At 69.6% G+C, this 55978-nt stretch carries 54 protein-coding genes and 2 pseudogenes (1 of these 56 cut by a window edge); 31 read left to right on the top strand and 25 right to left on the bottom strand.

The window, feature by feature from the left end; genetic code table 11:
• From ACZ3TS_RS09280 to ACZ3TS_RS09260, 5 genes and pseudogenes are all read right to left on the bottom strand, one after another.
• Positions 1 to 198, bottom strand: partial view of an acetamidase/formamidase family protein gene (locus ACZ3TS_RS09280; RefSeq protein WP_467615297.1) — the 5' portion only. 918 nt of this gene lie to the left of the window's left edge; 198 of the gene's 1116 nt are visible here — the first part of the coding sequence; its start codon is at positions 196 to 198; the stop codon falls past the left edge of the window.
• Positions 195 to 626: a RidA family protein gene (locus ACZ3TS_RS09275; RefSeq protein WP_467615295.1), complete on the bottom strand. Its 432-nt coding sequence runs from the start codon at positions 624 to 626 to the stop codon at positions 195 to 197. Before ACZ3TS_RS09275 ends, ACZ3TS_RS09280 begins: the two co-directional genes overlap by 4 nt.
• On the bottom strand, positions 623 to 1426 hold the full coding sequence (locus ACZ3TS_RS09270) for an amino acid ABC transporter ATP-binding protein (RefSeq protein ID WP_467615709.1): 804 nt from the start codon (positions 1424 to 1426) through the stop codon (positions 623 to 625). Before ACZ3TS_RS09270 ends, ACZ3TS_RS09275 begins: the two co-directional genes overlap by 4 nt.
• Before the next feature lie 186 nt (positions 1427 to 1612).
• Positions 1613 to 2227: pseudogene (locus tag ACZ3TS_RS09265) on the bottom strand (amino acid ABC transporter permease); the annotation flags it as partial.
• A complete protein-coding gene (locus ACZ3TS_RS09260) occupies positions 2227 to 3117 on the bottom strand; it encodes an ABC transporter substrate-binding protein (protein WP_467615292.1) in 891 nt (296 codons plus the stop codon). The gene ACZ3TS_RS09260 and the pseudogene ACZ3TS_RS09265, both read right to left, overlap by 1 nt.
• 383 nt (positions 3118 to 3500) lie before the next feature.
• On the opposite strand from ACZ3TS_RS09260, the gene ACZ3TS_RS09255 reads away from it, so the two are divergent.
• A complete protein-coding gene (locus ACZ3TS_RS09255) occupies positions 3501 to 3710 on the top strand; it encodes a hypothetical protein (RefSeq protein ID WP_467615289.1) in 210 nt (69 codons plus the stop codon).
• Between the two features lie 222 nt (positions 3711 to 3932).
• Here the strand turns inward: ACZ3TS_RS09255 and ACZ3TS_RS09250 are convergent, their stop codons facing one another.
• On the bottom strand, positions 3933 to 4856 hold the full coding sequence (locus ACZ3TS_RS09250) for a LysR family transcriptional regulator (RefSeq protein WP_467615286.1): 924 nt from the start codon (positions 4854 to 4856) through the stop codon (positions 3933 to 3935).
• Between the two features lie 120 nt (positions 4857 to 4976).
• Here ACZ3TS_RS09250 and ACZ3TS_RS09245 point away from each other — a divergent pair, with 120 nt between their 5' ends.
• The 6 genes from ACZ3TS_RS09245 (at position 4977) to ACZ3TS_RS09220 (ending at position 11720) form a co-directional block, all read left to right on the top strand.
• Positions 4977 to 5852 (top strand): dioxygenase family protein, encoded by an 876-nt coding sequence (locus ACZ3TS_RS09245; RefSeq protein ID WP_467615283.1) that lies wholly within the window; start codon positions 4977 to 4979, stop codon positions 5850 to 5852.
• A 54-nt stretch (positions 5853 to 5906) separates the two neighbouring features.
• Positions 5907 to 6893 carry a quinone oxidoreductase family protein gene (locus tag ACZ3TS_RS09240; RefSeq protein ID WP_467615280.1) on the top strand — a complete coding sequence of 329 codons (987 nt, stop codon included), beginning with the start codon at positions 5907 to 5909 and terminating at the stop codon, positions 6891 to 6893.
• A gap of 20 nt (positions 6894 to 6913) precedes the next feature.
• Positions 6914 to 7885: an MBL fold metallo-hydrolase gene (locus tag ACZ3TS_RS09235; protein ID WP_467615277.1), complete on the top strand. Its 972-nt coding sequence runs from the start codon at positions 6914 to 6916 to the stop codon at positions 7883 to 7885.
• Between the two features lie 35 nt (positions 7886 to 7920).
• The gene (locus ACZ3TS_RS09230) at positions 7921 to 9276 is read left to right on the top strand and encodes an amidohydrolase family protein (protein WP_467615274.1); all 1356 of its coding nucleotides are present in this window, start codon (positions 7921 to 7923) and stop codon (positions 9274 to 9276) included.
• 43 nt (positions 9277 to 9319) lie between these two features.
• On the top strand, positions 9320 to 10954 hold the full coding sequence (locus ACZ3TS_RS09225) for an amidohydrolase (RefSeq protein WP_467615271.1): 1635 nt from the start codon (positions 9320 to 9322) through the stop codon (positions 10952 to 10954).
• 199 nt (positions 10955 to 11153) lie between these two features.
• Complete coding sequence (locus tag ACZ3TS_RS09220) at positions 11154 to 11720, top strand: TetR/AcrR family transcriptional regulator (protein WP_467615268.1); 567 nt, start codon at positions 11154 to 11156, stop codon at positions 11718 to 11720.
• A gap of 433 nt (positions 11721 to 12153) precedes the next feature.
• On the opposite strand, the gene ACZ3TS_RS09215 is transcribed toward ACZ3TS_RS09220, so the two are convergent.
• The 3 genes from ACZ3TS_RS09215 to ACZ3TS_RS09205 all read right to left on the bottom strand — a co-directional run bounded on the left by ACZ3TS_RS09215 (position 12154) and on the right by ACZ3TS_RS09205 (position 14592).
• Positions 12154 to 12342: a DUF397 domain-containing protein gene (locus ACZ3TS_RS09215; RefSeq protein WP_467615265.1), complete on the bottom strand. Its 189-nt coding sequence runs from the start codon at positions 12340 to 12342 to the stop codon at positions 12154 to 12156.
• A gap of 229 nt (positions 12343 to 12571) precedes the next feature.
• The gene (locus ACZ3TS_RS09210; protein WP_467615263.1) at positions 12572 to 13429 is read right to left on the bottom strand and encodes a helix-turn-helix domain-containing protein; all 858 of its coding nucleotides are present in this window, start codon (positions 13427 to 13429) and stop codon (positions 12572 to 12574) included.
• Between the two features lie 422 nt (positions 13430 to 13851).
• Positions 13852 to 14592 (bottom strand): GOLPH3/VPS74 family protein, encoded by a 741-nt coding sequence (locus ACZ3TS_RS09205; protein WP_467615260.1) that lies wholly within the window; start codon positions 14590 to 14592, stop codon positions 13852 to 13854.
• A gap of 228 nt (positions 14593 to 14820) precedes the next feature.
• Between ACZ3TS_RS09205 and ACZ3TS_RS09200 the strand changes: the two genes are divergently transcribed.
• Complete coding sequence (locus ACZ3TS_RS09200) at positions 14821 to 17688, top strand: serine hydrolase (RefSeq protein ID WP_467615257.1); 2868 nt, start codon at positions 14821 to 14823, stop codon at positions 17686 to 17688.
• Between the two features lie 251 nt (positions 17689 to 17939).
• The gene (locus ACZ3TS_RS09195) at positions 17940 to 19931 is read left to right on the top strand and encodes an MFS transporter (protein WP_467615254.1); all 1992 of its coding nucleotides are present in this window, start codon (positions 17940 to 17942) and stop codon (positions 19929 to 19931) included.
• 72 nt (positions 19932 to 20003) lie between these two features.
• On the opposite strand, the gene ACZ3TS_RS09190 is transcribed toward ACZ3TS_RS09195, so the two are convergent.
• From ACZ3TS_RS09190 to ACZ3TS_RS09180, 3 genes are all read right to left on the bottom strand, one after another.
• Entirely contained in the window at positions 20004 to 20879 is an 876-nt protein-coding gene (locus tag ACZ3TS_RS09190) for a MerR family transcriptional regulator (protein ID WP_467615251.1), read from the bottom strand.
• 73 nt (positions 20880 to 20952) lie between these two features.
• Positions 20953 to 21471 (bottom strand): glutathione peroxidase, encoded by a 519-nt coding sequence (locus tag ACZ3TS_RS09185; RefSeq protein WP_467615248.1) that lies wholly within the window; start codon positions 21469 to 21471, stop codon positions 20953 to 20955.
• 35 nt (positions 21472 to 21506) lie between these two features.
• On the bottom strand, positions 21507 to 22472 hold the full coding sequence (locus ACZ3TS_RS09180; protein WP_467615245.1) for an ArsR/SmtB family transcription factor: 966 nt from the start codon (positions 22470 to 22472) through the stop codon (positions 21507 to 21509).
• 78 nt (positions 22473 to 22550) lie between these two features.
• Between ACZ3TS_RS09180 and ACZ3TS_RS09175 the strand changes: the two genes are divergently transcribed.
• Positions 22551 to 23762 carry an MFS transporter gene (locus ACZ3TS_RS09175; protein WP_467615242.1) on the top strand — a complete coding sequence of 404 codons (1212 nt, stop codon included), beginning with the start codon at positions 22551 to 22553 and terminating at the stop codon, positions 23760 to 23762.
• 227 nt (positions 23763 to 23989) lie between these two features.
• Here ACZ3TS_RS09175 and ACZ3TS_RS09170 read toward each other — a convergent pair whose 3' ends face one another.
• On the bottom strand, positions 23990 to 24874 hold the full coding sequence (locus tag ACZ3TS_RS09170) for a slipin family protein (RefSeq protein WP_467615240.1): 885 nt from the start codon (positions 24872 to 24874) through the stop codon (positions 23990 to 23992).
• Positions 24875 to 24957: 83 nt separating this feature from the next.
• Positions 24958 to 25110 (bottom strand): hypothetical protein, encoded by a 153-nt coding sequence (locus ACZ3TS_RS09165; protein ID WP_467615707.1) that lies wholly within the window; start codon positions 25108 to 25110, stop codon positions 24958 to 24960.
• A gap of 92 nt (positions 25111 to 25202) precedes the next feature.
• On the opposite strand from ACZ3TS_RS09165, the gene ACZ3TS_RS09160 reads away from it, so the two are divergent.
• The 9 genes from ACZ3TS_RS09160 (at position 25203) to ACZ3TS_RS09120 (ending at position 32467) form a co-directional block, all read left to right on the top strand.
• Entirely contained in the window at positions 25203 to 25646 is a 444-nt protein-coding gene (locus tag ACZ3TS_RS09160) for a GNAT family N-acetyltransferase (protein ID WP_467615237.1), read from the top strand.
• A 101-nt stretch (positions 25647 to 25747) separates the two neighbouring features.
• Positions 25748 to 25981, top strand: coding sequence for a hypothetical protein (locus ACZ3TS_RS09155; RefSeq protein WP_467615234.1), 234 nt, complete (start codon positions 25748 to 25750; stop codon positions 25979 to 25981).
• 33 nt (positions 25982 to 26014) lie between these two features.
• Positions 26015 to 26446 (top strand): DUF6233 domain-containing protein, encoded by a 432-nt coding sequence (locus tag ACZ3TS_RS09150; RefSeq protein WP_467615232.1) that lies wholly within the window; start codon positions 26015 to 26017, stop codon positions 26444 to 26446.
• Between the two features lie 471 nt (positions 26447 to 26917).
• Positions 26918 to 27295 (top strand): sortase-dependent protein, encoded by a 378-nt coding sequence (locus ACZ3TS_RS09145; protein WP_467615229.1) that lies wholly within the window; start codon positions 26918 to 26920, stop codon positions 27293 to 27295.
• Positions 27292 to 27903: a class F sortase gene (locus tag ACZ3TS_RS09140; RefSeq protein ID WP_467615227.1), complete on the top strand. Its 612-nt coding sequence runs from the start codon at positions 27292 to 27294 to the stop codon at positions 27901 to 27903. The genes ACZ3TS_RS09145 and ACZ3TS_RS09140 overlap by 4 nt, the downstream gene beginning before the upstream one ends.
• 89 nt (positions 27904 to 27992) lie before the next feature.
• Positions 27993 to 28484 (top strand): RNA polymerase sigma factor, encoded by a 492-nt coding sequence (locus tag ACZ3TS_RS09135; protein ID WP_467615225.1) that lies wholly within the window; start codon positions 27993 to 27995, stop codon positions 28482 to 28484.
• A complete protein-coding gene (locus ACZ3TS_RS09130; RefSeq protein WP_467615222.1) occupies positions 28468 to 28962 on the top strand; it encodes a hypothetical protein in 495 nt (164 codons plus the stop codon). Before ACZ3TS_RS09135 ends, ACZ3TS_RS09130 begins: the two co-directional genes overlap by 17 nt.
• Positions 28963 to 29211: 249 nt before the next feature.
• The gene (locus ACZ3TS_RS09125) at positions 29212 to 29940 is read left to right on the top strand and encodes a DUF6333 family protein (RefSeq protein WP_467615220.1); all 729 of its coding nucleotides are present in this window, start codon (positions 29212 to 29214) and stop codon (positions 29938 to 29940) included.
• 259 nt (positions 29941 to 30199) lie between these two features.
• Positions 30200 to 32467, top strand: coding sequence for a hypothetical protein (locus tag ACZ3TS_RS09120; protein ID WP_467615218.1), 2268 nt, complete (start codon positions 30200 to 30202; stop codon positions 32465 to 32467).
• Positions 32468 to 33230: 763 nt separating this feature from the next.
• Here ACZ3TS_RS09120 and ACZ3TS_RS09115 read toward each other — a convergent pair.
• Positions 33231 to 34217 carry an ArsR/SmtB family transcription factor gene (locus ACZ3TS_RS09115; RefSeq protein WP_467615215.1) on the bottom strand — a complete coding sequence of 329 codons (987 nt, stop codon included), beginning with the start codon at positions 34215 to 34217 and terminating at the stop codon, positions 33231 to 33233.
• Between the two features lie 184 nt (positions 34218 to 34401).
• Between ACZ3TS_RS09115 and ACZ3TS_RS09110 the strand changes: the two genes are divergently transcribed.
• Both ACZ3TS_RS09110 and ACZ3TS_RS09105 read left to right on the top strand, forming a co-directional pair.
• Complete coding sequence (locus tag ACZ3TS_RS09110; protein ID WP_467615212.1) at positions 34402 to 35796, top strand: alpha/beta fold hydrolase; 1395 nt, start codon at positions 34402 to 34404, stop codon at positions 35794 to 35796.
• A gap of 349 nt (positions 35797 to 36145) precedes the next feature.
• Positions 36146 to 36937: a DUF6445 family protein gene (locus ACZ3TS_RS09105; RefSeq protein WP_467615209.1), complete on the top strand. Its 792-nt coding sequence runs from the start codon at positions 36146 to 36148 to the stop codon at positions 36935 to 36937.
• A 267-nt stretch (positions 36938 to 37204) separates the two neighbouring features.
• Here ACZ3TS_RS09105 and ACZ3TS_RS09100 read toward each other — a convergent pair whose 3' ends face one another.
• The 3 genes and pseudogenes from ACZ3TS_RS09100 to ACZ3TS_RS09090 form a co-directional block, all read right to left on the bottom strand.
• Positions 37205 to 37588, bottom strand: a complete 384-nt coding sequence (locus tag ACZ3TS_RS09100) for a hypothetical protein (RefSeq protein ID WP_467615206.1) — start codon at positions 37586 to 37588, stop codon at positions 37205 to 37207.
• Positions 37588 to 37731, bottom strand: a pseudogene (locus ACZ3TS_RS09095) (IS481 family transposase); the annotation flags it as partial. The gene ACZ3TS_RS09100 and the pseudogene ACZ3TS_RS09095, both read right to left, overlap by 1 nt.
• A gap of 122 nt (positions 37732 to 37853) precedes the next feature.
• Positions 37854 to 38741 (bottom strand): prohibitin family protein, encoded by an 888-nt coding sequence (locus tag ACZ3TS_RS09090; RefSeq protein ID WP_467615204.1) that lies wholly within the window; start codon positions 38739 to 38741, stop codon positions 37854 to 37856.
• Between the two features lie 678 nt (positions 38742 to 39419).
• On the opposite strand from ACZ3TS_RS09090, the gene ACZ3TS_RS09085 reads away from it, so the two are divergent.
• The gene (locus tag ACZ3TS_RS09085; protein WP_467615202.1) at positions 39420 to 39941 is read left to right on the top strand and encodes a hypothetical protein; all 522 of its coding nucleotides are present in this window, start codon (positions 39420 to 39422) and stop codon (positions 39939 to 39941) included.
• A 93-nt stretch (positions 39942 to 40034) separates the two neighbouring features.
• Here ACZ3TS_RS09085 and ACZ3TS_RS09080 read toward each other — a convergent pair whose 3' ends face one another.
• Positions 40035 to 40268: a hypothetical protein gene (locus ACZ3TS_RS09080; RefSeq protein ID WP_467615199.1), complete on the bottom strand. Its 234-nt coding sequence runs from the start codon at positions 40266 to 40268 to the stop codon at positions 40035 to 40037.
• Positions 40269 to 40487: 219 nt separating this feature from the next.
• Here ACZ3TS_RS09080 and ACZ3TS_RS09075 point away from each other — a divergent pair, with 219 nt between their 5' ends.
• Positions 40488 to 40970 carry a DUF5994 family protein gene (locus tag ACZ3TS_RS09075; protein ID WP_467615197.1) on the top strand — a complete coding sequence of 161 codons (483 nt, stop codon included), beginning with the start codon at positions 40488 to 40490 and terminating at the stop codon, positions 40968 to 40970.
• 2 nt (positions 40971 to 40972) lie between these two features.
• On the opposite strand, the gene ACZ3TS_RS09070 is transcribed toward ACZ3TS_RS09075, so the two are convergent.
• From ACZ3TS_RS09070 to ACZ3TS_RS09060, 3 genes are all read right to left on the bottom strand, one after another.
• Positions 40973 to 42166: a PP2C family protein-serine/threonine phosphatase gene (locus ACZ3TS_RS09070; RefSeq protein ID WP_467615704.1), complete on the bottom strand. Its 1194-nt coding sequence runs from the start codon at positions 42164 to 42166 to the stop codon at positions 40973 to 40975.
• A gap of 140 nt (positions 42167 to 42306) precedes the next feature.
• On the bottom strand, positions 42307 to 42819 hold the full coding sequence (locus tag ACZ3TS_RS09065; RefSeq protein ID WP_467615194.1) for a DUF5994 family protein: 513 nt from the start codon (positions 42817 to 42819) through the stop codon (positions 42307 to 42309).
• Positions 42820 to 43071: 252 nt separating this feature from the next.
• On the bottom strand, positions 43072 to 44046 hold the full coding sequence (locus ACZ3TS_RS09060; RefSeq protein WP_467615191.1) for an STAS domain-containing protein: 975 nt from the start codon (positions 44044 to 44046) through the stop codon (positions 43072 to 43074).
• A gap of 551 nt (positions 44047 to 44597) precedes the next feature.
• Here ACZ3TS_RS09060 and ACZ3TS_RS09055 point away from each other — a divergent pair.
• The gene (locus ACZ3TS_RS09055; protein WP_467615189.1) at positions 44598 to 44867 is read left to right on the top strand and encodes a DUF4333 domain-containing protein; all 270 of its coding nucleotides are present in this window, start codon (positions 44598 to 44600) and stop codon (positions 44865 to 44867) included.
• Between the two features lie 228 nt (positions 44868 to 45095).
• On the opposite strand, the gene ACZ3TS_RS09050 is transcribed toward ACZ3TS_RS09055, so the two are convergent.
• The 3 genes from ACZ3TS_RS09050 to ACZ3TS_RS09040 all read right to left on the bottom strand — a co-directional run bounded on the left by ACZ3TS_RS09050 (position 45096) and on the right by ACZ3TS_RS09040 (position 47318).
• Entirely contained in the window at positions 45096 to 45485 is a 390-nt protein-coding gene (locus ACZ3TS_RS09050; protein WP_467615186.1) for a hypothetical protein, read from the bottom strand.
• 57 nt (positions 45486 to 45542) lie between these two features.
• Entirely contained in the window at positions 45543 to 46679 is a 1137-nt protein-coding gene (locus ACZ3TS_RS09045) for a hypothetical protein (RefSeq protein WP_467615183.1), read from the bottom strand.
• 66 nt (positions 46680 to 46745) lie between these two features.
• Positions 46746 to 47318: a hypothetical protein gene (locus ACZ3TS_RS09040; protein ID WP_467615180.1), complete on the bottom strand. Its 573-nt coding sequence runs from the start codon at positions 47316 to 47318 to the stop codon at positions 46746 to 46748.
• A gap of 204 nt (positions 47319 to 47522) precedes the next feature.
• On the opposite strand from ACZ3TS_RS09040, the gene ACZ3TS_RS09035 reads away from it, so the two are divergent.
• The 7 genes from ACZ3TS_RS09035 to ACZ3TS_RS09005 form a co-directional block, all read left to right on the top strand.
• Positions 47523 to 48398 (top strand): hypothetical protein, encoded by an 876-nt coding sequence (locus ACZ3TS_RS09035; RefSeq protein ID WP_467615177.1) that lies wholly within the window; start codon positions 47523 to 47525, stop codon positions 48396 to 48398.
• Positions 48391 to 49065 (top strand): ABC transporter ATP-binding protein, encoded by a 675-nt coding sequence (locus ACZ3TS_RS09030; protein WP_467615174.1) that lies wholly within the window; start codon positions 48391 to 48393, stop codon positions 49063 to 49065. The genes ACZ3TS_RS09035 and ACZ3TS_RS09030 overlap by 8 nt, the downstream gene beginning before the upstream one ends.
• A gap of 68 nt (positions 49066 to 49133) precedes the next feature.
• Complete coding sequence (locus ACZ3TS_RS09025) at positions 49134 to 49778, top strand: ABC transporter ATP-binding protein (protein ID WP_467615171.1); 645 nt, start codon at positions 49134 to 49136, stop codon at positions 49776 to 49778.
• Complete coding sequence (locus ACZ3TS_RS09020; protein WP_467615168.1) at positions 49771 to 52893, top strand: ABC transporter permease; 3123 nt, start codon at positions 49771 to 49773, stop codon at positions 52891 to 52893. Before ACZ3TS_RS09025 ends, ACZ3TS_RS09020 begins: the two co-directional genes overlap by 8 nt.
• Positions 52894 to 52935: 42 nt before the next feature.
• Positions 52936 to 53643, top strand: coding sequence for a response regulator transcription factor (locus tag ACZ3TS_RS09015; protein WP_467615702.1), 708 nt, complete (start codon positions 52936 to 52938; stop codon positions 53641 to 53643).
• A gap of 56 nt (positions 53644 to 53699) precedes the next feature.
• Complete coding sequence (locus ACZ3TS_RS09010; protein WP_467615165.1) at positions 53700 to 55028, top strand: ATP-binding protein; 1329 nt, start codon at positions 53700 to 53702, stop codon at positions 55026 to 55028.
• A gap of 131 nt (positions 55029 to 55159) precedes the next feature.
• On the top strand, positions 55160 to 55978 hold an 819-nt coding region (locus ACZ3TS_RS09005; RefSeq protein ID WP_467615162.1), incomplete at its 3' end, for a transposase.

The following is a 55978-nucleotide window of genomic DNA, read 5'->3' as shown; positions in this document are numbered from 1 at the left end:
GGGATCCCTGCCCTGGTCTTCCATGATGCCCTCGTGGGACACGGTGTCCACGGTGATCGTCTCCCCGGAGCCGATCCGGGCGACCGGTGCGGCCCCCTCGGCGGGAAGCCATCCCCAGGTGACCGTGTCGCCGGTCGACGCCAGGTAGTGGCGGCCGGGAAGGGGCCCCTCGTGGGGTTGAAGGAGGGGCAGGCTCATGAGTGGTTCCTCTCCGGTATGCCGGCGATGAGGTCGATCTCGATGGCGGCGCCCACGGCGAGACCGGTGACGCCGACGCAGGTACGGCTCGGCAGGGGGCCTTCGAACCAGGTTTCGTAGGCCGTGTTGAAGGCGTCGAAGTCGGCGAAGTCGGTCAGATAGACCCGGACCATCAGCACGTCGTCGAGCGTGAGGCCGAACTGTCGGAGTACGGCCTCCAGATTGCGGCGCACCTGCTCCGCCTGCGCGAGCACGCCGCCTTCCACCAACCGGTCGGTGGCCGGGTCGGTGGGCATCTGGCCGGTGACGAAGAGCATCGGTCCGAAGCGGGTCGCGTGCGCGAAGGGGCCCACTTGCGGGGGCACCCCGTCGTCGGGTGAGAAGACAAAGGTCTCCTTCACCGCTGGGGCATCGGCCGGGACCGTCATGCCACCCCTCCCATGGTCTGCGCGCCCATGACCCGCAGGAACCGCGCGGTCGCCGGATGCCTGGGACGCGTGAGGAGCTCGTCGGCGGGCCCCTCTTCGGTCACGGAGCCGTCGCTCATGAACACCACCCGGTCGGCCACCTCTTGGGCGAAGCGCAGCTGGTGGGTGGCGATGAGCATGGTCAGACCGTCCTCGCGGGCGAGCCGGCGGATCACCTCGAGTACTTCGTGGACGAGTTCCGGGTCGAGGGCCGATGTCGGCTCGTCGAGCAGCAGGACCCGGGGACCGGGCGCGAGTGCGCGGGCGATGGCGACCCGCTGCTGCTGCCCTCCCGAGAGGTGCCTCGGCAGCGCTCCCGCCCGGTGGGAGAGACCGACCCTTTCCAGCAGCTCGGCCGCCCTGCGTTCCGCCTCATCGGCGGGCAGCCGGTGCACCCACCGCAAGGGTCCCGCCACGTTCTCGAGGGCGGTGAGGTGGCTGAAGAGATTGAAGTGCTGGAAGACCATGCCCACCCCGACTTCCGCGCGGGCGTTCGCGATCTTCGCGGGGGAGAGCGGCTTGTCGTCGTCGCGGTAGCCGATGCGGCGCCCGCCGATCAGGACCGCTCCGGCATTCACCTCCTCCAGGTGGTTGATGCTGCGCAGCAGGGTGCTCTTTCCGGATCCGCTCGGACCGAGCAGGGCCACGACCTCGCCGGTACGCACGGTCATGTCGAGCCCGTCGAGGACGATGTGTTCTCCGTACGACTTGTGCAGGGAGCGGACCTCGACCGCGGCCGGGGCACCGTCGAGGGCGGCCACCCGGGCTTCCCGCTCCCACGGCTCGGGCGGCGCCGGAGGTTCCCATGGCTGGTCGTCGGCGACGGCTTCCTTCACCACGGCGGCCACCGGTACGGGTGAGGCGGCGGCCCGGCGGACCGGCAGCAGCCGTTGCGCCCACGACCGGGAGGCGGGGCGGTCCAGATCGAGGGCGCGCTCGGCCGCCAGCTGGATGGCGCTGATGCCGCCGGTGAGGACGAGGTACATCACGCCGGACGCGAAGAAGACGGAGAAGAAGTCGAAGGTGGACGAGGCGAGTTGGGTGCTGCGCAGGGTGAGTTCCTGGACGGCGATGAACGAGGCGAGCGAGGAGTTCTTCAGCGTCGTGACGGCTTCGTTGCCGAGAGCCGGGACCATCAGGCGTATCGCCTGCGGAGCGACGACCCTCCTCATGATCACGAGCGGTGTCATGCCGAGCGCCTGCCCGGCGACGACCTGGCCCTTGTCCACCCCGAGCACGCCGGACCGGAAGACCTCCGCGATGAAGGTGGCCTCGTTGGCCGCGAGCGCGAGCCCGGCCGCCATCAGGGGGCTGAGGGTCAGACCTGCGTGCGGCAGGGCGTCGTAGGCGAAGACCAGCTGGAGGATCAGCGGGGTGCCCCGGAAGATGATCGTGTATCCGCGTGCCACCGCGGACAGTGAACGGTGCCGGGACAGCTGCATGCTCGCCAGTACGAAGCCCAATACCAGACCGCCGAGCAGCCCCAGCGCGGTCAGCTCCAGGGTGATGAGGATTCCCTGCAGCAGATACGGCAGTTCGAGGTAGTGGAGGAACTGGGACATCAGCCGGTCACCAGCCGCGGAGCCTCCAGAGTACCCGTCTCCAGCGACCACTTCTTGAGCAGCTTGGTCTGGGTGCCGTTTTTCTGGATCTCCACGAGAGCGGCCTTGATGGCGTCCCGGAACTGGGTCTTGTCCTTCGGCACGGCGATACCGATGGAGTAGGGCAGCGTCACGGCGGTCGCCTTGCCCAGCTCGTTCGGGTGCGCCTTGACCGCCTGCGTCACCGTGTTCACGTCGTTGATGTAGGTGTCGGCGCGGCCGGCGAGGATCGCCTGGATGCACTGGGCGTTGTTGTCGTACAGCTGGACCTGAGGAGCCGGGCGACCTGCTGCCTTGCACGCGCCGGCCAGGTCCTGGACCAGCGGCACCTCTACGAAACCGGTGTTGAGCGCGGCGGTCGACCCGCACAGCGAGGTGTTGATGCCCGCGAGCTTCTTCGGGTTGCCCTTCTTCACCAGCACCCCGTCGTAGACCTTCGAGTAGGTCACGAAGTCCGCGGCCTTGGCGCGGTCCTTGGTGGCGTAGATGTCGGAGATGACGAGGTCGGCCTGGCCGCTCTGCAGTGTGGGCAGCAGCGCGGGGAAGGCTACCGGCTTGTAGGTGAGCTTGAAGCCGAGACACTGGCCCAGAGCGCTGCCGAGGTCGATGTCGAACCCGACGTATCTGCTCGGATCGTTGGGATCGAGCGCCTCGTAGCCGGGCGTGTGCGGGTTGATCGCGTTGGTGAACGTCTTGCCCGCGAGATCCGGATGGGCGGACTGCAGCTGCTTGCAGGCCGGCGAAACCGTGGTGGTCGAGGCCGCGGCGTTCGACGTCGACCCGGCACCGCAGGCCGTCAGGAGGGCGACGGAGGCGGCGGACGCCGCGGCTATCGGCAGAAGTGCACGCATGGAGGCGTTCCTCTCGTTCGCGAGATGAGGGAAGGGAGTTGGTAGGATGGTCCGACCAAGTGCGCCTCACCTTACGAACGGCACGCAGGCGCGTCAGTAGCCGGGCGTAAACGTCATGGCGTTCTTACGTGGACGCAACAAATGCCCGATGCTGCCACGCTCCTGGACACGTGGGGGAAACCGGCCGCCTTGGGCGGTGAAGTCCAGGAAATGAGCGAGGCCTGCCGCGGAAGGGATGCGCGGACCGTCGGCGACGCCGGTGCCGTGTGGCGAGGAGCCGCTGTGCGGGGCTGTGTCGGCGGGCGCTCGCCCGACGGCGCGACGGTGCACCGCGCCGGCCGGACGCAGGTGCCGACTCGCCCGTCCGCTCCGGGCGCCGACCGATGGCACCCGAAGTCCAGGCCGGAGGCGACGGGGCTGCCGCCGAGGCATACGCCTGTGCGACGGACATTCCGGAGGCGGTCGCGGCACTGGCCCGGCAACCGATCTCCGGCCGGATCGTGGAGCTCGGCGAGACCGTGCCGCTCGGCCACCAGCCGCGCTCCGAGGGCCAGGGGGGTGCTCGTCCCAGAGGAACGTCGCGACGCAGTTGACCACGCCCGTGGGCGCCATCTTGTCGTCGACGCTGCTCACGCGGCTGCACTCGGGCTCGCAGAAAGAACGCCACATACACCGCATTGCGCGCGGTCGGCTGCGTGATCCGCCCCGTGCAGTCGTGCCTCTGCGATGCCCCGCTTGACCGACGGGTGACAGCGGCCGCGAAGCAGAGCCCGCAGGAGCCGGGCGAGGGGGTGCGACCGCCTGATCGGCGTGCCCTACGTGTCCAGTCCCTGGGAGGCCAGGTCCCTCGGCGACAGGGAGGATTGGCACGCCTCGAGGAGTGTGTCAGCCATCGCCACAGCCGCTGGGGACACGGGGAGTTGGGCTGTGGTGGCGAGCGCCAACGTCCACGTGATGGTGGGCACGATCGGAATGGCGCGGAGGTCCGGATAGTGGCCGGCCGGCGTGGTGGGCATCAGGGTGATGCCGAGCCGGTTGCGGACGAGACCGGCGGCGGTGTCGTAGTCGGCCACCTCGTAGGGAGCGTCCACGGCGATTCCGGCGGTGGTGAGCGCATCGTCGGTCTGGCGGCGGATACCCCAGCCCGCGGCGAACCGTACGACCGTTTCCCCGGCGAGGTCGGCCACGTGGACCTGGCTGTGGGCGCCGAGCCGTTGGTCGGGCCGGCAGAGCAGGACCAAGGGTTCGCGGGCGACCGGTCGAAGGGTGACCTGCGGCGGTGCCGTGGTGGCGGCGACCAGGGCGAGGTCGAGTGCACCGTCCACGATGGCGGCCAGGTGCCCGGCGGTGCCGGCGACGCTCTGATGCAGCCGGATCGAGACCAGGGGGTATTCGGTGTGGAAGCGGCCCAGCACGGTCGGCAGGTCGAGCGGCCCGGAGGACATCAGGGTCCCGAGGTCGACGCTGCCGATGAGCTGCTCCCGGTACTGGGCCACCGAGTTCTTCGCGCGCCGGGCTGCGGCGAGGGTGCTGCGGGCCTCGGTGAGGAATGCGGCACCTGCCGGGGTCAGCGTGGTCCGGTGCCTGGCCCGGTCGAGAAGCTGGATGTCGAGCTCGCGCTCGAGCTTCGCGACGGCCGTCGACACCGCCGACTGCACGACATGGGCCCGCTCGGCGCCGCGAGAGAAGCTCCCTTCCTCGGCGACGGCCACAAAGTACTCAAGCTGACGTAGTTCCACTCCAGGAGTATCTCAGATCGAGATCCACCTCATCTCCTTCTTTCGTTAGACGAGATATCTCGGCCGGGTCATGCTCTCAGTACGGGCCGAGAAGCAGACATGAACGAAGGGAGACGAGCGATGTCGATCGATCTGACCGAGGAAACGATCACAACCGCAGTACAGGAAACCTTCGAAGGTGCGACGGACAAGCGCATGCGTGAGCTCTTCGTGAGCCTTGTCCAGCACCTGCACGACTTCGCCCGCGAGGTGCGCCTCACCAGTGAGGAATGGTTCACCGCGGTGGACTTCCTGGAGCGGGTCGGTCACATCTCGAGTCCCACCCGGCAGGAGTTCGTGCTGCTCTCGGACATCCTGGGGCTCAGCGTGCTGGTCGACCAGATCAACCATGGCAACGGCTCAGCCACCGACTCCACCCTGCTCGGACCGTTCTACGTGGTAGGCCGACCGCGGGTCGAGAACGGCGCCGACATCTCCGGAGGTGTCCCCGGCATGCCGCTGTTCTTCAGCGGCATGGTCGTCGACACCGAGGGCCGTCCGGTGGCCGGTGCGGACGTGGACACCTGGCACAGCGACAGTGAGGGCTTCTACGACGTGCAGCAGGCGGAGAAGCTGCACGGCGAACCGGCCATGCGGGCGCTGCTGGCCACGGACGACAGCGGTCGGTTCTCTTATCGCTCGATCGTGCCGCGGTACTACCCGGTGCCGACCGACGGACCCTGCGGCGAGATTCTCCGGGCTGCCGGCCGCTCCCCGATGCGGCCCGAGCACATCCACTTCTGGCTCCACGCGCAAGGCTACGAATCGCTGGTCACGATGTTGTTCCGAGGCGCCGACCCGTACCTGGAGCGGGATGCGGTGTTCGGCGCCAAGCGTTCGCTGGTCGCCGACTTCGTCCAGCACGAGGCCGGCGAGACCGCGCCGGACGGCACCGTGATGTCCGAGCCGTTCCAGACCGTCGAGTGGACCTTCACCTTGGCCCCGGCACGACGGTGACGACACCGCGCCGGAGATATATCCGCTGATCAACAGTCTGGAAAGGACACCAGCGTGCGCGCTCTACGTTTCGATCGGTTCGGCGGTCCCGACGTCCTGCGGATCGCCGAACTGCCCGATCCCATCGCCACCGAGGACACAGTCGTAGTCGCCGTACGGGCCGCCTCCGTCAACCCGTCCGACGTGAAGAATGTGGCCGGTGTCATGGAAGGCACGGAGTTGCCCCGCGTGCCCGGTCGTGACTTCGCCGGCGTCGTCGTCGACGGTCCGCCGCAGTGGCGCGGCGTGGGGGTCTGGGGCACCGGCGGCGACGTCGGCTTCACCCTGGACGGCTCGCACGCGGAGTACATCCGTGTGCCGGTCACCGCGCTCGCCCGCAAGCCGACGACGTTGACCTTCGAGGAGGCGTCGGCGGTCGGGGTCAACTTCGTGATCGGCTGGCTCGGGGCCGTCGAGTTGGCGCACCTGAGCAAGGGCGAGACCGTCGTGGTCTTCGGCATTTCCGGCGGGGTGGGCGGCGCCGTCGCCCAGATCGCCCGGACTCGCGGGGCCCGGGTGCTCGGCGTCGACCGGGTCGCCCCGGCGAACGGCACCCCGGCGGCGGAGATCATCGACGAGTTCGTTCCCTTCGTCCCGGACTCGGGCGAGGTGGCCGAGACCCTGCTGGCGCACTCCGGCGGCCGGGGAGCCGAGGTCGTCTACGACGCCGTCGGCGGGGTCACCACCGCTTCCGCCTTGGCCTCGCTGGCCCAGCGGGGCAGGCTGGTGGTGATCAGCGCGGTCGGCACGCCCACGGTGGAGATCCACCTGCCGGACTTCTACCACCGCGAGGCCCAGATGCTGGGTGCGGACAGCCGCAAGCTCGATGTCACCGAGTCCGCCGAGCGCCTGACCCGGCTCGCCCCCTACTTCGAGCGTGGCGATTTCCGGCCGCTGCCGGTCACGCACCGTTTTGGCCTCGACGAGGGCGAGAAAGCCTATGCCGCGGTGGCGGAGGGGGTTTCCGGCCGCGTCGTCATCGTTCCCGAAGGCCGTTCGTAACCACCGAGGAAGGCGACACCATGACACGCTGCGCCGGCGCCCGTATCACCGTTCTCGACGAGAACTTCATCGACATCCTCCTGCCCTCGACTCCGGGCATACGCCGCTACAACATGGATCAGCACTTCAACTCGCGCTACGGCGAACTGCTCGCCGAGAACGGGCTGTGCTTCCTCGTGGAGACGTTCACCGAGAACGGTTCCACCACGATCCTGTTCGACGCCGGGCTGACCTCCGAGGTGGTGCTGCACAATGCGCGACACCTCGGCGTGGACCTGAACGAGGTGGAGGCGGTCGTGCTCAGCCACGGCCATCCCGACCACTTCGGCGGCATCAACGGAGTCCTCAAGGCGATCGGCCATCCGACCCCGGTCGTCGCGCATCCGGACGCGTTCAACCCGCGGATGATCGTCAAGCCGCACACCACCCTGCCGATGATCAATATCGGGCTGACGCGGGAGGGAATCCGGGAATCGGGCGGTCACCTGATGGAGGCGCGCGGGTCCATCCCGCTCGGGCCGGGCCTGCGCACCTCGGGCGAGATGCAGACCACCGCCGACTTCGAGTTCGAAGCTCCCGCCGGACGCCTGTGCGTCCACGCGGACGGCCGCGTGGAGGCGGACGACATCAACGACCACCAGGTCCTCGGCATCGACGTCGAAGGCCACGGGCTGATCGTCATCGACCCGTGCGGGCACCGCGGCGTCGTCAGCTCGATCGAACACATGCGGGCGCTCACCGGCACCGACCGGCTCTACGGTGTCCTCGGCGGTTTCCACACCGGACATCCCGGCATCAGCGCCAACCGGATCGACAACACGGCGAAAGCGCTCGCCGCCTACGAGCCGCAGCTGGTGGCTCCCATGCACTGCAGCGGATTCCCGCTCAAGAAGGCCGTCGCGGACCTCATCCCGGAAGCATTCGACATCGTCACCGCAGGCACCGTGCTCACCATCGGCGACGTGCCACCGGACACCCGCACCTGGCGATGAAGCACCAGCCGTCCGAGTAAAAGTAGAGGTCAACGATGACAGACAAGACGCTCATCAAGGGTGGCACCATCTACAGCGTCGACCCCCACATCGGGGAGCTTCCTCGCGGTGATGTGCTGGTGGAAGGCGACACGATCGTGGCCGTCGACGAGCACATCCCCGCTACGGATGCACGCATCATCGACGCCACCGACCGGATCGTGTTGCCGGGGCTGATCGACACCCACCGACATCTGTGGCAGGCGGCACTGCGGCAGATCGCGGCGGACTGGACCCTCGGCCAGTACATCGACCACATGCTCCTGGAACTCGGTCCGAAATTCTCCCCGCAGGACGTGTACGCGGCCGAACTGCTCGGCGCGATCGAGGCCATCGACGCCGGCGTCACCACCGTCATGGACTGGGCGCACATCATGCGCAGCCCGGATCACGCCGATGAGGCAGTGCGCGGGCTGCGGGAGTCCGGTGTCCGGGCGGTGTTCGGCTACGGCAACCCCGGGGGACCGCCCGCCGCCTGGTACGCCCGCGATGTGACCCGGGTGGCGGAGCGCTACTTCTCCTCCGACGCAGGGCTGGTCACCTTCGCACTCGCCAGCATGGGTCCGGAGTTCGGACCGGTCGAGGACGCCCTGGCCGATCTCGAACTGGCCCGCGAACTGGGCATCCGCGCCTCGATGCATGTCGGCGTCGGCGCGCTGGGTCGACAGCGGTCGATCACCCAACTGCACCGACGCGGTCTGCTGGGCCCCGACCTGATCTACGTCCACTGCAACACCTGCACCGACGCCGAACTGCGGCTGATCGCCGACACCGGGGGACATGCCTCGATCTCGCCGCGGGTGGAGATGCAGATGGGACACGGTTATCCGGCGACCGGGCGGCTGCGCACGGCCGGGGTGGCGCCGAGCCTGAGTATCGACGTCGTCTCCGGGGTGGGTGGCAGCCTGTTCGCCGAAATGCGCGGCACACTCGAAGCCGAGCGCGGCTGGCAGCACCATGCCGCGCTCTCCCGTGACGAGACGCTGCCCGAGCTGACGATCACCACCCGGGACGTGGTCAGGATGGCCACGATCGAAGGCGCGCGTACCCTCGGACTGGAGAGCAGGATCGGGTCGCTCACCCCCGGCAAGCAGGCCGACATCATCTTGCTCGACACCGACCGGCCGAACCTGTCGCCGGTGAACAACCTGTCCGCGGCAATCACCCTCGCCGACAACGAGAACGTCGACACCGTGCTGATCGCGGGCCGGGTGGTCAAGCAGGGCGGACGGATATCGGGACACGACCTGCCGGCCATCCGGGCGCTGGCCCGAGATTCCCGGGACCGGCTGCTGGAGTCCTGGTCCGGGCTCCGCTCCACCGCCGCCACGGCGGCCCGGCCTCGCGCCTGACCCCGCATCCAGCCGACGCGATCAACAACAACGAGGTTGTTTCATGAGCACATCACCGGGCACCGCACACGCCGACCGGATCTTCGTCAACGGGCTGGTCTGGCCGGGCGGTGAGGGAGGACCCGGACCGGAACCCACCGCACTGGCGGTGCGCGACGGCCGGATAGTGGCGTGCGGCAGCGACATGGAGATCCGCGAGCTGGCCGGAGGCCGCTCGACCATCGTCGACCTGCGCGGCCGCCGGGTGGTACCCGGCCTGATCGACGGCCACATGCACGCCGTGCGCGGGGGCGCGACCTGGGCGAGTGAACTCCACTGGACGGACGTGATCGACCTGCGAACGGCGCTTGCCACGATTCACGGCGCGGCTGAGACCGCGCAGCCGGGGGAATGGATCCGTGTCGTCGGCGGCTGGCATCCCTGCCAGTTCGCCGAATCGCGAGAGCCCACCCGTGCCGAGTTGGACGCGGTCGCTTCGGACCACCCGGTGTACGTGCAGGCACTCTACGAGGTCGCGGTGCTCAATTCGGCGGCGCTCCGTGCGGCCGGTATCGACGCCACCACCCCCGATCCGCCCGGGGGGCACTTCGAGCGGGACCCGATGACCGGGGAGCTCACCGGCCGCGCCTTCGGTATGGGCGCGTTCAACCGGATCCTGGGCGCGATTCCACCCGCCACCCCGGACCGGGAAGAACGCTCCACGGCGGCGATGCTCGCCGACCTGCATGCCCTCGGGCTGACCGGAATAGTCGACGCCGGCGGGTTCGGCATGCCGCCGGAACGATACGAACCCCTGTTCGCGCTCTGGCGCGACGGCGGTTTGTCCATGCGGATGCGGCTGTTCCTGTCCGCGGCGGACCCCGGGCAGGAATACAAGCAACTCGAGGAGTGGATGCGGCACACCCCGCCCCGGTTCGGGGACCCGATGCTGCGGTTCGCGGGCATCGGTGAGGTGGTGCACTACGGCTGCCACGACTTCGAGGGTCTCGAGGAATTCTCGATCTCCGACGACGCGGCCAAGGAGCTGTACCGCATCAGCTACCGCGCCGCCGAACAGGGCTGGCCAGTGAACATCCACGCGGTGCTCGACGAGTCCATCGACAGGATCCTGACCTGCTGGGAAACGGTGAACGAGCGGATTCCGCTGCGCGGGTTGCGGTTCTCGCTGTCCCACGCCGACCGCATCAGCCCGGGCAACCTGCGGCGGCTCGCGGCATTGGGCGCGGGCGTGGTGCTGGACGACCACCAGGTGTTCAAGGCCGGCTTTTCACAAGCGGCATGGGGCGACGGTTCGATGACCGAAGTCCCGCGCATCGCCGACATGATCGCCGCTGGGATTCCCCTGGCGGCCGGGACCGACGCCACCCGCGCCTCCTCCCACAATCCCTGGTTGTCACTGTGGTGGCTGATCACCGGGAACTCCGCGGACGGCGTTCCGAGACGCGCCGCCCGCCACCGGATGGCCCGGGGCCGTGCGCTGGAGTGCTACACCGCGGGCAGCGCTTGGCTCAGCTTCGAGGAAACCAGTCGCGGGCGTCTCCGACCCGGCGCGTACGCGGACTTCGCGGTGCTCAGCGAGGACTACTTCGCCGTGCCGGAGGACCGCATTCCATGGATCCGCTCCGAGCTCACCGTGGTGGGAGGGGAGATCGTGCACACGACCGGAACCGTCGCCTGACGGCCGTCATCACGGTGTGTGGCATCGGGACATGTACTGCTGGAACTCCATGAACTCGGTGGCGTAGACCCATGGTACTGATCATGTTCCTTCGTGCGGTCCAGCCTGCAGGGCCGTGGCGATCCGCTGCCAGGTGCCGTTGGGATGTCAACGGCGAAACAGGTCACACGGCAAACTCGGATGACGAAAGAGCCCTCCCATGACCCCAGACACCGGGCGCCCCCTGCGGGCCGACGCTCGTCGTAATCGGCAGAAGATCCTCTCCACCGCGGTGCGTGTCTTCGCAGAACACGGACTGGACGCGCGCCTTCATTACATTGCCGAGGAAGCGGGAGTGGGAACCGGCACCCTCTACCGGAACTTCCCGACCCGGGAACTCCTGATCGAGGCCGCCTTCCGCGAGGAATTGAGCCGACTCTGCGAGGCCGCCCCCGAACTCCTGGTGACCATGCCGCCGCGCGAGGCACTCCGCGCCTGGATGGGCCGCTTCCTCGACTACGCCACTGTCCAACTCGGGATGGCCGACGCACTCCGCGCCGTCATCGACTCCGGCGTCAATCCCTGCGCCAGCAGCGAGTTGATGACGACCGCCCTCACCTCGCTCCTGGACGCCGCGGCCGCCGAAGGCACCATTCGGTCGGACGTCGGCGCGACCGACTTGTTCGCTGTCCTTACCGGCGTCGCCCTCGCCGCCGGAAAGCCCGAACAACGCGCGCTGGCCGAACGCCTCCTCGACCTCATCCTGGGCGGCTGCGCTGCGGTATAGCCGGGTTCCGACTGCTTCCGCAGTTCCGGGTTGCCGCACGGGCCGGGTGTCGGGGTCGCTGATCAGGTGCGAGGCGATGATGTGGATCGAGCGGGCGACGGCGGCCAGTGCTTTCTTGCGGCCGCGGCGTTCGAGGCTGCGCTGGTAGCGCGCGCCGAGGAAGGCGTCGGTACACGAGGCGGCGGTGGCCTCGCCGAGGGCGCCCTTGAGCCAGGGGTTGCCCCGGCCGGCGGTGTTGGCGTCACGTTCGGCGCCGGACTGGGTGGTGGTGCGCGGGGTGATCTTGGCCCAACTGGCGAGCGGTCGGCCTCTCAACACCGACTCAGGCGCCCCGGAGGCGAACCGAGCCCCAAAAAAACGAGCCCCCTCGGCCGGGACGGCGGGCCAGTCGAGAGGGCTGTCGGTGATTTTTGTGGGGTCGTACTGCGCGGTGCTACTTGATCGACGCCACGAAGGCGTTCCAGGCGTCGGTGGGGAAGGCCAGGACGGGCCCTTCGGGAACCTTGGAGTCGCGTACGGCGAGTGCCGCCATGGTGGGCGACTTGACCTCGACGCACGCGCCGTTGCCCGCCGAATACGACGACTTGGTCCACGTTTCCGTGGCCCCCTGAAGTACTGCCATGTTCACTCCGGTAGCGAGTTGCTGAGTTGCTGTCATCGCGTCGCGGGTTCCCATTCGGTGCCCGCGATGCGATTCGCGCCAACTTGTTTTGGCTGATGGCGTGATCGAAGCTACTCGTCAACTTCCTTGTGCGGAGCAGTCGTTCACTCGACTGGATGGCATATTCCAGTAGCGTCTCCGCTTGAAGGTTTCGCTGGTGTACGATCCGCCGCCCCCTCGCGCGGAGAGCTCAGCGCGCGTATGCCTTCGCCGCGTCCGCGATGAACTGCCGGGACTGTTCCACGTTGAGGGCCTGCGCCCGCAGGTGCTCGTACATCACGGCGTACTTCTGCACGTCATGGGCCTTTTCCAGGTACAGGTCGCTGGTGACGCCTTCGAGGTACACCACGCTCGAGTCGGCCGCGTCGGCGAACTCGAGGATCGCGTACTGGCCGTTGAGACCGGGATGCGCCCCCACCTCGAACGGCAGCACCTGCACGGTGACGTGCGGGAGCTGGGACATCTCGGCGAGGTGCTCCAACTGTTCGCGCATCACCAGGTTGTTGCCCACGACGCGGCGCAGCGCGGCCTCGTCCAGTACCACCCACAGGCGGAGCGGGCTGTTCTCGGCGGCGATACGTTCCTGGCAGCGCATCCGCACCTGGACGCGCTTGTCGATGTCGGCCGCCGACGTCTCGGGCAGCGCCCCTTGGATGAGGGCCTCGGCGTAGGAGCGGGTCTGCAACAGCCCGGTGATGATCTGGGGTTCGTACACCCGCAGCGACTCCGCGTCGGTCTCCAGGCCGATGTACACGCTGTAGGGGATGTCTCCGAACGCGTGCCACCAGCCCTGCTGGCGGGAGTCCCGGGCCATCTCCATCAGGGAGTCGACGACACGCTGGTCCTCGACCTCGTAGACGCCGCACAGGTCCCGGACGTCGCGCTGGCTGATGCTGCGGCGGCCGTTCTCCAGACGGCTGATCTTCGACTGTGAGACGAGCAGCCGTTCCGCGACCTCTTCGGCCGTCATGCCCTTGAGTTCACGGAGCCGGCGCAACTCCTGGCCCAGCCGGCGTCTCCGGACGGTGGGATTGACATTCGACGCCACGGACGTGCACCTCCGGCTGCGTGCCTCTACTTTGCGTATCTGCTGCTGAGCAGATTGCCACCAAGGTGCTTTCTACCGCTGGAAAACAGCGGATATGCGGTGCCCGCACACCACTTGGGCGGTCCTTGGCCGGACGACGGCCCGCCGCACCACGGCTGGCGTGCGGCTACGCGTCCATCGTACGGAATGTCGTACGCGCAGGCTCTCAGCGACCTGCGCATGCGGCCGCGCGGGGCGGTGGGATCTTCCGTCGTCCGGACGTACGATCTCATCGCCCCGCGCGGGCCGGCGGCTCCCGAACCGGGACTGTGTCGTCGGCTCGTTCTGGTTGCGTGTGCCGGGTCGTGCGGTACCTGCTGTACCGATCCTGCTGGTTCAGCCGGTGGTTCTGCCGTGGTCCTGCCGGGCCGTGGGACTGCGGCTCAGTGGGCCACGACCCGCGCCATGGATCCGCGGCGCGGCTGCATCGGAACACCGCGGGCGGGTTCCGGTGCGGGCCTGGCTGCGGCGGCCGGGGCCGGACTGCGGCGCGGCTGTGCGACCGCGCCGTTCTGGACGTCCATCACGGCGTGCGCCACGAGGCCGCCCATGGGGTCGTGCCTGATCAGGTCCCGCAGCCGGGAGCGGGACGAACGTCCCTCGTTGCCCGGATACAGGTGCTTGCCGAGGCCGACCGCGTGGGCCAGCGCGGCGAGCGCCGCGGTCCGTGGGTCCGGCGGAACGCCGGTCCGGATCGCGGAATCCAGCCGGGCCCTGATCTCCCGGCTGATGGCGGTGTCCGTCGCCTGGTACCGAGTCGTCGGCAGCACCCCGCACATCTGGCCGGCCACGGCATGGACCATGCCGCACCTTTCCAGATGCGAGAGGTAGGTCTGGCGAAGCCCGAGACGCGGCCCGCCGATCCAGTGGACGGCCCGTACCGGAGCGCCGCGCCTGCGCAGCAACTCCAACGCGCTGTCCAGTGTTGGATCTCCAGTCGGCCGTGGCGCCACCACGGCGATACGATCCCCGTCTGGGGCTATCCGTCCGGCCAGCGCCAGCTCCACTAGCTGTGCTCCGGCCAGACCGAGGTCGAGCGACTGCGGCTGTGCAGTGGTACCCGTGGCCGGGTCCAGTGCCAGCAGCAGAAGCTCCTCCGGAAGTGTTCTGCGGCTCCTGCCCATCCATGCCTCCCCGCGTGGATGAATGACAGGGTGACCCCTCTCACATTGGTCTGTCGAGGGTGCGTGACCGGAATGCAGTGGAACCGGTAGGTATGTCGTTCTCGTCTAGCCCAGGGGTCAATACCTCACACAGGACACTGGTGCATGGTTCGGACAGCGGTGTCCGGGCGGCGGTTCACGGTTCGGCAAGGCGCGCGAGTGGGTGCGTGGCGCAAGGAGGAGGCATCGGTGGCGGGCGAGTCCCCCGACAGGTCGAAGCAGCACGAGTCGTCGGCGGAACCGACGTCGGGGAGCGTGGCCCCGGTTCCGGCGCTGGCCAAGGCCGGGGGTGACCCCCGTCTCGCGATGGCCGGCGAGACGGTGCGGGTCGACCAGGCGACGGCGGTGTTCTCCACGCGGGCACCGCGTGGCTCCGCCGGTACGGCCGTGGACGGGGCCGGTACGGCGTCCGAGGCCGCCGAGGGCGCCGAGGGCGCCGTGAATGCCGCGGGTTCCGAGGAACGCGGTGGGAAGGCCTCCGCGGACCGCGTGCACGGCGGCGGCCGCGGGAACGGTTCCGGGAGTGCCTCGCTGGCCTCCTGGGTGCGGAGCGCGGACCAGGGCGAGGCGGAGGCGTCGGAGGCTGACGCCGTGTCCGAGGACGCGTCTGATGGCGCCGGGGCCAAAACGCAGGCTGCGGAAGGCCGTTCCGGCGGCGCGGAGGAAACGGCCGCGCGGGCTGAGCGGGAGCCGGCCGAGGAGTCCGGCAGCGAGGGCGCGGGGGAGACCGGGGAGGCCGCCGAGGGTTCCGAGAAGCCCGCGGACGCCGAGCGCGCGGGCGAGGGCGAGGGCGAGGGCGAGGCCCAAGATGCCTCCGAGCCGGAGACGAAGGCCGGGGACGCCTCGAAGACCGAGGACGCCGCCGAGCCCGAAGGCAAGGATGCCTCCACGAGCGGGGCCGGGACCGTGCGTGCCTCCGAGGCCAAGGCCGAGGGCGGTGACCCGGGGACGACTGGTGCAGGCGAGTCCACGTCCGAGGGTCCTTCCGTGGCCGCCGCCGAGCCTGCGGCTCCCGAGGCCGAGGGCGGTGACCCGGGGACGACTGGTGCAGGCGAGTCCACGTCCGAGGGTCCTTCCGCGGCCGCCGCCGAGCCTGCGGCTACCGAGCCCGTGGACGAACCTGAAGAAGCCCTCGAGGCCAAGTCCGCGGGCAAGGGCGGCCCCCAGCCGTCCCCGTCCGAAGGCACCGACGCCGCCGAGTCCGAAGCCGAGGATGGCCCCACGCCGGCCAAGCCCTCCGTCGACCAGCCCACCGCCGTCTTCAAGATGCGGCGGCCCGCGGTGGACCAGCCCACGACGATGCTCAAGCTGGGCGATGCCAAGCCGTCGGAGGGGGATGCCCGCAAGTCCGGGGACAAGGCCGCCGACGGTCCGGAGTCGGGGGCGGACGCCGAGGTGTCTGCGCAGGCCGACGGCAAGGCGGGTGAGGGGACCGCGGACAAGCCCGCGGTGGATCAGCCCACGACCATGCTCAAGCTGGGCGATGCCAAGCCGTCGGAGGGGGCTGCCGGCAAGTCCGTTCCTGCCTGGGCCGCAAAGTCGCCCTCGCAGGCCGTCGACGGGCCGGACGCCACGAACAAGTCCGCGGCGGACGCCCCCGCCGAGGCCCCGGCCGAGTCCGTTTCCGAGCGCACCAGCAAGTTCGTCGCCCTCAAGCCGCTGGGCGAGCCGCAGCCGACGAAGCCGAAGTCCGGCCCCAGTCCCGCCGAGGCGACCGCCGCGCTGCCTCAGGTCGGCCCCGAGCGCACCGCGCAGCAGCCGCTGCCGCCGAAGCCGCCGCTGGACCTGCTCGCCGAGCTGACGAACACTCCGCCGCCGCCGGACACCCCCGTGCGCACCGTGCTGCGGCGAATCAAGATCTGGACGCCTCTCGTCGTACTGCTGGTGATCATCTTTGCGATCGTGCAGGCGGTTCGTCCGCTGCCGGCCGCCTCTCTCGCGCTGAGCGCTGACGACACGTACACCTTCGGCGGCAAGTTCGACCTGCCCTGGCCGGGTCAGGGCCAGTCGGCGATCGAGGTCGACGGGGTCGGCGTGATCGGCACCGAGGGCACGCAGAGCCCGAAGCCCATCGCGAGTGTCGCCAAGATCATGACGGCGTATGTCACCCTCCAGGAGCACCCGCTCAAGGGGAACGAGGGCGGTCCGACGATCACCGCGGACCAGCAGGCCGAGGACGAGTCCAAGAACGAGGACGAGTCGACGGCGGCCATGACGAAGGGCCAGAAGTTCACCGAGCGGCAGATGCTCCAGATGCTGATGATCCCGTCCGGGAACAACGCGGCGCGGCTGCTGGCCCGCTGGGACTCCGACAGCAAGACCTTCGTCGGCAAGATGAACGCCGCCGCCAAGAAGCTCGGCATGACGAAGACGACGTACACGGACCCGAGCGGCCTGGACAAGACGACTGTGAGCACCGCCGTCGACCAGCTGAAGCTGGCCAAGGCGGTCATGCAGGACCAGGTGTTCCGCGGCATCGTCGGAATGGCCAAGGCGGACATCCCCGGCCTCAGCAGCACGATCTACAACAACAACGACCTGCTGGTGAAGCAGGTCGGCGTGATCGGTCTGAAGACCGGTTCGTCGACCCCGGCCGGCGGAAACCTGGTGTGGGCGGCCACGAAGGTGGTCGACGGCAAGACGCAGACGATCTACGGCGCGGTCCTCAACCAGGACGCCCACACGGGCCGGGTCTGGGACAGCCTGCAGCTGGCGCTGAGCAACAGCCAGAAGCTGATCAACAAGATCCAGCAGAGCCTGACCACCGCGACGGTGGTGAAGAAGGGCGAGGTCGTCGGGTACGTGGACGACCAGTTCGGCGGGAAGACGCCGGTGGTCGCCACCAAGAACATGACGGCGGTCGGCTGGCCGGGTCTGCGGACCAGGATCTCCCTCGGGGACAACGGCAAGGCGGTCCCGCACGAGGCGAAGGCCGGCACGGTCGTCGGCGAGTTGAAGGTCGGCGACGGTTCCAGCCGTGCGGTGATGATCCCGGTCGCCCTCCAGAAGGACCTCACCGAACCGGGTTACGGCGCGAAGTTCACCCGACTGGGCTGAACGCCGTACAGGACGCCGGTACGACGCGCCGCACCCCGCCCGCGGAGCCCCCACCCGGGAGCCCGCCGACGGGGTGCGTGCTAGCGTCGCGAGATCGGGTCAGGACGTGAACCGCGGACCTGACCCGGGTCGGACCTCCGGGAGAACCTCCACGGAACGGTGACGGAACTCTTGCGGATGGCCGGGTAGGGGGAGAGAACGGAACCGGACACGGGGCGAGAGCAGAGACGGGACACGGGGAGTGCCTTCAGGTGGCCACAGCGGAGCCGACACACGCCGACGACGCCGATTCGGGCCGTCATCGGGGCGGGACATCGGGCCGGCGAATACAGCTGAGCGCCTCCGCCGCTGACGGGACACGGCAGCCGACGGCACCCGACGACAGCTCTCCCGTACCCCCCGCCGAACCAAAGGCGACACCCCCCGCCGAACCAAAGGCGACACCCCCCGCCGAACCAAAGGCGACACCCCCCGCCGACGAAAAGGCGTCGGCCCCCCGTCTGCGCGCCCTGCTCACCCGTGCGCGGTCGTCCCGCGCGGCGGACCTGGCCCGCAGACACCCCGTCCTGGCGGTCACCGCGCTCGCCGGCGCGCTGCACCTCGTGTGGTTCTTCACCTTCGCGAACAGTGGCGGGGATCTCGCCGCGCAGGACGCGTGGGCGGAGTTCGTGGGCCGGCACCCGGACTCGGCGTACAACCTCGCCTGGTACGGGGGCATGCACCCGGTCTCCTACAGCGTGGTGTCGCCGTACCTGATGTCGGTCCTCGGTGTCCGTACCACGATGATGATCGCGGGCACGGTCTCGGCCGGGCTGCTGACGCTGATCCTCATCCGCAGCCGTGCGGTCCGCGAGCCGTGGCGGCCGGCCCTGGCCGGGGTGTTCGCCCTGCTGTGCAACGCCATCTCGGGGCGCGTGACGTTCGGTCTGGGCACGATGTTCGCGCTCGGCGCGACGGCGACCGTCTTCTGCTGGCCCTACCGGTGGCGCTACAAACGCTGGGCGAAGGCCCTGTGCGCCGCGCCGCTGGCCGCCCTGGCCACGATGTCGTCCCCGGTGGCGGGCCTGTTCGTCGGTCTGGTCGCGGTGGCGCTGTTCCTGCAGCGGCGTCGCCCGGGCGCGTGGGCGCTGGGCCTGGCGCCGACCGTGGTGGTCGCCCTGTCGTCCTGGCTCTTCCCCTTCTCCGGTACGCAGCCGATGACGTGGGCGTCGGCGCTCCTTCCCTTCGTCTACGCGGTCCTGGTCTTCCTCCTGGTCCCCGCGGAGTGGAGGACGGCACGGATCACGGCGGCGGTGTACGGGCTCTCCGTGCTCCTCGTCTGGCTGATCAGCTCCCAGATCGGCTCCAACATCACACGTCTCGCGATGCTGTTCGCGGGTGTGGCGCTGATCGCGGCGCTGCCGTTCGCGGTGCCGCGCAGCCGGAAGTGGTACGCCATCGTCGTCGCGTTCATCAGCTTCGTCGGCTGGATCGGCTTCAAGACGGTCGACGACGTCGTCCACACGACCCCGGCGGCGTCCTGGGCGCGCGAGCTGGCGCCGCTGGTGAACCAGCTTCAGGTGGTGGGCGCGGAGAAGGGCCGCGTGGAGGTGGTCCCGGCACGCTCGCACCGCGAGGCATCGGCGCTCGCCCCGTACGTGAACCTGGCGCGCGGCTGGAACCGGCAGGCCGACATGGAGCGCAACCCGATCTTCTACGACGACACACTCAACTCCGCTAACTATCACGCGTGGCTGCAGCGCTGGGCGGTGCACTACGTCGTGCTGCCGAAGGGGGAACCGGACGGGGACGGCGGCGAGCGCGAGCGCGAGCTCGTCCAGCGGGGCATGCCGTATCTGAAGCAGATCTGGGGCGATGCGAACTGGCAGCTGTTCGCGGTGACCGACCCCACTCCGATGGCGGATCCGCCGGCCATCGTCGACCGCGCGGAGCAGGGTGAACTGACGATCGAGGTGAAGAAGGCGGGCCGGGTGCTCATCCGCATCCCGTACTCGCCGTGGCTGGGCCTGGTCGACGCGCAGGGCAAGGGCGTCAAGCCGCCGCAGGAGACGGAGGAGTCCAAGCACCGCGAGGCAGGCATGCCGAAGACGTACGACAACGTCAACGGCTGTCTGATGGAGACGGACGAAGACGCGGCGGGCGACAAGTGGACGGAACTCGTGGCCCCGCGCGCGGGCACGTACCACCTGGCGGCGCCGTACCAGCTCCCGCGCGGGACACCCTGTCCGGCGGAGTTGCGGTAGTGACCCGCCCGGGCAGGGTCGACGGGGGCGAAGACCCCGCGACCCCCATCCCCTCCCGGCCCGGGCCCCGGCTCACCTCACCGGAAATGCCACATCACACACCGCGTCCTCGGGTCCCGCCGCGTCCCAGTCCGCGAAGTACACCTCCCGGCAGGGCCCCGCATACTCCAGCCCCTGCTCCGCGATCCACGCCTCCACCGCCTCGAAGGCCGCCAGGATCTGCGGATGGGCCACCTGCGCCTTGGTGATGCGGGTGTACGCGAGCCGCTGCGCCGGCTCCTCCCGGACCCGCGTCTCCCGCGCCGGCCCGTGCTCCTCCGCCCAGGCCAGCGCCGCGACCCGGTCGGCCACCGGCACGCACGCCTCCGCGGGCCCGTCGCTCTCCTGCGACACCTCGGCGTGGTAGACGACGAACGGCGCACCGCTCACTCCACCGCACTCCTGTGCCGCCGACTCGAGCCGCCCCAGCGAGGCCCCGATCCACGCAGGCAACTCGTCGGCCAGCGTGTGCCGCGTCTCGGTGATCAGCACCTGCTGCGGCACGTCCACCGTCTCGACCACGAACTTCCCGTACATCTCCGAGTTCCTCCCCGACAGTCGTCCACGGAGGTACTCGGCGAGCGTGCGCTGCGCGGCGATCCGCTCCTCGACGCCGGCCCAGTAGCCGGCGAGCAGCGAGGACGCCCGTCCGCCGTCCGACTCGCGTGCCGCCACCACTTCGGCGACCTGAGCGAGCGGCATGTCGAGGCGGCGCAGCAGGGCGACCATACGGGCGCGTTCGACCTGGTCGGTGCGGTAGTAGCGGTAGCCGCTGGCCTCGTCGACGTAGGCGGGCGCCAGCAGTCCCAGCCGGTCGTACATGCGCAGCGCCTTCGGCGACAGCCGCGAGCGGGCGGCGAACGCGCCGATGGTCAGCAGATCGTTCCTCACCCTGTCATCCTCCGTCACCGGACGCCTTCCGCCCGGTGACGAGAACGCTCGTCCCTGCCCCAGGGGCAAGGTCAACCATGTACGCCGGCGGTCAGGCGACCGCCTTCTCCACCGCGGCGAGGACCTCCGCCGCCTCCGGCTCCGTCTGCGGCGAGAAGCGGGCCACGATCCGGCCGTCCTTCCCGATCAGGAACTTCTCGAAGTTCCAGCGGATGTCCCCGCTGTGCCCCTCTCCGTCCGCGAAGCCGACGAGACGGTCGTACAGCGCGTGCCGCCCCTCCCCGTTCACCTCGATCTTCTCCGTCATCGGGAAGGTCACGCCGTACGTGGCCGAGCAGAACTCCGCGATCTCCTCGGCGCTTCCGGGCTCCTGCCCGAGGAACTGGTTGCAGGGCACCCCGAGCACGGTGAAGCCCAGCGGCGCGTACCGCTCCTGCAGCCGCTCCAGGCCCGCGTACTGCGGGGTCAGCCCGCACTTGGAGGCAACGTTCACCACGAGGACGGCCTTGCCCGTGTACTGGGGCAGGTTCGCGGAGCCGCCCTGCAGGGCGTCGATCTCGACATCGAGAACGGAGCTGGTGGAGCTGCCGGTGTTGTCTGTAGTCGTCATGAAGCGGATGCTAGCTCCGCTTCATGACGTGCCCGTCATTCCCGCTGCGCTGTGACGAGCACCTCACCGGCGGCCGTACGGGAGTACAGCACCGACCGGCCCGCCCTCCTCCGCTCCACCAGCCGCGCGTCCAGCAGCACCTTGAGGTGCCGCCCGACGGAGCCGAGCCGCTGCCCGGTCACGGCGACCAACTGGCTGGTGCTCATGGGGGAGTCGAGCAGGACGAGGACCCCGGCCCTGGCCGGTCCGAGCAGCGCGCCGAGGCTTGCCGGCACCGCCGCACCAGGCCCCTGGGCGAGCACGCCCGCGCACGGATAGACGACGGCGTACCGGTCGGGTTCCTCCCAGGACACCCAGCCGGTCTGCGGGGTGACGGGGACGAAGACCAGCTCGGCGCCGGAGATTTCGCGCGGCGGGTTCTCGTGGAGGTTGACCTGGAGCCGGTTCCCGCCGAGCCAGCGCGTCCGACCCGGCCACAGGGTGTCCACGGCGGCCGCCCAGCCGCCCCGGCCGAGTCGCGCGGTCCGGGCGACCACGTCGGCCTCCAGGATGCGCCGCCGCCGGTCCCAGTACGGTCGTACGGTCCGCGTCCACACGTAGGTCAGGAGATCGGCGGCGCGTTCGGGCAGGTCGTCGCGGTCCAGGCGGACGGGGAGCGGGCCGCGCAGGGACACCTCGAGGTGGGTGCGGGCCTCGGCGGGAGACACGGCGCGGACCCGGGCGACGCCCTCCTCGAAGGTCTCCTCGCCTCTCGGGGTGGGGGTGAGGAAGTCCGCGATCCACTCTTTGCCCAGACCGCTGCGGACGAGGAGCGCGGTGACGGGATCGGCGGCCAGCCGCCGACGGTAGGCGGGCAGGTGGGCGTCGAGCCAGGCCCGTTCCCCGGGGTGGGAGGCGGCGGACGCGTGCAGCAGCTTCAGGCTCGCGAAGACCTCGGCGAGCGGCGACAGCACGAACCGGCTCCCGGCGAGGGTGTCGGCATTGACGTACCAGAGACCCATGGCGCGTATGCCCTCCCAAGGTTTCGCGTGTGCGCGAAACATTAACGGCCGCCGACGGAGCCTGCTCAGACTCCGCGCATGCGCAGCTACTCCGATCTCTTCCGCACCCGGGAGTTCACCCCGTTCTTCCTGTCCACCTCCCTCCAGACTGCCGCCTCGACGGTCGGCGGTCTGGCCCTCGGCACGCTGGTGTACCGCGCCACCGACTCGCCGCTGCTCTCGGCGGTCAGCATGTTCGGACCGCAGCTGGCGCAGGTCGTGGGCGCGACGACGCTGCTGTCGGCGGCGGACCGGCTGCCGCCGCGGGCGACGCTGGCCGGCATCGCGTGCGCGTTCGCGGCCGGTACGGCGGCGATGGCGGCGCCCGGACTGCCGGTCGGTGCGGTCTTCGCGCTGGTCCTGCTCCTGGGGCTGGTGCAGTCGCTCGGCGGTGGGGTCCGCTGGGGGCTGCTGAACGAGATCCTGTCCAAGGACGGCTATCTGCTGGGCCGTTCCGTCTTCAACATGATGAACGGGCTCATGCAGATCGCCGGGTACGCGACGGGCGGCGTGCTGGTGGCGGTCCTGTCCCCGCGGTCGACACTGCTGATCGCGTCGGCGCTGTACCTGGCGGCGGCTGTGGGAACCCGGTTCGGCCTGACCCGCCGCGCCCCTCGCACCTCCGGTCGTCCGTCGGTCGCGCAGACCTGGCGCACCAACGCGCTGCTGTGGTCGTCCCCGGAGCGCCGGACGACCTACCTCCTCCTGTGGATTCCCAACGGCCTGGTCGTCGGCTGCGAGTCGCTGTACGTCTCGTACGCACCGGACCGTGCCGGCGCGCTGTTCGCGTGCGCGGCGTTCGGGATGTTCGTGGGGGACGTGGCAACGGGCCGCATCCTCCCGCCCGCCGTGCGCCGTCGCCTCGGCATCCCGTTGCTGCTGCTCCTGGCGACCCCGTACCTGCTGTTCGCGCTGCGTCCCGCCGTCCCCGTCGCGGCGGTCTGTGTGGCGCTGGCATCGGTCGGCTTCGGTGCGAGCCTCGTCCAGCAGGAACGCCTGATGCGCCTGACCCCGGAGGAACTCAGCGGCCACGCCCTCGGCCTGCACTCGGCGGGCATGCTGACGATGCAGGGCGTGAGCGCGGCACTGGCCGGGACAGTGGCCCAACTCAGCGCGCCAGGGGCGGCGATGACGGTGATGGCGGCGGCGTCGGTCACGGCGACGCTGACGCTGGCCGCCTCGGCCCGGCGCCGGCAGCCGCGCGGGGCCGTCGGAGTTCTCGACGCGGCAGGGGTGGAGGGCCCGCGATGAGGCGGCACTTCGGGACGAGCACCGCCTGATCGCGGCCGGGTCACGGCACATCGAGGTCCGGGACTTCGGGACGAGCACCGCCTGATCGCGGCCGGGGGCCGGGCCGTTCGCTCTCCGACCGGCAGGCATGCGGTCCACGAGGTGCGGTATCCGTTTCGGCTCCGTGACCCGGCCCACCGGTCGAGGGCGGTCGGGCCACGGAACATCGAGGTCCGGGAACGCTCGCCTCAGCTCTCGCCGCCGCCCGCCTCGCTCGTCGGCGCCAAAGCCGCCGTCGACAGACGCGGGTCCGTGGGCGGCTGGGCCTGCGCAGCCGTGCCGTTGCCCTCCCGCGGTTCCTCCTCGTACCCGAGCTTGCGGGCCGCCCGGTCGAAGTACCGCAGCAGTTCCACCGGGAACGGCATCACGAGCGTCGAGTTCTTCTCGGCGGCGACCTCCACGACCGTCTGGAGGAGCCGGAGCTGCATCGCCTCCGGGGTGTCCGACATGATGCGGGACGCGTTCGCGAGCTGCCGGGCCGCCTGGAACTCGCCGTCCGCGGTGATGACCCGGGCCCGCCGCTCGCGTTCGGCCTCGGCCTGCCGGGACATGGACCGCTTGAGGGACTCCGGGAGTTGTACATCCTTGATCTCGACGCGGTCGATGTGGACGCCCCACCCGGCGGCCGGGCTGTCGATCATCAGAGCGAGCCCCTCGTGCAGCCGTTCGCGGTCGGACAGCAGGTCGTCGAGATCGCTCTTGCCGATGATGGACCGGAGCGAGGACTGGGCGACCTGCCCGACGGCGAACACGTAGTCCTGGACCTCGATGGCGGCCCGCAACGGGTCGGTCACCCGGAAGTACACGACGGCGTCGACCTTCACCGAGACGTTGTCCTTGGTGATGCCTTCCTGAGTGGGCACCGGCATGGTCACCACCTGCACGTTCACCTTCCGCATCCGGTCGGCGAACGGGATCAGGAACGTGACGCCCGGCTGCCGGTGGTGAGGCAGCGCCTTCCCCCAGCGGAACACGACCCCGCGCTCGACCTGGTTGACCACCCGCATCCCACTGCGCAGCACGAGCAGGGCCAACACGGCCACCAGCACGACCGCGACGACGGTGCCTTCCATGGCACTTCACTTCCCTCACAGGGTGTCGAAGAGTGACACTCAAGTGGACATCTGGGACCGGATCTTCGGATGCGGGAAGCGCGTCAGGACTTCGTCAAGAAAACGAGTGTCCGACCGGTCCGGTGCACAGCCCGTCTCACCCCCGGCTCCCGGCGGAAGCCGTCCGTGTCGGACACCAGCAGCTTCATCGTGCGGTTCGGGATGTCGATGAGGACGCGGTCGCCGCCCTGGACCAGGGCGATGGCGCCACCTGCACACGGCTCTGGTCGTCGTACGCCGATGTTCCCTCCGGGAGCCCGAGAAGTCCGGCGCGGTAGCGTGGACGATCATGGCGGACTGGGATATTCGGCCGGCGTCGATGTCGGACGTCGAGGCGGTGGCCGAGTTGCGCGCAAGGGTGCTGCGGGCGGATCTGGAACGACTCGGGCGGTACGACGCGCAGCGGGTGCGGCAGCGGCTGCGAGACGGATTCGACCCGGTCCACACCCGGGTGATCGAGGTGGGCGGTGCGTTCGCCGGCTGCGTGGCGCTGCGACCGGCCGAGAACTCCTACTGGCTGGAGCACTTCTACCTGGCCCCGCATCTGCAGGGCCGCGGTATCGGTTCGGGCGTGCTGCGCGAGCTGCTGGAGCGGTGTGACCGCGGCGGTGTTCTCGTCCGGTTGAACGTGCTGCAGGGCAGTCCGGCCCGACGGCTGTACGAGCGGCACGGGTTCACCGTCGAGACCGAGGATCCGGTGGACGTGTTCATGGTGCGCAAGCCGCCCCCATGAGGGTCGAGCCGGTCAACTGAGGCGCTCGACGGCCGACTGGCGTGCTCAGTCACGGACGGTCGCGCGGTGGTGCTCTCATGATGGCGTACAAAATCGAACACGTGATTGAATTAGTTATGCGACCGTTTCCCGACGACCTCGTCCAGGCACAGCAGGAGTGGAGCGCCACCTACCGGCAGCTCGCCGAGCGGCCCGGCCGGACCGCGCTGCGACGGCGGCTGTACCGGCTGTCGAGCGAGGTGCTCTTCCACCCGTACTGGCAGGAGCGGGGGCGGACCGCGGCGGCGTGGTGGGAGCTGCGGAACCTGAGGCCGGGAGGAAGGAGCCGGAGGTGAGCAGCTTCGTCCCGCGCGACGGCGGTGCGGGCCATGTCCGAGCTGCCGCCTGATGCACCGCGGCTCCGGGCGATCCTCGCGTTCCTCGAAGAACAGATCGCCGAGAGCGAGACCGTCGGCATCTATCTCCGTCTCCAGCGTGACGCCGTGAGGGAGGCGCTGGCCCGCGTCGAAGGCGGGCCGGCGCCCGGACGCTCACGTCCGGATGCGCCGGGACCGCGCCGCGCCGCACTGCCGTCCTTCGCACCGAACCGGAGCCGGCGGCACACGGCGGGGTTTGCCGTCCAGCAGAAACGCACGCCCGACGGACCCGGGCCGGCCGTGATCCATACGCACGACTGCACGATGATCGAGGGCACCGCTCACCCGATCGGAGATCACGAAGCCCGCGTCGCGCTCACGGATCCGAACATCGAGCCGTGTGCGTTCTGCCGCCCGGACAGCGAGCTGGGGGTCCTGGACTGAGGCCAGCCGACCCTGGTCGCCGGGGGAGTTGTGAAGAGAGGGTTGGTCGCCTGCCCCGAGGCGCCGCCGGACGGCGGGTCGGGGACGGTCGACTGCGGTACCTCGCGGCGCACGACCACCCGCGGCGCCCGCCGGACCATGGCGATGATCGCCCTGGCCCCGCACGTGCCGCCGCCGGCGGGCTCGGTGACCGTCCTTCGGGTTGTCTCCGGGCCGCACACCACGACCGAAGCGCGGCCCGATCCGCTGCGTCCGCTCTTCTCCTTCGCCCCGCCGGTCTGCCGTGCCCGCCCCGAAGATGGCCCGCTCCCGCTACGGCCCAGCCTGGCGGCCCTGTCCGTGCCCGTCCGTGGGCGACCGCAGCGACTTTGCCATCTCTTTACAACCTGCTCCGTCGCTGCCTCGTCTCTCCGCTCGATCCGTCACTCAGCCCGCCGAATACCGGGCGGACCGACGAAAGAGAGCGATTCAATGCGCCGAACTGTCCTCAGCGCCATGGCACTTGCGTGCACCGCCGTGCTGGCGAGCACCGTGCCCGCCTTCGCCGACGGGCCGAGCCCGGTCCCCACGACTCGTCCGACCGCGACCGCCGCCCCGACCGCTGACGCCTCGGCTCCCGGCGCCGCACCGACCCGGGCGCCGGCCACCGCCGCGCCGGCTCCGAGTGCCGTACCGTCCCGGGGCCAGGTCTCCGTCGTACCGAAGGGAGCGCCCCGCACCGGAGTGGTGGCGGTGTCCTCACAGTCCGGGGCCGAGGGCGGGCTGCTCGGCGGGGGCGCTGCCGCGGTGCTCGTCATGGGCGGCGCGGCGGTCTTCGTCGTACGCCGTCGGTGGGCGACCGGGGCATGACCCCGCTCTCCAGGCGCGCATTCGCCACCGCCGCGATGGCCTCGCTGCTCGTGGGCTGCGGCGGCCACGGGGCGGGCCAGGCCACGAGCGCACCTCCCAGGAGTACGCCACCGCCCTCGTCGGCCTCCGCGAAGGCGGCGCACGCCCTTGGACGTTCGGTCCCGGTCCGGCTGCGGATCCCGGCCATCGGGGTCGACACCCCGGTCATACGGCTGGGGTTGGCGGCGGACGGCAGTGTGCAGGTGCCCCCGGTCACGGCGCACGACCGGGCGGGCTGGTACCGGTACTCGCCTGCACCGGGTCAGGTCGGCCCGTCGGTCATCCTCGGCCACGTCACGGTCGGCGCCTACGGGGACGGGGTCTTCCGGCACCTCACGAGGCTGCACCGGGGCGACCGGATCGTGGCGCGCCTGGAGAACGGCACGGCGGTAGTGTTCGCCGTCAGTGCCGTACGGACGGTCGCCAGGGCGGACTTCCCGGCGGAGGACGTCTACGGGGACGTGGACCGCCCGGAGCTGCGGCTCATCACGTGCGGCGGCCCCCGCACCGGCGACGGATACCTCGACAACGTGATCGTCTTCGCCGCGCTGAGCTCCGCGAGCCCCTGACCCTCCCGATCCCGGATCCCGGGCCGATGGAACGTACGCCGACGGCCCGGGGTCCTTCCCCACGAGTGCCATCACGACCCTGGAGAGCGTTGAAGCGGTCCCGTGACAAGGCGGCGTCCGAGCTGTTCGCCGCCCTCTACCCCCGCCTCGCCGGCTGGTGCCGCCGTCTCGTCGACGACGACGAGACGGCCCACGAGATCGCCTCGGAGGCGTTCACGCGGCTCTGGGCCCGCTGGACGTCCGTGGAGGAGCCCCGCGGTTTCCTCTACGTCACCGCGGCCAACCTGGTCCGGGACCACTGGCGCAAGCTGGAGCGCGAGCGCAATGCGGTGCGCCGGGCCACATCGGAAGCCGCCGTCCGCCCCCACACCGAACAGGCCGACCCCTCGGTACGCCTGCTCGTGCAGTCGCTGCCGGAACGACTGCGCGTCCCGATCCTGCTGCACTACTACGCTGACATGCCGATCCGGGAGGTGTCCGTGCTGACCGGGCGCAAGGAAGGAACCATCAAGGCCGACCTCCACGCGGCCCGAGAACTGCTCCGCGCCCACCTGAGGAGAAGCCTTGACCACTCACTCTGACGACGGCCCGGAGTTCGAACCCGACGACCCCCTCGCGGTGATCCTGCGGCCGACCTCCGACCCTCTCGGCCCGCCCCCCGGACGATACGAGGCCATCCGCCGCGCCGCGGCCCGCCGCCGCCTGCTCCGCGCCGCGGCCGGGGTCGGTGTGTCCTGCGCCGTGGCCGTCCTCGTCGCGCTGCCGTTCCGCCTGGCGGCACCCGAAACACCGGCATCTCCGACGGTCCCTCTCGCCCCGCCGCCCGTGAGCAGCCATGCCGCGTCCCCCACACCATCGGCGCCCCCCACCCCGTCGGCGTCGCCCGAACGTGTCAGTCCCCGCCCCACCACGCGGCCCTCCACCGACAACTCCGTCACCGCGGGCAGTTCGGCCGTCCCCACCCGCATACCTTCGCCGACACCGACCTCGCCACGGGTGGAGCCGTCGGCGGGTGGGACCGGCGCCGTGGCCACACCCGAAAGCGGCAGCCGTCCGTAGGCCGTCGGCTGACCAGCCACCCCGCCGGTCCGGCCCGCAGCACCACCATGCGGGCCGGGTCCGGCGCTGATGGCCCATGACATGCAGCTCGGCTTCCTGGATCAGATACAACCGGCTTCGTGTATGGGCCATCCACGGCACCTGATCTCAGCCCTCGCTACCGTGGCGCCCTTGAGACTCTCCTCCCTCAAGGGCGGGGCCTCTCAGGGCTCGCGCCGTGATCCTTCCTGATTCCACGGAGGTAATCCGATGACTGACAACGACGTCTGGGAGTCCCCGCCGGACCAACGCATCGCACAGCACGGGGAGTTCAGGCTCACCCTCGTCGAGCGGCCCTTCCCCACCGGCGAAGGGGTTCTGCCCGCTCATGACCCGGTACGGGCACGGGAGTTCGCCGCTGCCTTCGGCACCATCGACACGGTCGTGGAGGAGGTCGACCGGATCGAGGCGACCGAGCGGCCTCCCTTCGCCACTCGTGCGGACCTCGACCTGGTCAGCGTCGGATGCTGGGGAGCGGTGACCGAGATCAACGATCCTGCCCTGGTGTTCACCGGGGGAACCTTCCCCCTCGCGGAGCAGGCGGACGAGCTGGCCGAGCGCTTCCCCGGAGCAGTCGTCATCGGCTCGGCGACGATCGACTACAACGTGACCTACGGCACCCACGTGATCTACCACCCGGACGGGGCGCGCCTGTTCGCCGCAGGGTGGAGCGGAGAGGGGGACTGGGACTGCGAAGGCACACCGCAAGAGGTCGTCAACGCCTTCGGAATCGGCCCCGATGCCCTGGAACGGCAGGACATCGACATCAATGCCCGGCCCGGTGCCTTCTCCTGGGAAGGTCTGACGCGGCTCGCCCTCCAGCGCGTCAGCCCGCTGCTCCGCAAAGGCCGCACCCTGTCCGTGTTCCGCGTCCGGCACACCGAAGAGACCACTGGGGACCTGGAAGACACCTGGATCGGCGAGTTCGACGAGTTCTGACGGTAACGATCCGGAAACACACGTGAAGTTGGCGTGGACATGCCGCGTTAACCCCGCGAACCTCAACGGGCTCACCTCATAGAGTGCCAACAGCTGGCGCATCAGGACCAGATGACCTCTGCGTCCACGACGCCGCGTACCTCTTCTGCCGAACGACGGATTCCCACGGGGGAAATTAGTGAGCATTCAATTACATCGACCTGCGCGCCCCAGGCGCGCGTGGGCGCGCATAGCGATCGCCCTCAGCGCTGCGGCAGTCGTGACCCTGACCGGCCTGCCCGTCCTCGACGAGGCGGAGGCCGCGAAGGCGCCCAACGTCAAGCCGGTGCGGTGCGACGAGAAGTTCCTCGGCAGGAAGTTCCCCTCCACCCCGGCCAACTCCGGGCCGCCGGACAGCCTTCCTTACGACGCGTGGCCGAACGACGAGAACTACACGTACGACAACCCCGCGAAGGCGTATGACGGGGTGCTGCCGCCGACCGACGCCCAGCGCAAGGCCGCGGGAACGAACTACCGCCAGTGGCAGCGCAAGTACAACAAGACGAAGAACCCTGCGGACAAGGTCATGGAGATCTACGCCCGCTACAACAAGCAGTACGACAGCCCGACGGGCTTCCAGGACTTCAAGCGCTTCCTCGACGTGCGCTACATCGGGGCTTATGGCAACCCGCGCAGGGGTGAGGCGTTCGAGGCCCGCATGGTCAAGAAGTACAACATGATCGGCCCCGACTGGTGGTGCCAGGACCCGATCGAGTACACCGACCCTGACACCGGCGAGAAGCGCACCCGGGTCGTGGACGCACACGACCGGCGCACCGAGCGCAAGGTCGAGATGAAGTCCAACGGCAGGATCGAGAGCGACCAGCTCAAGGCCGACCGGCAGATCGCCAAGGAGAGGCCGAAGTCGACGTTCCGGTATCTGACCGGCGCCAAGACCGAGGAGTCGACGCGGGACAAGATCAAGCAGTTCGACGACGACCTCAAGCGGGACCGGGGCACCAGCCGCACCCAGGCCGGGATCAACGAACGCCGGTCGAACGCCATCGAGCGCACCCAGAAGCCGAACGTCTACACCAACTTCGACAAGCGGTTCAACCCCGATCCGCTCAAGGGCGGCCGGGGGCCGATCATCGACCAGGCCCTTCGGTCCGGGAAGACGGTCGAGGAAGCGCGCCGGCTTCAGGCGATGTACAACCAGAACAACCGCGGCGGCTACTTCGGCCGCGGGCCGGGCGGCATCGACTTCTCCACCATGGAGATCAACTACGTCGGCACTCCCGTCAAGGGCAAGGGCCTCGACTATTCGATGAAGGCCGACTACATCAAGAACCCGGACGAGAACCCCGGCTACGGCGGTGACGCCAAGCTCCAGCTCGCCTCGGACGCCTTCTTCACCTGGCTCGCCCTGACCCCGGACAAGTTCTGGGTCAACCTCAACCCGATCCGCCCCGACCTGATCATGGACAAGGAGTTCGCCAAGACCGACGCCGGGCGCGTCCTGCTGGAGGCCGACCTGACCCTCAAGCACGACTACGCGGATGCGATGAACCCCGACAAGTACGAGCGCGGGGAACGTTTCTGGCGGGAAGCCCCCCGCACCCCGGAAGGCATGCCGTGCCTGCCCATCATCCGCCAGTGGATCACCCCGAAGCCTGCGAAGATCCGAGAGCAGGACGGTGGTATCTACATCCTGGACGCGCCGCTGAAGGTCAACATGGAGGTCCCGACCGGACCCGACGTGCCGCCCAGCACCTGCAAGCTGACCGAGGACCAGACCAAGCAGGCCGAGGCCCTGATCCTCAGGGTGATCCAGCCGGAGCTCGAGCGCCGCGTCAACGAGGACAAGTCCTACGCAGACCTGCGCCGCGTCTACTCCTCGCGGGTGGCCGCCGAGTACATCCGCCGCCAGGACGCGGTCAGCCCCACCGACTTCCGCAAGATCATCAACAGCAACGACGTCAAGCGGTGGCCGCTCAGGGGCGAGAACAAGGACTGGGACAAGAAGACCGTCTACGACAAGTACGTCGACTCGTTCAAGAACGGCGACTACAAGTTCGAGCGCGTCTACGACGGCAAGGTGTGGATCCTGTCCATGGGCGGGGTCGACTTCTCCAAGGCGCCGAAGCGGAACATCAGCCGCACCGAGTTCAACACGCAGCACCGTGGCTTGGACAAGACCACCAAGACGTCCGTCCAGGCCGAGGTGACCTACCAGGACAGTGAGACCGCCTACCTCGGCGGGACCACCTCCGACCAGCCCACCAGCCCGGAGGAGCCGAAGCCGACGCCGACCCCGTCCGGCTCGGGTGCCCCCAAGCCGACCGACAACCCGTCGACGCCGGCACCCGACCCGTCCACGCCCGGCGGTGACAAGACGACTCCGCCGGCGACGGACCCGGACGGTGACCTCGCTCACACCGGTAACAACACCCCTGTCGGCCTGATCACCGCTGTGGCCGCGGCGCTCGCCGTGGCAGGCGGCGCGCTGACGTGGTGGATGCGACGCCGCAGGGCCGCAGGACGTTAGCCCCTCTACGGCGTCTTCACACGCGCGCTGTCCCCCGCACCCGTCCCAGGGTGCGGGGGACAGCCATTTCCGCGCTCTCGTAGCACCTGGACCCCTACGTATCGTCTCGCGCGGGATGCGCGACGACTTCGCATGGGCCGACGGCCTGAAAAGAAGGCGTCAGTTCCGAGTGGACCTTCCGTCGTTGCGCCGGAACCCCCAGTACCCTTCGTCGGTGCGCGGTCCCGTTGCCCGGGCTCTGCCTTGCGCCTCGGCTCTGGCAGCGGAGGCGGCAGGCAACTGCTCGCGCCAAGGCGGGGGAGACGTGGCTGGCGGGAGCCCCTTCGTCCCGGATGTGCGGGGATGGTGGGACCGCCGACGTGGCAGACGCGCATGGCAGGATTCCCCGATGGCTCTTTCGCCGCGCCCTGTCGACACCGTCGTGGGCGCCGAACCCTGGCCTGAAACCGGCCAGTACGACCTGCCCGTGGGCCGATACTCGGTGGTGATCCACTTGATCGCATGGGAGGACGAACCGGGCAGCGTCAACGACGATGGCACCCCGTCCGGGACTGCCCTCTCCGACTTCGTCGCCCTCATCGACCAGCCGCGCCGGAGCGGGACGACTTCCGTTCCGCTGTGGAGACCTTCGACCTGGCGGAAGACTGACCGCCAAGGGCAACGTCAGGTCTCACCGGACGCCGAGCCGCCGAGCCTCGAACAGGGACGCACGAAGGTCGACGCACGAAGTTCGGTGAACGGGTGGCGGCACCGTGGGCCGTGTCTACCGGCTTTCCGCCAGCCGGGATCCCGCCGGAGTGCGGCGATAGAGCACCGCCCGTCCGGACCGGGCGCGTACGACGAGACCTGCCCGGTGCAGCACGCCCAGGTGGTACGACACCGTGGCGGGACTGAGGAAGTGACGTGCCGCGAGTTGTGCGGTGGAAGCCGGTCGCGCCAGCGCCGCGAGCAGCCCGGCGCGGGTGGGTCCGAGCAGCCTGGCCAGCTCGGTGGAGGGGGCCGTCGGCGCGGTGGCCCTGTCGCGCACGGGATAGGCCACCATCGGCGGCCTCTGTCCGTCCCGCACCGGGTCCACGGCCACGCCCGGACCCGCCGCCACCAGCGACGGCACCACGACCACGAGGGGCACGGCCATCTCCACCGTGAACCGGCTGTCTACGCTCAGCGTGCCGTCGGCCCACCGGATGCCGGGGTGCAGCGAGTTGAAGAGCCCGGCCGCGCCGCGCCGGGCCAGCACACCGGCGCACCGGTCGACCTCCGATTCGAGGGCGGTCTTCGCGTCCTCCCAGTGTGGGGCGAAGGCCAGGTCCCAGTAGCGCCGCAGTTCCTCCGCGGCCTGCCGGGCGACGTACCAGCCCCCGCGGGCCATCGCCCGTCGCACCTCCGGCGGTAGTTCCGATCCGGTCAGGCCGTTGCACGGGCGGCCGTCGCGGAGCGCTTCCAGCTCGCCCACGACCCGCTCGGGCGGGGTGGCCCGGACCCGCTCCAGCTCCTCCTCGATGGTGGGCGAGGGCCCGGACGGATGCGGACTGAGGAAGTCCGGCACATAACCGCCGCCGTCCAGGGCCAGCGCCGACAGCAGCGGCAGCGGCGCACGGCGCAGCACGCGCCGGGCGCGCGTGACCCATGGATCGGCGTCCGAGCCCGGGCGCAAGCCCCAGGGCAGCAGCGTCGCCGCGACCTCGTGCAACGGCGAGACCGCGAAGCGGGAGCGGGCCAGCCCGGTGGCGTCCACGGTGAGTTCGATCACGGTCCCCCCGCTGTCCTTTGTCCCCTGTCCCTTCGAACCTGCTCGAATCGTGGCACGGAAGCTCGCCCGGTGGGCCTGCTCGGCGCAGTCTGGTGGCCGATGGAGACGAGGGGGCGCGGAGGCGCGCGAGGACCGGGGGGTGCCGGGGATGCGGGGACCACGGAGGGGCGAAAAGGTACGGGGGATGCGGAGGCCCAGTGCGCTGGCGACGGTCGCGCTGGCCGCCGGCGTGCTGATGCTGTCAGGGACGTGCACGTCGACGGCGCAGGACCGGGCAGCCGCGGCGTCGGCCGGGGGGAGCGGGGGGCTCTCCGGCGTCGCGGCCTGCCCCGGCCTGGAGGGCTTCAGCTGCGGCACGCTGACGGTCCCGCTCGACCACAGCGGCGGCGTGCAGGACCAGTTGGACCTGAAGGTCGCGACGGCGGACAACGAGAAGGCCCCGAAGGGCGTACTGCTGTTCCTGACGGGCGGCCCGGGGCAGCCGGGCGTGCCGTTCGTGGAAGGTCTGAGCAAGAAGCTGACGCCATTGCTGAAGGACTACCGCCTCGTCATGATCGACCAGCGCGGCACCGGCGCGGGCGCGCTGCAATGCCCGCAGCTGCAGAAGGAGATGGGGTCGTCCGATCTCACGCCGCCCACCGCGCGGGCGGTGACGGACTGCGCCGAGGCCATCGGCTCCGACCGCCGCTTCTACAGCACGAGTGACACGGTCGCCGACCTGGAGCTGCTGCGCCGGGCGCTGGGCGTGCGGAAGATGACGCTCGACGGTGTCTCGTACGGCACGTACACCGCCGAGCGGTACGCCCTGGCGTACCCGCAGCACGTGGCGCGGCTGGTACTGGACTCGGTGGTGCCGCAGACCGGCTACGACCCGATGGACCGCGCTGCCATGCGAGCGGCGCCGCGCGTGCTGACGGCGGCATGCGAGGCGATCGGCTGCCGTACGGACCCGGCGGCGGATCTGGCCAAGGTGGTGGACACGTACGACAACGGCGTCGACGTCCTGGACGCGCTGACCACCTGGGAGTTCGTGGACCCGGACTACGCGGCGATGATCGACGCCCTGCACCAGGCAGCGGGCGGCGCCCCCGCAGCGCTGCGGAGCCTGATCGCAGGTGTACGGCAGGGAAGCGCGGCGACCGCGGAGGAGCTGAGCCAGGGGCTGCACGCCTCGACCCTGTGCCTGGACGGGCGCTATCCGTGGGGCAGGTCGGACACACCGGTGGCGGGGCGCCAGGAGGCGCTGGAGAAGGCGGCCGCGGACCTGACCCCTGCCGACTACGGCCCCTTCGACGCGGGCACGGCGACGGGCCTCGGCTCGATGCTCAGCTGTCTGCACTGGCCGCGCACGCCGGTGCCGCCGCTGCCGTCGGAGCACCGCCGGCTTCCGGGCGTGCCGGTACTGCTGCTCGGCGGGGACCGGGACCTGTCGACGCCGCTGGAATGGCTGTACGACCAGAAGAGGCTGACGCCGCGAGCTCAGGTCGTGGTGGTGCCGGGTGCCGCACACTCGGTGCAGAGCAGGGCGGCGAGCGACAAGGGCCGTCAGGCGGTGTTCGACTTCCTCTTGAGGCGCTGACCACGAGGTGGCTCACCGCGCGATCGATGATGAGGCCCCCACAGGCGAACCGGGTGGGGGTCTCGTCTGCCGGTCAGTGGGTCGCGAGTCGTCGGCGTCAGCGATCGTCGGCGATCAGCCCGGCCGTGTTGGGTTGGTTGGGGCTCACCGTCCCCCGCCAAGTCCCCGTCAACGGAAGGTTTCCGCGATCCACTTGGCGCGCAGCTGACCTCCGGGCAGCAGGACGGTCGGCACGAGCTGACCGGCGATTGCGCCGATTTGGGTACTTATGCTGCGAAACCTGGCAGTTGCGAGGAGTCGACCCGTAATCTGCGAGCGTCAGTCAGAGTACGGCGAAGGAAGTCCGGACATGTCGTTCAACCCGGGGGAGCAGGTCAACTTCGGCGGTGAGGTCGCCGTCGTGCTGGAGGACCACGGTGACGGTGGCTACCTGATCGCCAGTGGCCCGACAGAGCTGCCGATCGTGGTCCCCGCCCAAACCCTCAGGGACGCGCAGCGCAGGCCCGCCGCCAAGCAGATGTTCACCCCCACCCCACCGCACCTGCTCTCCGTGGACGACTTCCTCGACGACCCGGACGAGGTACGCAAGATCGCGCTCAGCGCCAGTTACCACGCCGATCTGCAGTACTTCAAAGGTCTGCGCAGCGACCACCGGTTCCTCTGGCCCGGCCTGCGCGAGGAGTTCTCGCGGCTGCTCGGCACTCCGGTCACCGAATGGCTCAGCCACAACGCCAACGGCGTCTTCCAGCAGACCGCGCACGACGACCCGCTGGTCTGGCACCACGACACGCAGAGCTACGCCGCCGCGATCTACCTGAATCCGAACCCGCCTGCCGGTGCCGGCACCAGCTTCTGGCGCGACAAGACCCATGGCTGCCGGCGTGCGCCCAACCACCCGAAGGAAGAGACGCGCCTCGGCAGCCCCGAGGCCGTCGAGGCCGCACGCTCGGTCGTCTACGACCCGTACAACCTCGAGCACGAGGACAACTGGGAGCTGATCGAGTCGATCTCCGGCGAGTACAACCGGCTGGTGATCTGGGACGCGAAGCTCATGCACTCGGCCACGTCGTACAAGCACTTCGCCGGTGAGCACGGCACCCACCGTCTGGTGCAGCTCTTCTTCTTCGACATCGACGTCTGAGCTTGACATTTGCCCACAATGCCGTTGGCCTTCGGCTGAGTTGTCGGTTCGACGCTCTGTCGTGGTTGCCGCCTCCCGAGTGACCCGTCGGAGAGGCTGAGGCGAGGTCTGCGCTGATGCCAGACCATCTGGCCAGGCTCCTGCACGTCGTGCACGACACGCAGCGAGAGGCGATCCGCCACATGGACCGGCTGCCGAAGCGCCCCCTGCCGGCCGCCTGAGACGCGACTGCGTCAAATGTTGCCGTCAAAAGGCCCCGGGTGAGGTTCAGCTCCGCCGCGGGCAACGCCTCGGCCCGCCGCTCGCGGGTGCGAGCGCCGACCAGCGGCACGATGTCCTCGCCTCCTTGGCATGCCCCCAGTCCCACCGGATCACCGCGAGGTTCATGCGCATGGCTGCCTCGCCGAACAGGTCGCCTTCGGCCACGGCTGCTTCCAGCGCCGTCTGTGTGACGGCCTGCCAGGTCGCCCGCGGCAGATGAAGCCAGAAAAGGCCGAACAGTACGGAGATCAGGTGCCAGGCGACGGGGCGGGGACCGTGCCGGCCGGCGTGGTGGATGACGGCTAGCAGATTCGCCCGCTCGGCATCCAGCCACGCACCGGCGGCGGACGGAAGACCCGGGAGGCCGTCGGCGGCGAGGGTGTCGGGCACCGGTGCACGGTGGAGGGCACCAGGCGCAGCAGGTGCGCGATGCGGGCCGGTCCCCAGCGGCGCAGGACGCGGAGCTTGACGATGCGCCGCTCGGTGCGGGTCGGCGTCCTGCGCGGGCGGGTGCGGGGGCAGCTGGAGCGGTCACGGACCAGGAGGCGGCGCCGGCAGGTCGTTCTCAGTGGCATGGCCGCCGGTACCACCACGGAAGTCGCCATCACCTTGTCGTGGGCCAAGACGCCTGCGCAGGGCGTAGCTGGAGTTCTGGCTAATTCTTGCTGCTGTCCACGATGACCGGCGTGCCGCCCGAGTCCGTACCGCACGGCACCGCGTACACCGGGTTGGCTTTGGCGGCCTCCTTGTAGGCCTCCAGGCACTGGTTGTACAGCACCTTGTCGCTCAGTGACCGCTCGATGATCTTGTTGGCGCGGGCGATGCCCTCCGCCTCGATCCGCTTGCGGTCCGCCTCCGCCTTGGCCGTACGCGACGCCTCGACGGCCCGCTCGGTGGCCTGCTGCTGCTGGATCTTCTTGTCGATCTGGTCCTGCAGCTTGTCCGACGGCTTCACATTGCGCAGGTTGACGGCGGTGACGTCGATCCCGCGCGGCGCCAGGCGCTCCTTGACGAGGTCCTCGATCTCCGAGCCGATCTGCTCGCGTGCGGAGGCGTAGCCCTCCTCGCTGGTGTGCTTCGCGAAGACATTGCGGATGATCTCGCGGCTGTCCGGCAGCACCAGCCGCTCCTGGATGGCCTCTTCGCTGCCCGCCAGCCGGTACAGCGCGACCGCCTTCGCCGGTACCGCGGCCCACTTGATGGTGACGTCCGCGTACAGCACACCGCCCTGCGAGGAGCGGACCTCGACCACGTCCTTGTCGTAGAGGTTGAGGTCCACCGGGCGGGTGGAGAAGGACGTGACGTCGGTGAACGGCGACTTGAAGTGGACACCGGAAACCAGTGGCGTGCCGACTCTCCCAAAGGTCACCGGCACGCCGACCTCATAGGCGCTCACGACAATGACAGAGGCGAAGACGCCGGCCAGCACACCTCCCACGACGCTGAGCGCCGCCCCGAGCTTCCAGCCCCCGGCGGTGCGGCCGCGGCCAACGAGAAAGAGCACGACCGCCGCTATGAGCAGCAGGATGGACAGCACGAACACAGGTAATCCCCCTCCGGAAACGGATCCGCGCCGCCTCGGGGGCGACGCGCAGCGCATCGTAACGGGCCCCTGATCCCGGAGGCAGTACGCAGTCCTCTGTGGATCGTCCGGGACGGCGCGGAGCACGCTGTACGCCGCGCCCGGCAGCACGCCCTCGCGGCCCAGCCGGGACACCAGGACCGCGTCGGCAGGCCGCCCTCGCCCGCCTTGACGTGAACAGTCACCTGAACACCGCCAACCCCCTGACAGGACTGGCAGTTGACGGCCCATACCGAAACGATCGGGAAGGTGACGATGGGAACGCGGCACTCAGTTGGTCCATCGCGGCGGTCGCCGCTCTCGCCTGCCTGCCGCCTGAGGGTCGTTGCCGTCAAAACGCCCCGTACCATCCCGGCCCGAGGCGATTCCTCTGGTCAAGCTTGTGCCCGCGGCAGGATTCGAACCTGCGCACTGGCTTCAGGAGTTTGATCCGGGCCCGCTTCGGCTGCCGTCATCGGCTGGTGCGACAGCCGGACAGAGACGCTGATGTACGTCCCCGTCCGACGTCGTTGATGAAGCCAATTGGTGATGTCAGTCGGGCGGGCGCTCGCCTTCGCCCTACCTTCGCGGTACAGCGGGCGGTACGTGGAGCTGCTTGGTGAGAGGCGTGTCGTGCCCCCTCACCGGCAGACTGTGCGCATGGCGAATTCGTACGCCCAACCGATCCTGAGGACTGTGGACCTGGCCGAGGCCCTCCGAGTGGCACGGCAGCTTCTGGAGTTGGCCGATACGAGCACCATCGAGGTGGACTTTGAGGCTGTCGCCCGGACTCCACAGGAGTTGAAGAGGCTGCTCGCCCAGATGCCGGAGGCCGAATGGTGGGCGTACGGACCGGACAGGTTCGGCTCTTCAGATGACGGCGACCTCCCCTCCGACCACCTGCCGGTGTTCCTGCGCGACTGGTGTCGGCCGGTCTCCGCGGTGGAGGCGTTTTTGTCTGTTGCGGGGAGCGCTCCGGTGACGGTCCGCTGGGACTTCGGCGGATGGCCGGCGGCGCCGGAAATCGGCCTCGGCCCGGGCGGGACCCGTGGCGCGTACGTCAACAGTCCTGTCCCGAGGGCTACAGCTGGCAGACCCCTGACTATGACCCGGACGCCAAGATCTGCCGGAAGGACGGTGCGCCCGACCCTGAACCGTCCGAGACGACCACACCGCCCGTGATCCTGAGTGATCGTCGCCGCCCGTGATCCTGAGCGATCGTCGCCGCCCGTAGGAGGAGAGATGCCGCGTCTCAGGGAGGAGAGATGCCGCGTCTCAGCGCCCCCACACGTCTGACCCGCCGCCACGCCATTCGATGAGGTCCGCGGTCGCCTCGACGAGGTCCGGGGCCGTCAGGTCCACCTCGGTCCAACCCTCGATGCCTGCGCGTTCGAGGAACACGCTGAGATCTTGCAGGCTGTATGCCGTGCCGAGTATCACTCCGTCCACGCGCACACGCCGCCCGCCGAACTCGGACGGCGGGTACACGATCACGCGCCGCTTGGTCATAGCACCAGCCTCGCGCGCGGGCGCCAGAGGCGCATGCTCACGATGTGTGCGACTTCGTCACGCTCCGGGATGACGCCAAGCCGAGTCCGTTCTGGCCGGCTGGCTGCCCGGGACATGGCGAATCTGGAAAATCGGCGCCCATGGCACGAGGAGTAGCGTGGAAAGGGCGAGGCGAGGCGAGTCCCGTGATCGCACCGATTCCGAAGGCGGGTGGTCCTCATGACCGGCTCCGATGCGCAGCCTGTTTCCCGGCAGCTGCCCAGTGGCGTTCATGAGGCCGTGCAGCCGGGGTCTGCGTTGCTCCGGCTGGAGACCACGGAGTCGCGCGAAGGCGTCCTCGACGGTGCATGGTGGCCGCGGTCGCGCGACATCGGTGCCGAGCTGCCCGCGCTGCTGAGCGCCCTCACCGGTCATCTCGGCCCCGCCACGCGCGTCGGTCTGGACACCACGGCCTGGGAAGAGCTCCCGACGCGGATCGTCGTCGACGACCGGGTGGTGCACATCGACTCCTTTCCGCTGGGCGACGACACCGTGCTGATCACCCGAGGTGACAAGGACATCTTCTCGCTGCTGGTGGTTCCGCCGGACACAGCACCCGAGGCAGCCCGCGCCGCGATGGCTCAGGCCGTCCGGGCCGACAACGTCACCCAGGCGAATCAGATACTCATCGACACCGGAAGCGCGCAGGTGCCGCCGGAGTGAGGTCAGCCGCGCCACTCCACCAGGAGCAGCGTCGCGTCATCCGTGGTGTGTCCGCCCCGCGCCCGCTTGAGCGTGTGGGACAGGGAGCGTGCCACCGCCCGGATTCCGCGGCCGGTTCTGTCCAACTGGTTCACCCAGTCGATCAGCTGGGCCTCCCCGAACTCCTCCTCCCCGGTCTCGTGCTCCTCGATCAGTCCGTCGGTGAAGCAGAGGAGGCGGTCCCCCTGCTCCAGCTTCATCTCGCTCAGCTGCGGCTCCAGACCGCCGAAGCCGACAGGGAGGGTCGTCGGACCGGTCAGCCGGAGCGCGACGCGATGATCACGGACGAGCATCGGTGACGGGTGTCCGGCGTTGACCCACTGAAGATGTCCGGTCGTGGTGTCCAGCTGCAGCATCTGCGCGGTGACGAAGTGCTCGGGGCCGAACTGGTCCGCCACTGCGCGGTCCATGAAGGCGTAGATCTCCGGCAGTCCGGTGCCGGCGCGGCGGGCGTGACGGTAGGCGCCGATGGCCACGGTCGCCATCGTGGCCGCGTCCAGACCGTGGCCCATCGCGTCGATCATGGCCACGTGGAGGACGTCTCCGTTCAGGGCGTAGTCGAAGCTGTCACCCGCCACGTCATAGGCGGGTTCCAGGATCCCGGCCACGGCGACCCGAGGCATGATCATCGCCAGCGGTGGCAGCAGGGCCCACTGGATCTCGGCGGCGACGCTCATCGGTTCACCGCGTCGGACACCGAAGAAGAGGTCGGAGTAGCCGTGCTTGGTCACCAGTAGGTCGGCCACCAGGCCGGCGATCCTGCGCAGTATGCGGCGGTCGCCGTCATCGACGCTGTCCAACGTCACTGCCATGACCCCGACCTGGTCGCCGCCGTCCAGCAGCGGCAGGAGGATCCGCACGCCGTCGTCTTCGGGCAGCTCGACGGGGCGAGCGTCGAGAAAGCAGCGGCCCGCCTCGGAGTCGTCGATCACCTGCGGTTCGCCGTCCGTGAGGCCGTCGCCGGGCAGGGGTACGAGCAGCAGTTGGCCGTAGTCCTGCAGCAGCACCTGCGGCCGACGGCCCCCGAGCCGCTCCACCACGTCAGCGACCAATGGTCCGATGAGATGGGGCGGCAGTTCATGCGCGCGATCGAGGACCTCTCCCAGCAGAGCTTCCCCAAAGCTCTCGGAGCGCTCCGCACGCTGTCCGGCCGTCATCGCCTCACCCGCCATGATCCGAGCCGATCGGAGCGGCGGGCTGGGACGGCGCAGGGTCTGCCAGTGCCGTCGCTCCATCGACGGGTCGTAGACGCCCCCGGGACTGGCCCCGCCACCCGGGCTCGTCCGGATCGGGCCTCTCACCCGAGTCCTGACCCTCCTTCCGACTCCCATGTGTCTTGTCCGTCGAGGCCGCTCTCGGCGAGTGCCAGCAGGCGCGGAGCCGACAGTGGGTTCCCGGGGTCGGCGGCAGCGGTCAGCAGCCGGCCGGCGACTCCGGCCGGCTCGCCCGGGGGGATCACCAGCAGTTCCCAGCGCCCCACGGTGCCGCAGTCCACGGTGATGGCATGCGCCTCGGCGGCGAGGTCGGTCAGGACCACCTCGATCACATGGCCGGGCGCCATCACCTCCTGCGGGGCATCGGGCCAGGCGGCGGCCCCCACGGTCACGCGGGTGACGGTGCCGATGCTCGGGTCCAAGGAGCCGACCAGCGCGGGCAACTCCAGTTCCAGTGCGTCGCAGCGCGGCCACCATGCGCCGTCCAGCGGGCCATGGCTGACGTCCGGCGTGAGGCGCAGCCGGGGCAAGGGCATCCGGTAGGAGTGTCCGTCACCTGGCGCCGTACCTTCGGCGGGCCTTGTGATGGCGTTCATCGTGCGATCCCGTTCCGGGCGGTTTCCGGCTGCCCGTGTCTGTTACTCGCCGGGAACGGCGCCGCCGGGTCGTGCGCCCGAAAGTTCTCGGTACCTGTCAGGCTACTCCCGGCCGTGGCCGGCGGCGTGGCGCGCAGCCACCGCGCGGAGAGGCAAGACAGCCAGGGCGTCGAGACACGTCCGTACGGCGGACGACAGGTGGCGTGACCGCCCCGGCCGGTACGACCGCCGGCTCATCGCTCCTCTGCCAAATCATCGGCGGGCCAACGGCAGCCCTTCGACAGACAGGGTCAACACGCAGGGGGCGACGGGGCCGGGCAGCCCGACGACCTCACCCATGTTCTGCCAGCCCCAGGACGAGAAGGCGGCTTGTCCCGCTCGGTCGGCAGGATGCAGCAGGGTGACCCCGAGGGAGGAGTGCAGGTCTGTGAGCAGACGCTGTTGCAGCCGGCCGGCGATATCGCGGTGCTGAGCGTGCGGATGGGCCACGACCTGGGTGAGGACGACGAACCGTGCGCGGGAGGTGAGCCGCTGGATGATTTCCTGGAGCGTTCCGTCGAACCACCGGCGGCCGGAGCCATCAGGGCCCACCGGATAACCGAAGGCGCAACCGACCAGCACCGTCGTCTCGGCGACCAGCAGGGCGAAGCCGGGGCGGTGGGCAGTGACCGCCAAGCGGTGCAGGAAGTCTCCGCGGTCGTGGTACGCCTCGCCGGCGGTGCCCGCGACGGACTCCGCAGCCAGGTCCGCGATGTCCTCGCGCATGTCTTCGGCCTGCCAGCGGGTCAGCCGGCGAAGGCGGATCCCGTCCTTGAGGACCGGCTGATCCGGCCGACGAGCGGGGTCCTCGGGCGTCCGCGTCGCGGTACTCATGAGGTCGCCGGATGCGGCGGGCGGCACGGGACTCACGGGGGCCGTAAGGAGCAGCGAAGTCGATCCGGTGGCATCGAGGAGCCGGGTGATCTGCGCGCACGGGTGATGCAGCCGCAGAAAGGCGTGTACCCGGCCGGCGCGCCGTGATGCCGACAGGAGGACGTCCAAGCCCCTGGGGTCGCAGGAGCCGACCGTGGTCAGGTCGATGTCGATCACAGTGACGCCGTCCAGCAGACACTGCTCCAATGCGGCCCGCAGCAGCGGCGTCGTGGCCGGTCCGATATCACCGGCAAGCGTGACGAGCGTCCGCTCCCCTCGGTTCCGCCGACGGATGTCCAGCCGGGAAAAAGCCATCACGCCTCCCTTCGGCGGGGGCACGGACCCGCGCGGGTGCTCAGCGCGGCCCCAGCCATGATGAGCTTGAGCGGAGTTGCTTCGACCGCGGCGGACATGATGCCGACCCGTCTCCGCGCCGACCACTGGGGCGGCCCGGGGTTCGTCTCTCGCCGAGGACGACCCGGCGGGGCGGCCGGAGTGCGTGGTGCCCTCGGTACTTCAACCGTACGTCGGCCGCAACCGGAAGCGGCTGCGTCGAGCGGCGCGCGGCACGGTAGGGGCCGCGTCACCTCACGGGCCGTCCCCACGGCCTGGGCTCTGCAGCGAGTACGGGCGCACGGGTTCGCGGATGTCCCAGCGCCGCTACATCACCCGACGCCGCCACTCCAGCCTCGGGCAAGGCAGTCCCGTCACCTACGAGACAGCACTCGATACAACATCAACTACCCTGGCCCAAGCCGCATAGCCCGTGTCCGAGATTCCGGGTCAAGCCCCACCCACCGCTCGGGTGTATCTGTTCCTCCGGCAGGCGGCTTCGCCAGAACTATGCGATTCCGATTGTGTGGTGCGTGACGTTCCTGGCGTCTCTCGGTGGTTCAGGAATCATCGAGAACACCATCGGGGTTGCCGTCGATACTGGCGTCGTTGAAAGACAGATCGAGCAGGGTGTACAGAACAAGCTGGGAACCGCGGTCACAGTCCAGTGCCCGTCGTCCGTGACCGTCCGGACCGGCGAGAGCTTCCAGTGCGTGGTCCAGGCCCCAGACGGCAGTTCCGCCATCGCGAAGGTCACCATCCAGAACAGCCAGGGCGACATCGTCCGGCAACTCGGGCAATAAGCGGAGCTGAAGCCAGCGAACATGAACGGCTGTGGTGCGGGTCTCGGCCGACCTGCTGAGACTCTGACCTGGGGCAGAGCTCCGGCTGACCCGGCTTTCCCCGTGGCTCCCGCACGGAGCGGGGACGGAGCCCTCTGGGTGGGGCAAAGTACGTCCGTGGTTGGCCCTGGTCGGACTGTTGGCTTCACAACGGAGCTTGGGTGTAGCTCTGATGCAGGGACTTGTTGATCAAGCTCCGAGTCTGAAGTTGTCCTGGTAGCGGGCTTGGTGGACGCGCCGGTGTTCCTGCTCGGCGTGGTAGGCGAAGTAGTCGTCGAGGTCGCCGTTGCTGTGCAGGGCGCGGAGTTTGAGTACGGCCTCGGCGCCGGCCAGGCCCCACCTTGATCCAGTGATATCGAGACGATCATCGACGAGATGCCTGCACGCCCCCTCGATGATCCCCGTCGCGATCGGCCAGCCCTTGGTCAGTGCGGTGTCGTAGGCGAGGAACTCGCGTTTTGTGGTGAGGTAGTTGACGCAGGTCTCGGCTCCCTTGCGTTGTTCGGGTGTGAGCTCGGCCTCGTCGGCCTGGGCGATGATCTCGGCAGCGGCGTCCTGACTCCGGCCCTGAAGGATCAACAGGGCCTTCTCGACGACCCACCGCTCGGCACCGGTGTCGCCGCTGGCGTGGAACGTTCAGGTCGCACGCCATAAGTACTCGACGACATGGATGATGTCGATCAAGATGTGGATCTTCGTCTTGCGGCGCTTGGCCTCGGCGCGGATGACGTCGATCTGGTGCGGGGCTCCGTCGACCAGGACCAGCCAGGTGCGGCGACGGACGGGATCACGCTGATCGGCCTGGTCGAAGGCGTCTGTGATCACCTCCTCGGTGCCCTCGACGACCGAGCCGGTCAGCCACTTGTTGAAGGCCACCGGGCCCTTGACGCGGGCTGCCTTGCCCTTCGCTCCTTCCGCGCCGTCGCCGTCGCCGTCGCCGTCGCCGTCGCCGTCGGCATCGGCATCGGCATCGGCATCGGTGGGGGGAGAGTGAACACGTCGTGGGCCTGGGGGGGCAGGGTCGGTGTCGTAGACGGCGGCCAGGGTCGCCATCCGTTTGCGTCCCTGCTTCTCGCCGCTGGCCAGCCGGGTGGCGAAGGTGTTGCCGCCTTTGCTCTCGGCGGCCTTGCGGGTCGCTTCGCGCAGGGCCTCGGGGCGCATCACCACGCCCTTGGCGTCCGAGGTGATCACCAGCAGAGTGTCATCGGTGCAGGCCACCGGGGCACGGGAGGTGTAGAAGGTGTCGATGTCGCGGGCGGCGGCCACGGTGTTCTCCTCGATCTGCCGCTTGCCGATCACCGGCCCGCACTGCTCGGCGAGCATCGCGTGCGCGTTGTCGAACGATCCCCGTACCGCCTGCTGGACCGCGAGTTTCCGCAGCACGAGGGAGTGCCGGTGCACGGGCAAGTTCAGCTCCGCGTCTGCCGGATACAGGTTGGCCACACCCTTGGCCCGATACGCGATGCGCGTGACGGTGACCGTCCCGAACCGAGTGGCCAACTGGCGGGTGTGCCCCGGCTCCACGGCCCGCCGCTCAACGCCGTCGGCCCCGGTCACCGACTCCGCACGGTCCTCGCGGGCCGCCCGCAGATCCAGCTGACCCTGGACAAGGAGGCGCTGGATCTCCCGTCCCACCACGAAGACCTGCTCTTCCAGGTCCACCTCGGACAACCCGTCCGCGGCCGGCGCCGACAGATCCGCTATGAGCTCCTCGAACCGCGCCCTCGATGCCCGAAACGCCTCGGCGGCAAGGATGTTCTCGTACGCTTGCATCGGGCTCTTCTCTTCTGGTCCGTCGGCTTCAACACCACGGGCAACGAGAGAAGAGCCCTTTCACACTCACCCGGGCACGGACGAGCGAACACCACCGGCCAGCTCGAACACCCCCGGCGACGACTCGAACAACCAGCCCCGTCTCGTCAGGCGCTTCAGCTTCCCGCGCAGGGCCTCGATGTGCTTCGGCTCCCCGCCCAGGCCGAGCTCTTCGCACACCTCCTTGGTCCGCACGCCCCGCCCACAGCGCGAGATCATGCCCAGAACGTCCCGGTAGACCCGCGGCAGCACCTCCCACGCCACTCCCGGCGAGAACACCGGGACCTGCAGACTTCCGCCCCGGACCTTCCCCTCACAGGCCAACGCCGCGCTCACCGGCGCATCCTCGTCCAACTCGGCGACCGGAGCCGCCTCTTCGGTCCCCTGCCCCTCCGGCCGCACCGCGAACACGGCGTCCTCCGGGAGATCCGGCCCGGCCATCACCTCCAGCACCGTCTCGCGCGCACTCGACAACCGGTCCGCGGCAGCCTCCTCGGCCGCCAGCTTCTCCGCGAGCACCGCCATCTCGGCCCGCAGAAGATCCGCCCGCTCCCGCGCGGCAGCCTCCCGCGCCTCAAGACGCCCCAGCACCGAACCCATCGTCATCACCTCGCCCGGCACCGTAGGACGCCACCACGACCCACCGCAGCCCAACCAACAACATCCCAACTCAGGACTTGATCAGAGTCCCTACGGAAGAGCTACACCCTTCAGCTGACGACTGGCCGCTTTCATCGTCTTCTCATCCAAGTCTTGTCATAGTCCCCAGCGCCACCACAGGCCACGGCGAAGGGAGTCTGCGACATGCGTTCATCGGGGCGAGGACCAAGGGGGGCCGGCTGGGTCGCGCTCGCGCTGGTGCTCGCGATGCCACTAGCCGCCTGCGACAGCAAGGCGGCTGAGAAGCCGGCCCAGAAGGCCGTCAGGCTGCCGTTCAAGGCGTCCAACTTCGGCAATCCGGCGACCGGTGCCAACCCATACCTCCCGATCAAGCCGGGGACACAGTCGGTGCGGATGGGGACCACGCTGGTCGGTGGGCGAGCCGTCCCGCACCAGGTGACGACGACAATCACCGACGTGTATCGCACCATCGACGGGGTCAAGACGGTGGCCATGCTCGATCACGAGATCGATGGTGGCCAGGTCACCCAGCTGTCGCTGGACTACGTCGCGGAGGACCGCCAGGGCAATGTCTGGGTGCTCGGCGGTTACACCGCGGAGTACGAGGGTGGCCGCTTCGTGTCTGCGACCGATGCGTGGCTGCAGGGGGTCAACGGCGCCAAGGCAGGGATCCTCGTGCAGGCCCACCCGCAGCTGTCCACGCCGATGTACGCGGTAGCCCAGCCCGATGCGGAAGAGGGCGACGTCGCCGAGGTGGTCAAGCTCGGCGTACGTCACTGTGTCCCGTTCGACTGCTTCAAGGACGTGCTCGTCGTCCGTGAGGGCAAGGCGTCGGCGCCGGACAACGAGTTCAAGTACTACGCCCGCAACGTCGGGCAGATCGACAACGTCCCGCGCAGTGCCAGCATGCACAAGGACGTCGAGCAGTTGACCAACCTGACGCACCTCAGTGCCCAGGGCCTGTCCGAGTTCAGCGCCGAGGCGCTGCGGCTGGACCACGACACCGCCAAACAGGCGCCGAAGGTGTTCGGCGGCCAGCCCGGGGCCCGTCGTGGGTAGTTCGTCGCTGGTCGAGGTGACCGATCTCATCAAGTCGTACGACGACGCCGCCGGCGCGCCCGTCCTGCGCGGGGTCACGTTCGCCCTGGGACGCGGCCAGTCCACGAGCCTGGTGGGGAGCTCGGGTGCCGGCAAGTCGACCCTGCTCGCCATCCTCGCCGGTCTGATGGTGCCCGACTCGGGGTCGGTGTGCTTCGACGGGCGGCTCCTCACCGCGATGAACGAGACCGAGAGGGCGGCGTTGCGCGCCGACGGCATCGGTGTGGTGCTGCAGAGCGACAACCTGATCCCGTTCCTCACGGCCGTGGAGAACGTCGAACTGGCGATCAAGCTCGCCGCCGGTCACTCCAGGGGCGCCCGCGCTCGCGAACTGCTCGGCGAGCTCGGCCTGGGGCACCGCGCCGACGACTACCCCCGCCGGCTGTCCGGAGGGGAGGCCCAGCGCGCGGCGCTGGCCGTCGCGCTGGCCAACGACCCCGAGCTCCTCCTGGCCGACGAGGTGACCGGGCAGCTCGACACGGCCACCGCCGAGCGGGTCGCCGACTCACTGCTCACCGCGTCGGCGGAGCGTGGACTCACCGTCCTGCTCATCACGCACAGCCCCGTGCTGGCCGAAAGGACGGACCACCAATTGCTCATCCTCAATGGCGCGGTGATCGAACAGTGAGCGTGTCGCGGGGAGCCGCCGTCACGGCCGAGTCGGTCAGCAAGCACTTCCAGACCGGCGCGGGCGTCGTGCGCGCCGTCAACGACATCACCCTGCACGTGCCGGCCGGCGCAAGCCTGGCGATCGAAGGACCCACAGGGTGCGGCAAGTCGACCCTGCTCTCCTTGATCGGCGCTTTGGAGGCACCGAGCTCGGGGCGAGTCTCGATCGCGGGCGAGGTGGTCTCAGAGCTGCGCGAGCGGCGGCGCGCCCAGCTGCGGCGCGAACGGATCGGCTTCGTCTTCCAGAACGACAACCTGCAGCCGTTCCTGACGGCAAGCGAGAACGTGAGCGTCGCGCTCTCGCTGACGGGGAGCGCAGGTGGATACGGGCGCGTGGGCGAGCTGCTCGACGAGCTCGGCCTCGCGGCCCTGGCCGGGAGGTATCCCGACGACCTGTCCGGCGGCGAGCGCCAGCGCGTCGCCGTCGCGCGCGCCCTCGTGCACCGACCGAGCCTCATCCTCGCCGACGAGCCCACCGGCGCCCTCGACACGAAGAACTCGAACACCGTCATCGGCCTTCTCCGCGCCGCGCAGCGCGAGACCGGCGCGACGCTGGTCGTCATCACCCACAACCCAGACGTCGCAACACAGCTGGATCGCCGAGTGCAACTGCGCGACGGCCGGCTGTGCGAAGACGGCGCCAACACGAGGACCGGGATGACGAATGTTTAGATACGCGCTCCGCGACCTGCTCCGGAACCCCCGGCGCACTCTGGCCGCGCTTACCGGGGTCGTTCTGGGGGTCGGGCTCTTCTCGGGCGTGTTGTTCTTCATCGACGCCTCGGTTGCCTCGATGACCCAGCGAGCACTGGCACCGCTGAGCATCGACATGCAGCGCGTGTCGACAGCGCCGCTGGGCGACGACATCAGGCTCACCCAGCGACTGGTCACCTCGGGAGCGCTGGCGCGCGGGGAGCGGGCAACGATGTTGCTGACGGTCAGCAATCCCGCCGGCGCGGCGAGCGCCCACGAGGTCCTGGTGAAGGAGAAACTTCCCGGACAGCTGGCCTATGTTCCCGGGTCAGCCCGCCGCGGCACGGCGCCCCTGGCCGACGTGGCCGGCGAGAGCCCGTTCTCGCACGGACCCGGTCACATCGGTCACGTCCTCGGCACCATTGCGCCGGGCGGCACCGTGCAGCTGAGCTACCTGGTCACCGCCACTCGAGCGATCGGCGACCCCACACGGGTCCCGCTGGCGGCCACGATCTCCAGTCGCGAACACCTCTTGCCGATGCGGTCCAACCTGCTGGAGCCCGTGAGTCAGGCAGATCTGGCGCGACGAATCGCGCGGATCCCCGGTGTGGCCTCGGCCGACCGGTTGGCCTTCGCCCAGCTACCCCCAGGAGCGCTTCGGGCCGGATCCGCGAAGGTTGATCGGCCGATCAAGGTGTTCGGTCTCGACGAGGGGTACGCCGCGCACTACCCGAGCGTCAGGCTCGTGTCGGGATCGTTCGCGACAAACGGCGCACTGCTCACCCCGAGCGCCGCTCGTGCCCTTGGGGTCGGCCCGGGAGACACGGTGCGGCTGCTACTTCCCGGCACCGGCAATGCGGTCAGCCTCCCGGTCGGCGGGGTAGTGGACCTGTCGCGCGCACAGCCGTTGTTCAGCAGCCGTGAGGGCGCAAAGCTGGAGGACTTCTTGTACGTCCCGGACTCGATCGTGTTGAGTCCGGACCTGTTCGAGCGCCTCGTCGTACCCGCGTTCCGGGACGCGGCCGCGGCTCGTGGTCAGGCTCTGGCCGTCAAGTCGCCGCCGACGACCGAGGTCGACGTCGCCCTGGACCGCGGCCCGTTGGCCACGGACCCGGCGCGGGCGTGGCGCCAGACGCGCAAGATCGCCCACGACATCGAGCACATCGCGCCGGGCCAGGACTTCCTCCTCGACAATGCCTCAAACACCCTCGCGGTGGCCAAGGCCGACGCGGCCGTGGCGAAGCAGATGTTTGCCTTCCTGGGGCTTCCCGGGCTCGTCCTGGCCGGTGCTCTCGCGGCGTACGCCGGAGCGGTGCTCGCCGCTGCCCAGCGGCGCGAGCAGGCGAACCTACGCCTGCGCGGCGCGAACCGCGGTCACCTGACCCGGATCCTGCTCCACCGAACGGCCTTGCTCGCCGGCTCGGGTTCGCTCCTCGGCACGCTCGCAGGTCTGCTTTCCTGCGCCTCGGTGCTGGGGACCTCGGGGCTGTTCGAGGCCTCGCCCAGTGCCCTGGCGGGCTCAGCCGCCCTGTCGGTCGGCGCCGGGGTCGCTGCCACCGGCCTCGCCCTCTACGTGCCCGGCCGCCACGCACTGAGCCGCGAGGTGAGTGGCGAACGCCGCGTCCTCGCAACCGATCGAGAGCCCGCATGGCGGCGCTGGAGGCTGGACTACGTCGCCGTCCTGCTGACCGTCGGGGGCTGCCTGCTCGCCGTGCGCGGGGGAGCCTTCGACGCACCCTCGGGCAACGTGTCGCAGGGAGTGGCGACGAGCCTGCGCTCCCAGATGCTCGTGCTGCCGATGGCAACCTGGTTCGCCGGCGCCCTGCTCGGCGCCCGGCTGTTCGAGGGCGCGGCGCGCCACGTTCCCGTGCCCACGGCGCCCCACTTCGGACGAGTCGTGCACGGCATCCTCACGCGCACCCTGTCCAGACGCTCGAGGCAGCTGTTCACCGGGATCATCGGCGTCGGACTGGTCGTCGCATTCGGCATGGGTCTGGCGATCTTCGCGGCCAGCTACAACGCCTCCAAGGCCGCCGACGCGGCGTTCACCGTCGGATCCGATCTGCGGGTGACGCCCAGTCCACTGAGCCACCAGTCCCACCCGTCGTCGTACGCCGAGCGACTGAAGGTGACCGGTGTGTCCGAGGTGACCCCGGTCGTGGCGAGTCTGGAGAACGCCACCTTGCGCAGCACCTTCAACAGCGACGTGCAGGACCTCGCCGCGATCGACCCGACGGGCTTCGCCAGGACCGCCGCACCGTCCAACGCAATGTTCGTCGGCACCACGGCGCGCCAAGCCCTGGGCGAGCTCACGGCCGCACCGAAGTCGATGCTTGTGGCGGCTGACACCGCTGACACCCTCAAGCTCCGGGTGGGGGACCGCGCCGAGGTGGTGCTGGCCCGCGGCACCGCCCACCAGCAGCTGCGCACGATGACAGTGGCCGGACTCTTCACCCGGTTCCCCGGCTTCCCTGGCGGGGTCCAGATCGTTGTCAACCTGGGGTACTACCAGTCGCAGACCGGGATCCACGACGTCGATTTCTTCCTGGCTCGGGCCACCAATCCCGATCACGTCGGACTGGCCGCGGCGACCCGGGCCATCACTGCAGGCCCCGGGGCCTCGGATGCCCTCAACGTCGACACAACCGAGTCCGGCTTCAACAAGGACCAGTCCAGCCTCACCGCACTGAACATCCGCGGACTGTTGAGCCTCGACTCCTTCTACACGCTGACCATGTGCGCGGCCGTCATCGCCATCTTTGTCTTCGGGCTGATGCTCCAACGCCGCAAGGAGTACGTGATCCTCACTGCCCAGGGACTGACGTCGCGTGGCCTCCGGGCGCTGCTGCTCTGTGAGGCCGTCTTCGTCGCAATCAGCGGCCTGGCCTCCGGTCTCCTCGTCGGCACCGGACTGGGCGTGCTCCTGGTGAAGGTCCTGAAGCCGCTGTTCACTCTGGCGCCACGTACGACGATCGCCCATGCCGACGCGGCCCGGATTGTCACCCTTGTCCTCGTCGCGACGCTGGTCTCGGCCATCGCGGCGCATCTGATCCTGCGCTCACTGCGACCTTCGGAGGTGCTGCGTGAACAGTGAGACTCCCAGGATGCGCCCGCTGCACTCGCGGCGTTGCGTGCAATGCTGGTGGTCACCATGCGGGTGCTGATAGTCGAGGACGAGATCAAGATGGCGGGCCTGCTCCGGCGCGGGCTGCGCGAGGAGGGCACGGCCGCCGACGTCGCCGAGACTGGCGAGGACGCCCTCTGGATGGCGGAGGCGACGGAGTACGACGTGATCGTCCTGGACGTCATGCTGCCCGGGATCGACGGCTTCGAGACCTGCAGGCGTCTACGGACCGCCGGCAACTGGGCACCGGTGCTGATCCTGACCGCGCGTGACAGCGTCGACGACCGTGTCGCCGGCCTCGACGGCGGGGCCGATGACTATCTGACCAAGCCATTCTTCTTCGCCGAGTTCACAGCCCGGCTGCGGGCCCTGGCCCGGCGAGAGGCCGCCGTCCGTCCCGCGGTGCTGGTCGTGGGGGACCTGCGACTCGACCCCGCGACTCGACAGGTCTGGCGCGACGACCACGAGATCGTCCTGTCGGCGAAGGAGTTCGCGCTGCTGGAGACGTTCATGAGCCGGCCCGGTCAGGTGCTCTCCCGCTACCAACTGCTCGAGCACGCCTGGGACTACGAATACGAGAACCGCTCCAACATCGTGGACGTCTATGTGCGCTACGTGCGCGAGAAGGTCGACCGGCCGTTCGGGAAGGAGTCGATCGAAACGGTGCGTGGGGTGGGGTACCGGCTGTGCGTGCCGGCGCCGGCCGGCGAGCGGCCATGATCGGTCGCCTCCCGATCCGCCTCAAGGTCACGCTCGCCTTTGCCGGAGTGATGACCGTGCTGCTGGCCCTGATCTGGGTGCTGGTGTATCAGTTCTTCGAGCAACAGCTCGACGAAACGCTCAACCAGGGGCTGCGGTCGAGGGCCGGTGACGTGAGTGCGCTCATCCAGCGCGGGAACATGGCCCTCGACGCGCCCGGTCGCAGTGTCCTCGTCGAGCGTGGCGAGAGCTTCGCACAGATCGTGGCTCCCGACGGCACCGTCCTCGACGGCAGCCCCAAGCTGCAGGACAAGCCTCTGCTGAGCCCGGCACTGATGAGACGGGCGCTGCACTCCCACTCGATCATCGTCGAGCGGCCGAACCCGTTCGAGCTCCGCGAGCCTGCGCGCCTGCTGGCCACTCCGGTCACCGTCGCCGGGCAGACCGTGCTGGTCGTCGTCGGCGCGGGCGCCGACGACCGCAACTCACAACTCGAGACCCTTGCGGTGCTGCTCGGGATCAGCGGACCCATCGCCCTGCTCCTCGCGTCGCTGGCAGGGTACGGCGTCGCCGCGGCCGCACTGAGACCCGTGGAAGCGATGCGCCGAAAGGCCGATGAGATCACCGAAGCCGATCCCAGTGGACGCCTACCCGTCAGGGCAGCGAACGACGAGATCGCCCGGCTTGGCGCCACCCTCAACGGCATGCTGGCGCGCCTGGAGAGGGCCTTCGACCGGGAGCGGGCCTTCGTCGCCGACGCCAGTCATGAACTACGCACTCCGCTCGCGATCCTGCGCACGGAGATCGAGCTGGCTCTTCGAGGCGAGCGATCAGCTGCCGAACTCCGCGCGGCACTCGTGTCCGCCGCTGAGGAGACCGATCGACTCGCCGAGCTCGCCGACTCGCTGCTCGTCCTCGCCCGCGCAGACGGCGGTCAACTCCGGCTCGCGCGGTCGCAGCTGGACAGCGGACAGCTCCTCTGCGACGTACAACGCCGCTTCCAGCCGCGTGCGGGCGAGCACGGGCGGCGGATCGAGGTAACGGGATCGAGGCAACGCTTCAATGCGGACCGGAGCCGCATCGACCAGGCCCTGGACAACCTCGTGGAGAACGCGCTCCAGCACGGCGCTGGGGCGATCGAATTGTTCATCGACGTGGTCGACCGGACGCTGCAGCTCCACGTGCGCGACGAAGGTCCGGGGCTGCCCCACCACTTCATCGATCACGCGTTCGAGCGCTTTGCTCGCGCAGATCTGGGACGCGGGCGAGGGGGCGCAGGCCTGGGTCTGTCGATCGTGCAGGTGATCGCGCGGGCGCATGGAGGCGAGGCAGGCGTGACCAACCATGCGGATGGCGGCGCCGACGTCTGGATCGGGCTGCCTTTGGACGGGAGACTCGACGCGTGACGCACACATACGTGGCTACGCGGCCCCTCGGCATCATCCCGGCCGTGCCGGGGCCTACTCGGGCGGTGCGCCCAGCGGCTTGGGGGAGTGTCTAATCAACGGCGGATCTGATGATCAAGGAGACGCGTCTGATGACGGAGGCCGCCGTGGAGAACGAGCAGGCCGAGCAGGTCGTTCAGGCACCATCGAGTGCGGTGTCGGACGAGCAGCTCGTTGCGATACTGGTTGACCGGGCCCGGAACGAGGGGCTGCAGCTGACCGGCGAGGGCGGGCTGTTGCAGCTGCTGACCAAGCGGGTGCTGGAGTCCGCCCTGGAAGGCGAGATCACCGACCACGTCGGCTATGAGAAGCACGACCCGGCCGGGAAGAACAACGGGAACAGCCGCAACGGCACCCGGGCGAAGACCGTGCTGACCGACGTCGGCCCGGTGGAGGTGAGGGTGCCCCGCGATACCGCCGGCACCTTCGAGCCGCAGATCGTCAAGAAGCGGCAGCGCCGCCTGACCGGCGTCGACGAGATGGTGCTCTCCTTGTCCGCGAAGGGCCTTACCCACGGGGAGATCTCCGCTCATCTCGCTGAGGTCTACGGGGCGGAGGTGTCCAAGCAGACCATCTCCACCATCACGGACAAGGTCATGGACGGCATGGCTGAATGGCAGAACCGGCCGCTCGACCGCGGGCGGTTTCCGCTGATTCGCAACGATCAGTGGAAACCGCCCAAGGTCATCTGCAGCACGAACGCGATCGAGAGTGTCAACGCCCGCATCCGCAAGGCCGTCCGCGCTCGCGGACATTTCCCGAATGAGGCCGCCGCCCTCAAGTGCATCTACATGGCGCTGATGAGCCTGGACCCGACCGGGAAGGGCCGCAAGCGGTGGACCATGCGCTGGAAGGCACCCCTGAACGCGTTCCAGATCGCCTTCGAGGGCCGCCTGACCCCGAGCAACAAC

The sequence above is a fragment of the Streptomyces sp. NPDC022910 genome, from assembly GCF_055561075.1.
Note: the sequence above shows the minus strand (reverse complement) of the source record. Positions and strands in the feature narration are given on the sequence as shown.

Bases quoted from the DNA above. Each gene is read 5' to 3' on its own strand.
- ACZ3TS_RS09275 (WP_467615295.1), bottom strand. From the start codon at position 626: ATGACGGTCCCGGCCGATGCCCCAGCGGTGAAGGAGACCTTTGTCTTC.
- ACZ3TS_RS09260 (WP_467615292.1), bottom strand. From the start codon at position 3,117: ATGCGTGCACTTCTGCCGATAGCCGCGGCGTCCGCCGCCTCCGTCGCC.
- ACZ3TS_RS09255 (WP_467615289.1), top strand. From the start codon at position 3,501: ATGGCACCCGAAGTCCAGGCCGGAGGCGACGGGGCTGCCGCCGAGGCA.
- ACZ3TS_RS09245 (WP_467615283.1), top strand. From the start codon at position 4,977: ATGTCGATCGATCTGACCGAGGAAACGATCACAACCGCAGTACAGGAA.
- ACZ3TS_RS09235 (WP_467615277.1), top strand. From the start codon at position 6,914: ATGACACGCTGCGCCGGCGCCCGTATCACCGTTCTCGACGAGAACTTC.
- ACZ3TS_RS09230 (WP_467615274.1), top strand. From the start codon at position 7,921: ATGACAGACAAGACGCTCATCAAGGGTGGCACCATCTACAGCGTCGAC.
- ACZ3TS_RS09225 (WP_467615271.1), top strand. From the start codon at position 9,320: ATGAGCACATCACCGGGCACCGCACACGCCGACCGGATCTTCGTCAAC.
- ACZ3TS_RS09220 (WP_467615268.1), top strand. From the start codon at position 11,154: ATGACCCCAGACACCGGGCGCCCCCTGCGGGCCGACGCTCGTCGTAAT.
- ACZ3TS_RS09215 (WP_467615265.1), bottom strand. From the start codon at position 12,342: ATGGCAGTACTTCAGGGGGCCACGGAAACGTGGACCAAGTCGTCGTAT.
- ACZ3TS_RS09205 (WP_467615260.1), bottom strand. From the start codon at position 14,592: ATGGGCAGGAGCCGCAGAACACTTCCGGAGGAGCTTCTGCTGCTGGCA.
- ACZ3TS_RS09185 (WP_467615248.1), bottom strand. From the start codon at position 21,471: ATGACGACTACAGACAACACCGGCAGCTCCACCAGCTCCGTTCTCGAT.
- ACZ3TS_RS09180 (WP_467615245.1), bottom strand. From the start codon at position 22,472: ATGGGTCTCTGGTACGTCAATGCCGACACCCTCGCCGGGAGCCGGTTC.
- ACZ3TS_RS09175 (WP_467615242.1), top strand. From the start codon at position 22,551: ATGCGCAGCTACTCCGATCTCTTCCGCACCCGGGAGTTCACCCCGTTC.
- ACZ3TS_RS09170 (WP_467615240.1), bottom strand. From the start codon at position 24,874: ATGGAAGGCACCGTCGTCGCGGTCGTGCTGGTGGCCGTGTTGGCCCTG.
- ACZ3TS_RS09160 (WP_467615237.1), top strand. From the start codon at position 25,203: ATGGCGGACTGGGATATTCGGCCGGCGTCGATGTCGGACGTCGAGGCG.
- ACZ3TS_RS09150 (WP_467615232.1), top strand. From the start codon at position 26,015: ATGTCCGAGCTGCCGCCTGATGCACCGCGGCTCCGGGCGATCCTCGCG.
- ACZ3TS_RS09145 (WP_467615229.1), top strand. From the start codon at position 26,918: ATGCGCCGAACTGTCCTCAGCGCCATGGCACTTGCGTGCACCGCCGTG.
- ACZ3TS_RS09140 (WP_467615227.1), top strand. From the start codon at position 27,292: ATGACCCCGCTCTCCAGGCGCGCATTCGCCACCGCCGCGATGGCCTCG.
- ACZ3TS_RS09125 (WP_467615220.1), top strand. From the start codon at position 29,212: ATGACTGACAACGACGTCTGGGAGTCCCCGCCGGACCAACGCATCGCA.
- ACZ3TS_RS09110 (WP_467615212.1), top strand. From the start codon at position 34,402: ATGCGGAGGCCCAGTGCGCTGGCGACGGTCGCGCTGGCCGCCGGCGTG.
- ACZ3TS_RS09105 (WP_467615209.1), top strand. From the start codon at position 36,146: ATGTCGTTCAACCCGGGGGAGCAGGTCAACTTCGGCGGTGAGGTCGCC.
- ACZ3TS_RS09085 (WP_467615202.1), top strand. From the start codon at position 39,420: ATGGCGAATTCGTACGCCCAACCGATCCTGAGGACTGTGGACCTGGCC.
- ACZ3TS_RS09080 (WP_467615199.1), bottom strand. From the start codon at position 40,268: ATGACCAAGCGGCGCGTGATCGTGTACCCGCCGTCCGAGTTCGGCGGG.
- ACZ3TS_RS09075 (WP_467615197.1), top strand. From the start codon at position 40,488: ATGACCGGCTCCGATGCGCAGCCTGTTTCCCGGCAGCTGCCCAGTGGC.
- ACZ3TS_RS09070 (WP_467615704.1), bottom strand. From the start codon at position 42,166: ATGACGGCCGGACAGCGTGCGGAGCGCTCCGAGAGCTTTGGGGAAGCT.
- ACZ3TS_RS09065 (WP_467615194.1), bottom strand. From the start codon at position 42,819: ATGAACGCCATCACAAGGCCCGCCGAAGGTACGGCGCCAGGTGACGGA.
- ACZ3TS_RS09060 (WP_467615191.1), bottom strand. From the start codon at position 44,046: ATGGCTTTTTCCCGGCTGGACATCCGTCGGCGGAACCGAGGGGAGCGG.
- ACZ3TS_RS09045 (WP_467615183.1), bottom strand. From the start codon at position 46,679: ATGCAAGCGTACGAGAACATCCTTGCCGCCGAGGCGTTTCGGGCATCG.
- ACZ3TS_RS09040 (WP_467615180.1), bottom strand. From the start codon at position 47,318: ATGGGTTCGGTGCTGGGGCGTCTTGAGGCGCGGGAGGCTGCCGCGCGG.
- ACZ3TS_RS09035 (WP_467615177.1), top strand. From the start codon at position 47,523: ATGCGTTCATCGGGGCGAGGACCAAGGGGGGCCGGCTGGGTCGCGCTC.
- ACZ3TS_RS09020 (WP_467615168.1), top strand. From the start codon at position 49,771: ATGTTTAGATACGCGCTCCGCGACCTGCTCCGGAACCCCCGGCGCACT.
- ACZ3TS_RS09015 (WP_467615702.1), top strand. From the start codon at position 52,936: ATGCTGGTGGTCACCATGCGGGTGCTGATAGTCGAGGACGAGATCAAG.